The following is a 56,261-nucleotide window of genomic DNA, read 5'->3' on the forward strand; positions in this document are numbered from 1 at the left end:
GTGAGGCGGGACGTCATCGCGCCGTCCGCGTCGATCACGCCGCACATCGGCACGCCGTCCAAGGACTTCGCCAGGTACAGCAGGCCGCCGCACTCGGCGTGCACGGGCGCACCGGCGCGTGCGAGAGCGGTGACGGCGGCGCGCAGCTTCTCGTTCGCGGACAGCTCGGCGGCGTGCTGCTCGGGAAAACCGCCGGGCAGCACGAGACCGGCGGTGCCGTCGGGCAGGGTCTCGTCGCGCAGCGGGTCGACCACGACGACGTCCGCGCCCGCCGCCGTCAGCAACTCCACCTGCTCGGCGTAGCCGAACGTGAACGCGGCGCCGCCCGCGACGGCGATCCTCGGCGAGCCCGGGACAACGTCCACTTCGGCGTGCGGATCCCACGTCGGCACGGCCATCGCGGGAACTTCGGCGGCGAGCCGGCGCACCGCGTCCAGGTCGACGTGCTTGGCGACCGCGTCGGCGATGGCGTCCACGGCGGCGGTCGCGGCCGGACCGTGCTCGGCGGCGGTGACCAGACCCAGGTGCCGGGACGGGAGCGCGAACTTCGCGTCACGCGGGAGCACGCCGAGCACCTCCAGCCCGACCTCCGCGCACGCGCCGCGCAGCACGTGTTCGTGCCGGGCCGAGCCGACCTGGTTCAGCACCACGCCGCCGAGCCGCACGGTCGGGTCGTAGCCGCGGAAGCCGTGCAGCAGGGCGGCGAGGCTGCGACTCTGGCCGCGGGCGTCGACCACGAACAGCACAGGCGCGGACAGCAGCTTGGCGACGTGCGCGGTGGACCCGATGCCCTCGGTGTCGACCCGGCCGTCGAACAGGCCCATCACGCCTTCCACCACGGCCAGGTCGCAGCCGCGCGCGCCGTGCGCGAACAGGCTCGCCACCCGGTGCTCGCCGACCATGACCGGGTCGAGGTTGCGGCCCGGACGGCCGGTGGCGACCGAGTGGTAGCCGGGGTCGATGTAGTCGGGGCCGACCTTGAAGGGGGCGACCTTGTCGCCCGCCCGGCGCAGCGCCGCCATCAGGCCGGTGGCCACGGTGGTCTTGCCGCTGCCCGACGCGGGCGCGGCGACCACCAGCCGGTTCACCACTCGATCCCCTTCTGCCCCTTCTGGCCCGCGTCCATCGGGTGCTTGACCTTGGTCATCTCCACCACCAGGTCGGCGGCTTCGACGAGCTTGTCCGGCGCGTGCCGGCCGGTGATGACGACGTGCTGGTGGCCGGGCCGGTTCCGAAGGGTCTCGACCACCTCGTCCACGTCCACCCAGCCCCAGTGCAGGGGGTAGGTGAACTCGTCCAGCACGTACATGCCGTGCTGTTCGGCGGCGAGGCGGCGGGCGATCTCCTGCCAGCCTTCGCGGGCGGCGGCGGCGTGGTCGTCCTCGGTGCCCTGCTTCCGGGTCCAGGACCAGCCCTCGCCCATCTTGTGCCACTCGACCGGGCCGCCTTCGCCGGTCTGGTCGTGGAGGCGGCCGAGCGCGCGGAAAGCCGACTCCTCGCCGACCTTCCACTTCGCCGACTTCACGAACTGGAAGACGCCGACGGACCAGCCCTGGTTCCATCCGCGGAGCGCGAGTCCGAAGGCGGCGGTCGACTTGCCCTTCATCTCGCCGGTGTGCAGCACGGTCAGCGGGCGGTTGCGGCGCTGGCGGGTGCTGAGGCCGTCGTTCGGGATGGCGGATGGTTGACCTTGGGGCATTTCGACGCTCCTACGCTGCTCGTGCGGCGCGCACGACGCCGGCGACCTGGTCCGCGGACAGCTCTTCCAGGCGCAGGCACGCGGCCTCCATCGCACCGGCCACCCGTGCGGCCAGGCCGAGCCGGATCGGGCCGTGCTCGCAGTCGACCACGACGGACGCCACCCGGTCCGCCGCCAGCAGCCCGGCCGCGCGCAGCGCGTCACGCATCGGGTCACCGCCGGACCCGGTCGCCGTGGCACGGCCGTCGGTGAGCAGGACCAGCAGCGCACGGCGGCGCGGGTCGCGGACGCGTTCGGTCTCGAGCACGCGGCGGGCGCGGAGCAGGCCGTCGGCGAGCGGGGTACGGCCGCCTGTGCGCAGGTCGCGCAGTCTGGCCGCCGCCGCGTCGACCGAGTTCGTCGGCGGCAGGGCGACGTGGGCCTCGCGGCCCCGGAACGTCACTACGCCGACCTTGTCCCGTCGCTGGTAGGCGTCGCGGAGCAGGGAGATCACCGCGCCGGTCACCGCCGACATCCGCTGCCGCGCGGCCATCGAGCCGGATGCGTCGACCACGAACAGCACGAGGTTGCCCTCTTTGCCCTCGCGCACCGACAGCCGCAGGTCGGCGCCGCGCAGTTCCAGGCCCGGACCGCTGCGGCCCCGTGCGGACTGGTGGGGGGCGGCTGCGGCGAGGGTGCCTAGTAGGTGCAGGCCTGCGCCGTCCATAGTGGACGATCGGACCACGCGGCCGGTGCGGGCGCGGGCTCGTGAGCGTTTGCCCGGTGCGCCCTCGCCTACGCCTGGGACCTGCAACAAGCGGGCGCGGAACGCGGGGGCGGGGGTGGAGGAGGGAGTGGAGGCGGGGGCGGGGGCGGGCGGGTGGTCGGTTGAGTTGGGGTTTTGAGCGTCCGAAGTGTCCGAAGCGTCCGAAGTGGACTCGGGCGGTGGTGGGTCGCTGGGCGGCGATGAGCCGCCGCCGTCGTCGTCCGGGTCCTCGGGACCCTCCGGGCCGTCCTCGGGCTCCTGAGCGGCGTCCGCGCCCTGCTGGAGCGCATCGTTCAGCTGATCCTCCTCCAACCCCGGCTCGTCGAACGGATCACGGCGCTTGCGGTGCGGCAACGCCAACCGGACGGCCGCCTCCACGTCCTCCTCCGCCACCTCCTCAGCACCACGCCAAGCAGCGTGCGCGGTGGCGGTGCGGGCTACTACCAGGTCCGCGCGCATCCCGTCCACCTCGAACGCCGCGCAGATCCCGGCGATGCGGCGCAGCTCCGCGTCCGGCAGCGTCACGCCCTTCAGCCGGTCCCGCGCGGCGACGATTCGGCGGGCCAGGTCCGCGTCCGCCTCGGCCCACCGGGCGGCGAACCCCTCGGGGTCGGCCTCGTACGCCAACCGCCGCCGGACGACCTCCGTGCGGGTCGGCACGTCCCGTGAAGCGCGAACCGCGACCGTGAGGCCGAAACGGTCCAGCAGCTGCGGGCGCAGCTCGCCTTCCTCCGGGTTCATGGTGCCCACGAGAAGGAACGACGCGGCGTGCGACACGGACACGCCCTCGCGCTCGACGTGCGCGCGGCCCATCGCAGCGGCGTCCAGCAGCAGGTCCACGAGGTGGTCGTGCAGCAGGTTCACTTCGTCCACGTACAGGACACCCCGGTGCGCGGCGGCCAGCAGACCCGGCTGGTAGGCGCGGACGCCCTCGGTCAGGGCGCGTTCCAGGTCCAGCGAGCCGATCAGCCGGTCCTCGGTCGCGCCGACGGGCAGTTCGACCAGCCTGGCCGGGCGGCGTTCCGACGGGTGGCGTTCCGACGGGTGGCGTTCCGAGCCGTGGCCGTGCGGCCCGTCCGGGCAGTCCGTCCGAACGTCCGGATCACAGCCGAACCGACACCCTGGCACCACGTCCAGCTCGGGGAGCAGCGCGGCGAGCGCCCGGACCACGGTCGACTTCGCGGTCCCCTTCTCACCTCTGACGAGCACCCCGCCGATACCGGGGTGCACGGCGTTGAGCAGCAGAGCCGTGCGGAGGTCGTCATGTCCGACGACAGCGGAAAAGGGGAAACGCGCGCCCATGCGGCGGTGTCCTTCCTCGGGTGTCCACGCCCGTGTCCGGTTCGATGAGTCGGGGGTCGAGTTCCTGACTCCCGGATCCCAAGGCCCGGTCACAGTGGCGGGACCGTGCCGGATTCGCACCGGCTTCCTCGCGCACCCCCTCTACAGCCTGGGCATCGTCGCACTTCGCCCGGCGTGCTCCAAGTCCCGGACCGGGATGCCGGGGGCGAGCGTCGTCACACCGGCGGCGAGGCGTTCCCCCAATCGGACGCGCACGCTCAACGGCGCGCGGAACGACAGCAGGCCCAGCATCGGCGGCGGCACGGCCGAGGCGAGCCGGAGGTCGGGGAACCGGCGGGCGGTCTCCCGCAGCACGACTTCCGCCTCCAGCCGGGCCAAGCCCGCGCCGAGGCAGAAGTGCCTGCCGTAGCCGAACGCCAGGTGTTTGCGGGCGTTCGGCCGGGCGGGGCAGAACCGCTCGGGTTCCGGGAAGACCTCCGGGTCCGAGCCGCTGCCGGCGAGCATCAGCAGCAACGGCGCGCCCGCCGGGATGTCGACGCCGGAGAGGGTGACCGGCTCGGCCGCGATCCGCCGCCACGTGTTCACCGGCGCGTCCCGTCGCAGCACCTCTTCGACGCACGCGGCGGCCATGCCGGGTTCGTCCAGCCGTGACCACAGGTCGCCGTGCCGCAGCACCGCGTGGAACGCCGCGCTCAGCAGCTGGGTCGTCGTCTCCTGGCCGGCGATCAGCAGGAAGTAGCAGAGGCCGGCGGCGTCCCGGATCGGCACGTCGTCCGCCCGCAGTGCGCCGAACAGGTCGTCACCGGCCGGGTCGGCGGCCTTGATCCGCGCGGTCAGCCACTGGTGGAAGGCGGCGGCGGGCTTCGCCAGCTCGTACTGCCGCTCCACGGTGACGTCACCCCAGAACAGTTCCAACGACGCCGTGCTCCACGCCTTGAGCGCGTCGATGTCCACGTCATCGATGCCCATGACCTCCATGAGCACGATCGCGGGCAGGTCGCGGGCCAGCACGGGGTGCAGGTCGACCTCGCCGCCGCGCAGCCGATCAAGCCGTTCCCCGGTGAGCCGCGCGATCCGTGGCTCCATCGCAGCGACCCGTGCGGGGGTGAGGAAGCGGGCGACCAGTCGCCTCAGGTCGCCGTGGGTGTCGGTGCCGTTGTTGGCCAGCGTCGGGGGCAGCGAGAACCCGGCGCGCGCGAGGACCCGCAGCACCGGGCGCGGGATCGGGGTCACCGCGGTCAGCGCGTTGTCCGGGTGGAACCGGCCCGGGTCTGCCAGCACCGCGCGCACGTCGTCGTAGCGGCTGACCAGCCACAACCCGGTGCGCTCGTCGCGGTGGACCGGCGCGCTGTCCCGCAGCGAGCGCAGGTCGGCCGGCCCGGCCTGGAAGAGGTCCACGCCGGCACGGTAGCCGTCGGATGCGACACTGCCGGCGTGAGTGTGCGCACAGGTGAGTCGGTGTTCGACTGGATCGACACGCGGGCCGAAGCCCGCGCGAAAGCCGGTCTGGCCCGCCGGGTCCGGCCTCGTCCGGCCGACTCGACCGACCTGGACCTGGCGTCGAACGACTACCTCGGTCTGGCCCGGGACAAGCGGGTGACCGGGGCCGCCGCCGCGGCCACTTTGCGCTGGGGCGCGGGCTCCACCGGGTCACGGCTGGTCACCGGGTCCACCGAGCTGCACACGGAACTGGAGTACGAGCTCGCGAACTTCTGCGGCGCGCAGTCGGCGCTGGTGTTCTCGTCGGGCTACCTGGCGAACCTGGCGGCGTTGACGGCGCTGTCCGGTCCGGGCACGGCGATCGTGGCGGACCAGCACATCCACGCTTCGCTGATCGACGGGACGAAGCTGTCCAAGGCTGATGTGGTCGTCGCCGGGCACTGCGATGTCCCGCAGGTGACGCATGCCCTGGCAACGCGCGGCAAGCGGCGGGCGCTGGTGGTGACCGACTCGGTGTTCTCCGTGGACGGCGACCTCGCGCCCCTCGCGGAGCTGTCCGCCGTGTGCCGTGAGCACGACGCGGCGTTGATCGTGGACGACGCGCACGGTCTCGGTGTCGTCGGCGACGGCGGGCGGGGCGCGGTGCACGCGGCGGGTCTGGCGAAGGCGCCGGACGTGGTGACCACGGTGACGCTGTCCAAGTCGCTCGGCGCGCAGGGCGGTGCGGTGCTCGGGTCGGGCCGGGTGATCCGGCATCTGGTCGACACCGCGCGCACGTTCATCTTCGACACCGGTCTTGCGCCGGCCAGCGTGGCGGCGTCCTTGGCCGCGTTGAGGATCCTGCGGGAGGAGCCGGAACGTCCGGCGCGGGCGCTGGACGTCGCGCAGGACCTGGCGTTCCGGTTGAAGGAGAAGGGTTTCCTGGTCAGCACGCCGACCGCGGCCGTCGTGTCGATCCAGGCGCCCTCGCCCGAGGCTGCGTTCGCGTGGGCCGAGGCGTGCCGCACTCAGGGCGTGGTCGTCGGCTGCTTCCGGCCGCCGTCGGTGCCGGACCGGATCTCCCGCCTGCGGCTCACGGCGCGCGCCGACCTGTCCGACGGTGAGATCGAACGCGCCGTGCGGGTGATCACGGAGACCGGCGCATCCGCAGGTGCGGTATCCCGTCGTCCATGAACTCCGCGCCTTGCGGCTCGAAGCCGAACGAGGCGTAGAAGTCGGCCACGTAGGTCTGGGCGTCCAGCACGCACTCGGCCCGCCCGACCTCGGCGAGTGCCGCTTCCATCAGCCGACGGCTGTAGCCGCGGCCACGGGCGGCGCGGGCCGTGCAGACCCGGCCGATGCGGTAGCCGCCGTCGGGTTCCTCCAGCAGCCGCAGGTACGCCTCCGGCTGCCCTGATCCTTCGGATTCCAGCCAGAAGTGCCGGGTGCCGGGCTCCAGGTCACGCCCGTCCAGCTCCGGGTAGACGCAGTTCTGCTCGACCACGAACACCTCGCCGCGCAGCTTGAGCACGGCGTAGAGCTGCGTGGGCGTCAGGTCGGCCGACCACTGCCGGCGCAGCGTCGCCGGGTACGGGTGTGAGCGCACCACACTGTGGTACCACAGTCTCAGATTCGGTCGAGGTACCGGCTCAACCGGGTGTAGACGCCGGGTTGGCCCGGCCGGGCGCAGCCGCGACCGTAGGAGACGACGCCGACGAGTTCGCCGCCGACCGTGAGCGGGCCGCCGGAGTCGCCCGCGCAGGCGTCCTTGCCGCCCTCCGGGTAACCCGCGCAGAGCATCCCGCCGGGCCGGTAGTCGGGGACGTCCGCGGCGCACTCGTCGTCGGCGCGGATCGGCACCTCGACCTCGTGCAGCCTGCGGCTCGGCGGGGCCAGTTCGCCGGTCCGGCCCCAGCCGTAAACGGTCGCCGGTCCCGGCGCGGCGTCGGCGATGCGGATCGGCCGGTACGGCAGCGCGTCGGCGAGGGTGAGTGTCGCCACGTCGTGGCCGGCGGACACGTCGGTGAACTCGGGGTGCCGCCAGACGGCGGTGACCTTGGCGGTCCGACCGGTGCCGGTGTCGAGATCGGCGCGGCCCGCCACGGCGGTCACCTCGGTCGGGACGCGGTCGCGGAAGCCCAGAGCGGTCTGCTCCACCACGCAGTGCGCCGCGGTGACGACCTTGTCGGGGCCGATCAGCGCGCCGCCGCAGAAGAAGTTGCCCGCCGCGTCGAACAGGGCCACCGCCCACGGTTCGGGCGGCGCCTCGCGTCCGCCCACGATCGCGTCCGCCGGGAGGGCGGACAGGACCAGCACGAGAACGGCGAAGACCGGCGCGCTGATGCGCATGGAGCACCTTTCTACGGCGAGTGGCTGGACGACGACCGAAGGTAGCGGAGCGGTCCAGCGCGCGGCAGCAGGGTATGGAAACCGGAAAATCTATTGTTAAGATGCGTTGTCACCGAAGATTTCACTGCATGTGGGCTGGATCACGACGATCTGTCCGGATCACGAGGGAGGTTTCCGATGCACCTGGACTTCACGCAGCTGCCGGCGTTCCTGATCGCCTGCGCGGTGGTCGTGCTGACGCCGGGCGTGGACGCCTTCCTCCTGCTGCGCACCTCGATGCGCTCGGGCATCCGGTCCGGCCTGCTGGCGCTGGCCGGCATCCACACCGCGGCCTTCATCCAGGTGGCGCTGGTGATCTCGGGCCTCGGCGTGGTGATCGCCCGCTACCCCGCGGTGCTGACCGGGCTGCGCTGGATCGGCGCGGCGTACCTGCTCTACCTGGCGGTGTCGATCACGCGAGGGCTGTTGCGGCGCACGGCGGGCGAGACGGTCGCGGTCACGCCCCGGCCGTTCCAGCAGGGGTTCCTGACCAACATCACCAACCCGAAGATGCTGCTGTTCTCCCTGGCGTTCCTGCCGCAGTTCATCGGCGGCGGCGACCCGCCGTACCAGCTCGGGATGCTGGCCGCCGTGTTCCTCGGGCTGGCCGCGTTGTGGGAGCTGACGATCGTGGTGGCCGCGGCGCGCGTCGCCGGATCGTTGCGCCGGCCCGGTGTGACGACGGCGCTGGACGCGGTGTGCGCGGCGGTGTTCGTGACCATGTCGGTCGGACTGGTGCTGTAACCCCGCAGACCCGAGACCGTCGGCTTCGAAAACCCCTGGCTCCGAGAGCATCCGAGACCGGGCGTGCGGGCCCCCGAGGCCCGGGGGTCCGCACGCCTGCCCGGCCTGTCACGCGACCAGTTGCGCCTCGATCGCGTCCGCGTAGGCGAGCACCCTGGTGTAGATGCCAGGCCTGTTCCTCCGGGCGCAACCTTCACCCCAAGAGGTGATGCCGATCAGCTTCCCGCCGGCCACGAGCGGGCCGCCCGAGTCGCCCTGGCACGTGTCCACGCCACCCTCCGGGTAGCCCGCGCACGTCATCTCCGCCGGGTCGTACTGCAAGTACACGTCCGCGCAGTCGGCGTCCGCCATCACCGGCACGGTCGCTCCAAGCAGGTACCGCGACACCGCGCCCTGCTCGCTCGTCCGACCCCAGCCCAGCACCCGACCGGGCGTGCCCGGCGCGTAGAGCGACTCGTCCTGCGGACCCGCCAGCGGCAGCGGCCGTTCCGCCATCGCGTCGCGCAACGTCAGCACCGCGACGTCCGCACCCTGGTCCGCCGTCAGGTAGTCCGAGTGCACCCAGATGTCGGTCACCCGGACGACCCGGCCCTGGTCGCTGTTCTTGTCCTCGCGGCCCACCACGACCCGCGTGTTCCGCGGTGTCCGGCCCGCCGCGCAGTGGGCGGCGGTGACCACCTTGGTCGGCGCGACCAGCGTGCCGCCGCAGAACTGGTAGCCACCGGAGTCCGCCAGGTACACCACCCACGGATGCTCCGCGATGGACACCCGTTCACCGCCCACCACACGATCGTCCACCACCCGGCCCACCGCGGTGTCGTCCGCCGTGGCGGTGCCCGCGAGAGCCATCAACATCGTCATCAACAACGCGGCAAGCCGCATCGCCCCTCCTCCTGATCTAAGGCGTCAGGAGGAGGTTAGCCAGAACGGACGATTCCGCTGGGCCAACAGGCCTAGTTCGCCCCGGTGAACTTGCTGCGCACCTTGTCCGCCGCGCCCGACAGCACGTCGCCGAACTCGTTGAACACCTTGATCAGCGGGTCCTCGGACTGGGCCGCCGAGTCCTTGTAGGACCGGGCCGCCGACTTGATGTCCTCGGTGAACGAGCTCGTCGGCCGGTCGTCCTCGCGCTTCGCGTACTCGCCCGTGAGGATGGCGCGGTAGTCCTCGCCTGCCGCCCACCGCTGCAACTCGGCCGCACGCACGACCGCGAGCGGGTGGGTCAGCGGCCACGTCCGGATGAGCTTGAGCACGCTGTCCCGCACGTCCTCGACCTGCTCGTACTCCTTGGCCTGCTTCAGGAACTCGGTGGTGTCGACCTGGCTGAGGTCCATGCCGCCCGCCATGGCCACGTGCACGCGCAGCGCGGCGGCCGGGTCCTGCACGCACAGCAGGCCGGCGCGGTCGCACGTCAGCTCCGTCTTGCGGTACCACTCGCACAGCGCCGCGATGACCGCGCGGATCGCCCAGTAGCCGACCGGCATCCAGCCCAGGCCGTACTGCAACTGCATGAGCCGTTGCAGGATCGTCTGGTACAGCGCGTGGCCGGACAGCACGTGGCCCATCTCGTGGCCGATGGCGAACCGCAGGCCGTCCGCGTCCAGCAGTTCGATCAGGCCCGTGGTGAGCACGATGAACGGCTTGTCGATGCCCAGCGTCATGGCGTTCGGCACCGGGTCGCGCTTGACGAACAGCTCCGGCACCGGGTCGACGTCCAGCGTCGCCGCCGTCTCCAGCCGGAGCCGGTCCAGCTCCGGGTACTGCTTCGGACCCACCCTGACGCTCGACGCCAGGTAACCCAGGCGTTCACCCCGTTCGGTGAACGCGCCCGCCACCGCCTGCAACACCGGGCCGATGCCCGGCACCGCGCGCAAGACCGCCAACGCCCCCCTGTCGACCGGGTGCTCGTACGCCCGCGGGCTGATGCCGGGGAAACGAACCCGAGCGGTCGACCGTTCGATCTCCTCGCTGCTCATCACTCCACAGTGCCACGACCCGCCACCGGCCTCCTCCCGAACGGGCGAATCGGCGTGCACACTGGCCCGGTGAACGCAGACGTGCTCGGCGCCGACTACGAAACCCGCACGCTGCCCCTGGGCGGCGACACGACCGCCACGCTGGTCCGCCGGTGCGCGCAGCCCGCGGTCCGGGGCGCGGTGCTGTACGTGCACGGTTTCGCGGACTACTTCTTCCAGCGCCACGTGGCCGAGCACTTCACCGCGCGCGGTTTCGACTTCTACGCCATCGACCTGCGGGCGTACGGGAGGTCGTTGCGGCCCGGCCAGGTGGCGAACTACGTGACCGACGTGGCCGAGCACTTCGAGGAGATCGACGCGGCGGTGCGGGTGATCCGCGAGGAGGACGGCCACCGTCACCTCGTGGTGATGGGGCACTCGACCGGCGGGCTGATCACGAGCCTGTGGGCGCACGAGCGGCGGTCGGACGACGTGCTGGACGCGTTGGTGCTCAACAGCCCGTGGCTGGACCTGGCCGAGCCTTGGCTGCTGCGGACCGTGGGGACGGCGTTGGTCCGCGGTGTCGGCCGGTTCGCGCCGCGGCTCGTGCTGAAGCCGGGGATGGGCCCGGTGTACGGCGAGAGCATCCACCGCGACCACCACGGCGAGTGGGACTTCGACACGTCGTGGAAGCCGATCGAGGCGTTCCCCATCCACGCCGGGTGGCTGCGCGCGATCCGCCGCGCGCACGCGCAGGTCCATCGCGGGTTGGACGTCCGGGTGCCGGTGCTGCTGCTGCGGTCCGAGCGCAGCCTGCTGCACGCGAAGCGGTGGACGCCGGAGACGATGACGGCGGACACGGTGCTGGACGTGGAGCACATGGTGCGGTGGGGGCCGGGGATCGGGAACCAGGTGACGATGGTGTCGATCGACGGCGGGATGCACGACCTGTTCCTGTCCGCGGAACCGGTGCGGCGGCGGGCGTTGGCCGAGGTGGACGAGTTCCTGGACCAGCTCTGACCCGCCCGTGACTCGTCGGACGGGACGCTTCGCGGGGTGGTGCGTCACGCTTCGCAGAGGTCCCCTCCCGAGGGACCCCTGGTTTGATTTTACCGGCAGGGTCCGACAATTCCGTGTGCTCAGCGGAGGTGCTCGACCGCCAGCCGCGCCGCCGTCCCGATGACCGCGTCCGCCGCCGGCAGGGTGAACGCGGTGCTCGCGCTGCGGGTGAACACGGCCACCGCGTAACGCCCGCCGTCCGGGTACTCGACCACGCCGATCTCGTTGCGCACCGTCGGCAGCGTGCCGGTCTTGCCCGCCACCCGCACGTCGTCGAACGGGAAACCGGACGCCAGCCGGTGCGGCCACACCTGCAACGCCATGATCCGCCGGATCGGCGCGCACTCGTCGTGCAGCCACACGTGCCGCAGCAACGTGGTCAGGTCGCGCGGTGTGCCGCGGTTCGTCTGGGTCGGGTCCAGGGCGCGAAGTCGTGACAGCACAACGGGATCCGCCAACGCGCGAGGCAACTCGCCGGGTGCGGCGTCCTCGGCCATGGTGCGGGCGAAGTCCCTGGCCCGGTGCACCACGACGGTCTTGTCCAGGTGCAACTCGCGGAGCGTGCGGTTGACCTCGTCCAGGCCGATCAGGTCGACCAGGGCGTCCGCGGCGGCGTTGTCGGACACGGTGAGGGCGAGGTAGGCCAGGTCGCGCAACGACATCGTGACCGGGTCGAGCATGCCGCCGACACCGGTCGGGCCGGTGCTGCGGTCGTGGTCGAGGGTGATCCGGCGGGTCAGGTCGAGGCCGCTGTGGTGCAGGGTGACGACCAGCGGGATCTTGAACACGCTCGCCAGCACCACGGGATCGTCCGCGCCGACCGACACCTCGCGTTCGGGGTGGTCGAGGTCGACGGCGTGCAGGCGTCCGGTGACCCCGGCGTCGGCGAACGCGGCGCGCACCTTGGCGGCGGCCCGTGCGGCGGCTCGTGCGGCGGTCATCTGGGCTCCTGTCGGTGGATACCCCGGCGTTCACGCCGGGGCTGAAACCGGTGCTTTCGACCGCATCGGCAAGGTCTATTCGCCGGTGCGTTAATGTCCGAGGGGTGTCGTCGGTGTCGATGGTGAAGCGGGCGTTCCGGTACCGCTTCTTTCCGTCTGCGGCGCAGGAAGTGGAGTTGTCGCGCACGTTCGGGTGTGTGCGGGTGGTCTACAACCGGGCGTTGGAGACCCGCACTGCGGCGTGGTACGGCGAGCACCGTCGGGTGAATTACATGCAGACCTCGGCCCTGCTCACGGAGTGGAAGAAGACCGACGGCCTGGGGTTTCTCAACGAGGTGTCGTCGGTGCCGTTGCAGCAGTCGCTGCGGCACTTGCAGTCGGCGTTCACCGCGTTCTGGGAGAAACGGTCCCGCTATCCGCGGTTCAAGTCCCGCAAGCGGGGCAGGGCTTCCGCGGAGTACACCCGGTCGGCGTTCCGTTGGCGTGACGGCCGGTTGACGTTGGCGAAGATGGCCGAGCCGTTGGACGTCGTGTGGTCGAGGCCGCTGCCCGAGGGCGCCGAGCCGTCCACGGTGACCGTGTCGCGTGACCCGGCCGGCCGGTGGCACGTGTCGATCCTGGTCGAGACCACCGTCGCCCACGCCCCACCCGTCGACCGCGTGGTGGGCGTCGACGCCGGGATCACCTCCCTGCTCACCCTCTCCACCGGGGAGAAGATCACCAACCCGAGGCACGAACGACGGGACCGGGAACGGCTGGCCGGCGCCCAGCGGGCGCTGGCCCGCAAGGAGAAGGGCTCCGCGAACCGGGCGAAGGCCCGGCTGCGTGTCGCGCGTGTCCACGCCCGCATCGCCGACCGCCGCCGGGACCTGTTGCACAAGCTGACCAGTCGACTCGTCCGGGAGAACCAACTGGTCGTGATCGAGGACCTGGCAGTCCGCAACATGGTCAAGAACCGGTCGTTGGCCCGCGCGATCTCCGACGCGGGCTGGTCGGATCTGCGGTCGATGCTGGAGTACAAGTGCGACTGGTACGGCCGTGACCTGGTCGTGGTCGACCGGTGGCTGCCCTCCAGCAAGACCTGCTCGCACTGCGGGCACCTGCTCGACACGCTGCCGCTGCGGGTGCGCGAGTGGACCTGCCCCGGCTGCGGGGCACGGCACGATCGCGACGTGAACGCCGCGCGCAACATCCTGGCCGCCGGGCAGGCGGTCACAGCCTGTGGAGCCGGAGTAAGACCGACCCGACACTAGTCGGCGAGGCATCCGGCGAAACCTCCCTTCCGGGGAAGAAGAAACAGGAACTGCCGGGCGCGAACCCGGCGGGGAATCCCCTCCCTTCAGGGAGGGGAGGTTGTCAAGACAGGTACTCCGCGGCCGGGCGCGGGTAGCGCGGCAACGTTCCCTCGGCGTGCCGCATCCCTTGTGCGGTAAGGACTTCCGTGACGGCGTCGGCGAACGCGGCCACCGCGGGTGTGTGGCCTCCGCGCGGCCATGCCGCCGATGTCCGCCACAGCAGCGGGTTGCCGCGCAACGGCCGCCACGCCGCGTCCACCGGCGGTGCGACACCGTCGTGCAACGCCACCGCGCCGCCCGCCAGCACCAGGCCCAACGCGAACTCCGGGTTGCCGGCCTGGTGCACCTCGGCGGGCGTGTAGCCGTGACGGGCGCAGGTCGTCAGCACTTCGTCGTGCAGCGCGGGAGCGGTGACGCGCGGGAACAGGACCAGTGCCAGGCCGTTCAGGTCGGCCAGCCGGACGTCCGCGGCGGCCGTGAGTGGGTGGTCGCGGGGCAGCAGGACGCCGAGCGGGCTGGTCAGGACCGGTCCCAGGCTCAGCCACGACACGTCGAACGGGAACCGCAGCACGCCGACGTCCAGGCTCCGGTCGGCGAGGGCGCGCAGTTGCTCGGCGGTGCCGATCTCCTTCAACTTCAGCTCCACGGGGCTGCGGCGGCGGAACGCGGGCAGCAGCGCGGCCACCGCCCGTCCACCCAGGTCCGGCGGCACGCCCGCGCGCAGCGAGCCGGCTTCGCCGTCGCGGAAACGGCCGGCCAACGCCCGCAGCCGGTCCTCACCCGCCAGCATGCCGCGGGCTTCGGTGAGGATCCGGCGGCCGGCGTCGGTGAGCGCGACGTGCCGGGCGTCGCGGTCGAACAGCCGGACGCCGAGCTCCCGTTCCAGGCGTTGGATGCTCTGCGACAGCGGCGGCTGGGACATGTGCAACCGGGCCGCGGCACGCCCGAAGTGCAGCTCCTCGGCCACCGCCAAGAAGTACCGCAGGTGCCGCAGCAGGTCCACGAGCAGCGATGATAGTGGTTCGGATATCGCTGCCAGGGTGATATCGGACTTGGACACGTGTGGTGGGCCGCTGGTCTTGTTGGTGGCATGTGCGTGAGCAGACGACAGGTGTTGATCGGTTCGGCGGCCGTCGCGGTGGCGGGTGCGGGGCTGCCGGGGGCGCCGGCGTTCGCGTCGGGTCGCAGTGGGGTGAGCCTGCGCTGGCTGGGGGTCGCGGGGTGGGAGTTGCTGTTCGACGGGCGGCGGGTGCTGATCGACCCGTACCTGAGCCGGCTGCCGGTGTTCGACAAGGAGGGGAAGTTCATCGCCGACTACCCGTTGTCGGTGCGGAAGGAGTTGGTGGACCAGCACCTGGGCGCGCGGCCGGAGCTGGTGCTGGCGACGCACGGGCACTACGACCACCTGCTGGAGATCCCGTACGTGGTCGAGAAGCACGGTTCGCGCGTGATCGGCGCCGAGACCCACCGGCACCTGCTGACGGCGCAGGGCGTGCCGCCGGACAACGTGATCGTGGCGTCCAGTGGTGAGCACCTGGACTTCCACGGCTTCACCGTGCAGGTGTTCCGGAGCCTGCACAGCCAGTTCGGCGCTTACGGGTACTTCGCCCCCGGCACCCTGACCGCGCCACCGCCACCGCCGGCCACGATCAGCGACCTGGTGGAGGGCGGCTCGCTGGCGTACATGGTGACCGTGCGGGACTTCTCGGTGCTGTTCATGTCGGGTACGGCGAACTACGTCGAGCGCGAGATCGCGGGGCTGCGGCCGGACGTCCTGGTGCTCGGCATGAGCGGCCACGCAAACGTTTACGACTACACCGCGCGGGCGTTGCGGGCGACCCGGGCCAAGCTGCTCGTGCCCAGCCACCACGACGACATGGTGACGCAGCTGGACGACCCCGCCTTGCCGTTGCGGGGCAATCCCGGCGCGGCGGCCGAGCTGACCGAGACGGCGCGTCGGATCGGCCTCGCGGCCCGGGTCCTGGATCCGGAGATCCTGCGCTGGTACGAGCTGTAGTGGGGCGAAAATCATCCGAGCCGGCGCTGGGCGCCCGGCTACGGTTTCCCCGTGCGACCGCCCGAGTGCGCTCTTCACGGTGCCGGGACAGATCCCCGGCACCTGGTCGGTCGACGGCTTGAGCGCGTGGTGGCGGCCTGGTACCTGCCGGTCTCGGGGGCTCGGATCGGCCCGCTGGACGTGTGGCTGGTCGACAGCGCGGAAGGCTGCACGCACATCACAACCGGTTCGGACTGGTGCTTGATCGTGGAGGCGTCGCACCCTCATGCGGACTACGACATGCAGGAGTTGGGACACGTCGAGGTGGGACCGGTGACCGACGAGACGCCGTTCGCCCGCCACATCGGGGAGGAGGTCCTGTCCGTTCGGGAGGAGCACCACCCGTGGGCCGGGCGGGTGGCGCTCGACGTCGTGTTCTCCTCGGGCCGTGTCCGGTGCCAGGGCTGGGAGGGGGACCTCCGGCTGTCCTGAGCCCGGCCCCGACAGGTCGGGTTCGTCGGGTTCGTTGGGTTCGTCGGGTTCAGAGGAGGCCGGTGCGGGCGGCGGCCAGGGCGGATTGGACGGCGCGTTCGGCGGTGGTTCGGTCGACGGGTTCACCGGAGACGAAGATCCGGTAGTAGAGCGGGGCGCAGGTGAGGCGGACGAGTTCCAGCGGATCGGTTTGCGGTGGGAGTTCACCGCGTTCCACCGCCCTCGTGACGACCTTGGCGGCTTCGGTGTGGCGGGCGGTGTAGAAGGCCTGTTTCGCTTGCAGTGCGCGGGTCGATTGGAGGGCGGCGGCGACGATCGCTGCCGGGACCTGGCGGCGTTCGGGGTCGGTGAAGGTGTCGGCGATCTCGGTGGCGATGGCGGTCAGGTCGCCTTCGATCGTGCCGGTGTCGGGCACCGGCCAGTCGGTCTCCCTGGTGTGGTCGAGGGCGTCGGCGATGAGCACGTCGACGGTGCCCCAACGGCGGTACACGGTGGTTTTGTGGACGCCCGCGCGGTCGGCGACGTTCTCGACCGTCATGCCCAGGTAGCCGCGGTGGATCAGTTCGGCGTACACGGCGTCGAGCACGGCTTCGCGGACACGGGCCGAACGGCCGCCAGGCCTCGAGGTCAAAAGCAACTCCAGTTGCATTAGCAGGGGCGATCGTGCCATCCTAACGCAACACCAATCGCGTTAGGAGCCCTGTTGATCCCCGACCCGACCGTCCTCCACCCACTGCCGCACGCCGACCGCGTCGTCCAGCTCAAGCCGTTGGTGACGTCGCCGACGATCGAGGTCGGGGAGTACACGTACTACGACGACCCGGAGCACGCGCTGGAGTTCGAGACCCGCAACGTGCTCTACGGGTACGGCGCGGAGAAGCTGGTCATCGGCAAGTTCTGCGCGCTGGCGACCGGCACCAGGTTCATCATGGCCGGCGCGAACCACCTCAACATCGGCGTGTCGACGTTCCCGTTCACGATCTTCGGCGGCACGTGGGCCGAGAAGACGATGGACCTGATGACCGGCATGGAGACGCGCGGTGACACGGTCGTCGGCAACGATGTGTGGTTCGGCTACAACACGCTCGTGATGCCCGGTGTGACGATCGGGGACGGCGCGATCATCGCGACCGGCGCCGTGGTGACGTCCGACGTGGCGCCTTACACGGTGGTCGGCGGCAACCCTGGCAAGCCGGTGAAGCAGCGTTACGCGGACGAGGACGTCGCCCGCCTGATGCGCGCCAAGTGGTGGGACTGGCCAGTTGAACTGCTCACCGAACACGTCCGCACGATCATGTCCGGCACCCCCGCCGACATCGAACGGATCGCCCAGTCACAGCTGTGACTCAGCCCCGCCCGACCAGCCCGACAAACCTGACCCAGGCGGCACGGTCGAAGTCCAGCCTGCCCGCGTCAACGGCCTTCGAGTCCCTCACCGACGTACGGGCCGCGCCCACAGCAAGTTCCACGCAAGCGTTCGCACTGGAACTGCGGGCACTCTTGCGCCAAGTCGCCTGGTCGCTCATCACGCCTCAAGCTTACGCAACCCGGCTTTGATCAACTTCGCCGAAGCGGCCGGTGTCAACGCCGACCGGAGTGCGTCTTCGAACAGCGCGGTGAAAGCCGCGACGCTCTCTTTGTTGTCCACTGACTCGCCTCCGGCGGCGTAGTCCAGGTAGACGACTCCCTGATCATCCGGGTCGTCGTAGCCGAGGATGATCGCGGAGCCCGTCATCGTGCCCCACGCTCCCGCGCTGAACGGAACCACCTGGATCGTCACGTTGTCTTGCGCCCCTGCGGTGAGGAGATGGCGCAACTGCTCCACCATGACCGGCGTTCCACCGACGTGGTTGTGGAGTACCGCCTCACCGATCAACGAGTGGAGCCGCAGCGGGCCGGACAGCAACCGCTGGCGACTCTGCCGTTCCGCTGCTGCTCGCTGCTCCCAACCGATGCCGAGGTTGAACCATCGCGCGGCCTCGGCGATGACGGCGGCATAGCCGGCGGTTTGCAACATGCCGGGAACGGTGACGTGATCGATGGTCCGCTCGGTGACCGCATCGGATTCGTCCTTGCGGAACGCCAGGTACTTCGGAGGAAGATCGCCGGCGTGCTCCAGGACTGCGGGCTCCTGTGCCGCGTACTTCCTCAAGCGCAGGGCCTCGGCCCGCTCTTCTACTGACGCTCCGTACACACTGAGCAGGGAGCCCAAGAGCACGAGTGACGGCAGTTTGGTGCCGTTCTCGAGCCTGGTCACCGTCTCGCGGCGGCACAGCGCCAGTTCGGCTGCACGCTCAGGGATCATCAGCGGATCCCTGCGGAGCCGAAGGGCTTGCATGTACTGACCCAGCTTCGCCTTGCGCCGGGTGCGGCCGGTAGCCATGCGATCACCTTAGCCACGTTCCGTAGTCACCCAGGTTCACCGGATCGGTACTGACCCTGGGACACCATGTCAGCGGTACAGTACCCAAGTGACTCGATTTCGCAGGCGAGTCGTGGGGTACGTCCCCCACCAAGGTGCCTGCCACAGTCAGATCGAACTGAGCGCCGATCGTCGCTGCCTGCTGTTCCACTTGGCGTCGACAGGCCGGTTCAGCGTGGCCATCGCCGCAGCCCAAGCAGCGAAGTTGTTGTGCTCGCTGGACTCCCGCGAGCCGGCACAGGTCGAGGTGACACAGCCCGACGGCAAACGTCAGTGGCTGACCGTCCTGCCGCACGACAGGTCCGCCGAGCTACCCGTCCACGCGCGCTCGAACGACACCGGCATGGAGTTGGCGCTGGAGGCCGCACCAGATCAGCAGTTGCGCCTGGTGTTCCCGGGCCCCGCGTTGCTCGACCTGCGTCGCCACCTCACCACCGCCTACCTGCAACTGGAGATGCCATGAACACCGGGATGAACACCGCGATCCCGGTGCCGCCCCGCACCTGGTGGACCTCCTACACCGACGGCGACGGACATCGCGCCGTGCTGACGATCTCGGCGGACGACGGGCGGGTGGGGCTCATGACGTCCTCGGGCGAGTCGCTGCTGTTCTCGGCGCACGAACTGGCCATGCTGCGAGAAGACCTGGAAGCGGCTGCGACCGCGGGGAAGCTGAGCGCACTCACGACGTCAGGCGGAAGCGGACGGGCCAGGCGGACGTCATGAGGGTGTGATCGTCCAGTTTCCACTCGACGCGACCTGGATCATCGCGGGTCCGGAGAGCGGAACTGTGCCCTCGTAGCCACCGATATGGTTCACCAGGAGTTCGACCCGGCCGGCTTTCAGCGAGACAGCGTGAACGGCGAAGTTACTCTCCCCCACGTTGGTGATCTTCACCTTCTTGGCCGATCCCATCATGAGAAGCACTGAGTCCCCAGTCCCGGACATCGGACCTTCCGCCATGACCGCCAAATCGATTCCACCGACCGTCACCGTCCAGGAGCCCGTCGCGTTGACCGTCAAGGTCGTGGTGCGACTGCCGTCCCGGATGTCCATCCAGCGAGTGCCGCTATAGGCACCGATCTCATTCACCAACAACGACTCGAAACCGTCGCTTTTCAGCACCGTGTTACCTGAACACGCCGGGCACTCGAACTTCACGATCTTGAGTCCGACGGGTCGATCCAACGTGATTACGTCATCTCCGGCCCCGCTGTATACCGACGGCGGCGGGGGCGGCGGGATCGTGGTGGTAGTGGTGACTCTCACAGACGTCGTGGTCACTTTGGCAGCCGTGGAGGCCGATGTGATCGCTGCGTCAGATGAAGCAGGCCCACCCGCATCGAGCTGGCCGCCAGTCGAACCGAGCGCCGCACCGACCACCACCAACACCACTATCGCGCCGACCACGAAAGGCCATTTCTTCCCTTTCCTCGGCGCCGACGGAGCAGGCGACGGAGCACTCCAGGCACCCTGGGGCTGCTGCGGAACCGACTGATCGGCCGGACCGTGCGCGCGTGGATCGAAAGCAGAGAAGTCGGAAGGGGGTCGTTCCATGATATTTCCCCGCATTCGTCGTCTCGACACGCAAAGTCCGCTTGTCCCTCCTTCGGATGGCAAGCACTCAGCGTTATGGGCGTCCTCCAACTTTCACCCGAACGGACGCAACCTAAGTGGACGGAGAAGGCCCACCTGACTGGGCGAGTAGGTGAACAAACCGATTGGTCTAGAGCCATGTGCCGCTCACGGCGAGATCATGGAGACCAGGAGGTTCGCCATGGCCGAGGACTTCAACCGGTACTGCGACCTGACGATGCGGGGCGGGGCGACCAGTGGCGTCGTGTACCCGTGGGCTGTTGTGGAGTTGGCTGAGCACTACCGCTTCCGGTCGTTGGGCGGGGCTTCGGCCGGGGCCATCGGAGCCGCGTTCACGGCCGCCGCCGAGAAGGGGCGGGAACGGGACGGGTTCCGGAAGCTCAAGGAGATCATCGACTGGTTCGCCGCGCCGGGTTGGCGGATGGCGCAACTCTTCCAGCCCAGCGAGCACACCCGGAAGCTGTACCGGATCGTGGCGGCCTCGATGCAGCGCCGCGACTCGACCGGACGGAGTGCGTTGACGTGCATGCTCCTCGCCCTGATCAGCGCGATCGGCCGGCGGGCACGCGTCTTCCTCGGCCTGGCGCTGGCGTTGTGGCTGGTCGGGCCAACCCTCTGGTTCCACGCGATCGAGTGGGGTGCCACACCGACGTGGGTGCTGATCGGCCTCACGGTCGTGGTCCTTGTCAGCGTGCCGTGGATCGTGCTGCGAATCCTCCCGAACGGCCGTGACGCCTGGCTGCGGCGCATCGGCACGGCACTGCTCCTCGTCCTCCCACTGATCCCGGTAGCCCTGGGCGCCCGGTGGACGGCGCAGAGCCTGGCGAGCGCGGCCACCGCAGCGGTGTGGTGGCTGGTGCTCGGGTTCGCGTTCGTCAGCGCCGTCGCGGTCACGTACGGCTTGAGCGCCAAGCGGTTCCTCGACCGGATGGCCACGACCATCCACTTCGGACTGATCCCCGGCACCGGAACGTTCGAGCCGAACTTCTGGGACCGCCGCTGCGGCATCCCCGCGGCGACCGGTGTGCCCCCGTTGAGCGACTGGATCGCGGACCGGCTGGACGACCTGTCCGGCACGGCGGACCTCACGTTCGCCGACCTGACCACGAACCTCGTGCTGATGACCACGGACCTGTCCGAGGGCCGCCCCTACCGACTGCCGTTCACCGAACCGCCCGCCGCGTGGCTGTTCTGCCCGACCTGCCTGAACACCGTTCTGCCCCAACGGATCGTCGCCAAGCTGGGCGACGAGGCCACCGAGCACCGCTGCCCGCTGCACCCCGCCGAAACCGTCAAGGTGCTGCCGGAGAACCTCCCGGTCGCGCTGGCCGTGCGGATGAGCATGCCGCTGCCCGGCCTGATCGCGGCGGTCCCGCTGGTGCGCGCCGAACCGGAGCCGCGCGTGCACTGGTTCTCCGACGGCGGCATCACCAGCAACTTCCCGATCCACTTCTTCGACCACCTGCTCCCCCGCTGGCCGACGTTCGGCTTGAGCCTCCAGTCGTACCCGCCGGGCGACAACGGGGACGTGTGGCTGCCCGAGCAGGACGCGTCCACCAGCGGCACGCCGTGGCGCGGTATAGGGCTGGTCCGGCATTTCGCCACGGCGATCCTCAACACCATGCTGGACTGGCGCGACACCACGCAGTCCGCTCTGCCCGGCTACCGGGGCCGGATCGCGCACGTCCGCGTCGGCGCGCTGGAGGGCGGCACGAACCTGTTCATGCGCCCCGAAACGATCCTCGCGCTGGCCGAACGGGGTGCGAAGGCCGGACGGCTGCTGCGAACCCGGTTCACCGAGGACGACGCCACCAAGACCGACCGCTACCGCTGGATCCGGATGCGGCTGGCCATGCGGGAGTACCGGGAACTCGCCGAGCAGTCCGGAGAACGCGCCGACCTCTACCGCGACCTGACCGACCGCTACCGGATCCCGGAGGACCTGTACGACTGGTTCACCACGACCCCGACCACCGACCCGAACGCACGGGAGATCGGGCTGACGTTGGACGCGCTGGGCGCCGTGCCCCGCGACCCGTTCGACGGCGAGCCGCCCGTGGACCCGGACCTGCGCCTGACCCCACCGGAGTGACACCACTCGGTCGCACCACGGTGAGCACCTCACGGATACGGGTGTGGACGGGTGTTCGAGTAGCCGCCGTAGTCCCGGTAACGCGGGTGCCGTCCGGTCGGTGCGCCGGGCAGGCACAGGGGCAGGGTGTCGGGTGACCACACGCGCAGCACGTGGAAGCCGAGCCGGCGGACGTCGGGCGTGGTGAGGTCGCCGTACAGGAGTCGCTTCCCGGTGGCCCTGAACGCGGTCACGTAACGCCGCACGGTCGTGCGCACGTCGTCACCCCGGTCCGGTGGCAGGTCGGACGCCCGCACCGCGTCGCACCGGGCGAAACGGTCCTCCACCACGTGCGCGTTCTCCGGCCTCGCGTAGTGGCTGACGTTGGCCTCCAAGTCGAGGAACAGCTCGTCACCCGGCGACGGCTCCTCCTCCGGGATGGTCGTGAGCGTCGTGCCCTCCAGCAACGCCTTGTGCATCGCGGAGGTCAGGCTGGTGTCGGCGCCCAGCCCGACGCTGACGGCCGGTCCCACGTCGCCGGCCGGCCGGATCAGGCACGCGACGGTGAACCCCGGCAGGTCGGGGCTCGGCAGCAGGTGGAACTCCGGGTACGGCGCGCGGCGGTCCCAGTACCGGGCGATGAGGCCCGCCAACGCCTCCGTCCGCTGGTCGAACGTGATGCGCGCGCTGCGGGTGGCGGTGTGCCAGTGGCCCATCGTCGCGTCGAGCTGCACCAGCTCCTGGATCGCGCTCAGCAGCGCCCTGGCCGGGTCGGTGTGCGTGGCGCTGCCCGTGGTCACGGCCGCGTGCAGCCACGGTTCGTCCTCGGCCAGGCGTGGCGGGTAGCCGACCAGCGTCGACTGCGCGGGCACGCACAGGTCCGGTCCGCCGGTCAGCGCGGCCATCCGCCACCAGCCCAGCGGCGCGTCGGGGTCGTAGGGGTCGAACAGGAAGTCCGGGTCCGCGAATTGCTCGTCGTCGAACAACTCCACCGGTGCGAGTGACGGCCCGTCGAGGTCCGCCCGCGCGGCGAAGGCGAACCGGTGGTGCGCGGGGAACGCGTAGTGGCCGTACCGCTCGATCGACTCGGCCAGGGTGCGGATCAGCGCGTCGTCCATGGTCACGGCGGCCGCGCCGATGTGGTGGCTGCCGGGTTTGGCCGGGCTTCCGCCGGTCAGGTGGTGCACGCCGGTCAGGTCGCCGGTCGTGATCACCACCCGGGTGCCGTGCCGCGGCCTGGTGTGGAAACCGAGGTTGGGCATCAGGCCGGTGATGGGGCCGACGATCCGCCGGGCCAGCGCGTCGATCGCGGCGCGCCGACCGGCCGTGCGGCGGACCACGAGCATCTCAGCGGCCATCGAGCCACGCCCGGACGTCGAAGTACAGCGCGGAATCGTCGCGCCGGCTCACCGTGCCGCACTCCGGGCAGCCCGGCACCGGCAGCACCTCGTTGACGGTGGTCTCCCACGTCGGCAGGTACAGGGCGAGCACCTTGCCCGCCGTGAACGCCGCACCGGTGTGCGCGTAGTTGACCACTTCCAGCGCCAGGTACGACGTGAGCAGACCGGTCAGCGCCGGCAGCAACGGCATCCGACCGCCGGAGACCGCGGCCGTCGCCAGCGCGCGCTTGTAACGCAGGTACGCGTCCGCGCCGGTCAGGTTCATCAGCACGCGCTTCTCGAAGCAGGCGTAGCACGCCGTCCGCCCCGGCAGGAACGTCGGGCCGACGTGCAGGAAAGGCCCGTCGACCGCGCCGTGGATCCACGGCGTGCCCAGGTGCAGGCTCATCCGGTTGAGCACCGCGCAGCGCACCGGGTCGATCCGCGACCCGGCCCACACCAGCAGCGAGTCCCGCCAGTGCGCCAGCGGGGCCAGCCTCTCGGCCAGCTGCAACGGGTTCTCGGTCCACGCCGTGTCCGGGTCGTCCAGCACGCGCTGCGCGGTCTCGTCGGTGGCGTCGAGGACGGCGAGCTTCGGGTCGCCCGCCGTGAGCTGCTGCGCCAGCGGGCCGACCAGGTCCGGGTCGCCGAGCAGCCGCACGACCGGTGGCGCCACCGGGTCGGGACCGCGCAGCAGCCGGGCGTGCTCGTCCAGGTAGTGGTCCAGCGCGGACTGCGGGCTGTCCTCGACGGCCCCCAGCTCGCGCAGGTGGCCGAGCAGGTCGGCGAGTTCCCCGTCGGTGACGAGGCCGTCCGCCACGAGGTCCGCCGTGGTGTTCGTGCCGTCCAGTCGGGTGATCAGGTCGAGCAGCCGGCCGGTGCCGCCGCTGTCGCTGACCGTGTGGGACGTGGTGTGCCAGACCCCCGCGCGGAGTTCGACCTCGTCGGGGCTGTGCGCCACGACCGTGAACGACCGCTTGATCCGGGGTGCGACCCGGTTGTCCATCGTCACTCCGCTCGCGTGTGTGGTCGGCCGACCAACACCGTGTGCAGCAGGACGTGACGCAGGCCGTCGAGTCCCAGGCACCGGTTGGCCGGACCGTCGTAGAAGCTGGACCAGTCGGTGCTCGCCAGACCGAGGGCGGTGCCGGCCAGGTGCAGGTGCTCGGACATCGCCCCCACCTCGTGCAGCACCAGCCGCAGCCCTCTCGGCCCGTACTTGCGCATCGAGCGCCACGGGCGGGCCACCAGCGCGACGATCGCCGCCGCGCCGCGCGACGGGTCCTCGTCGCCGACGTCGATCAGGCCCTCGGTCAGGAAGTCCTCGACCACCCGTTCGTCATGGCACCGCTCGAACACGTCGAGTCGGGGCGCGTAGCGGTAGACCCCGCGCGCCAGATCGGTCACGTCCAGCGCCAGCACCCAGAGCTCCACCGGGTAGAGGCCGCCGCCGCTGGGCGCCGCCCGGCCGGGCATCCGCTCGCCGTCCGGCTCCCTCGTCACCCCGGCCGCGGCACGCACCAGCGTGGCCAGTTCCCCGAACGGGACCGCGCCTCCGCCGAACGCCCGCGCGCTGCGCCGGTCCCCGATCACCCGGCCGAGCGGCGCGCGCAACTCGACCGACGGGGGCAGCTCGACCCGGTCCGGGACCGGCACGTCCTCGGTGTCGACCAGCGCGACCACCGGGACGAACCGCTCGTCCAGATATTCGCCGACCGCGTGCGGCACCTCGCGGTCGTGCCGGTCAAGGCGGGTCGAGATCAGGAATTCCTCGGCGACCTGCGGCGGCCCGCAGAAATCGAGGTGGCCGTACCGGTCGATCGGCGAGCGGAACGCCGTGGAGGTGAACGCGGGCGTCACCGCGCGATAAGAGTTCGTGCGCGTGGCAAGGGTGAGCAGGACGTCGTCGGGACGGGTCGGTTCGGCCACGGACGGCTCCGTTCGGTGGTACGAGGTGATCACTCCGCAGGAGGCGCGCTGCCTGGGCGCAGCGGGCGGTCCCAGGCAGCGCAACCGGCGGTTACCTGCTCCTGCGCACGTCACAAGAGGTGGACGAGGACGAGCTGTACCCCATCTTCGTCAACGGTTTCGGCACGGTCGTCGTGTGCTTCGTGCTCAGGTTCTCGGTCGTTGACCTCACCTTGATCGACATCGCTCCGGCCTTTCTCCGGGAATGACTTCACTGCTCCTTTGAACAGCGACACCAACGTACGATGCCATTTACCGGGTAGCAAGATATCCTCACCCAACCCACACTGTTGAATGAAAAAGCAGAATTCTCGCCATACGTGTCCTGCAATTTCCCATTACGGTGAACCGGTGCCCGAAGGGGATCGGGAAAGGCGGCGGCCATGTCCCAGGAGCACACGTCGACGGACCGCATCGAGCGGTTTGACCTGCCGGATGGCGGAACCGGCTGGTGGGTGGGCGGCTACCGGGAAGTGCGCGTGGTACTCGCGGACCCGAGGTTCAGCTCCGCGGCGGCGGCCCACCCCGACCACGCCGCGACGCGCCAGGTGCCGCTGGACCCGGACCTCATCCTCACCATGGACCCGCCCCGGCACACGAGGGTGCGCAAACCCGCCGTCCGGCAGTTCACCGCCGCGCACGCCGAACGGTTGCGCGGCTTCGTGGAACGCACGGCCGAGGACCTGCTCGACGGGTTCACCGAGCCGCCGGTCGACCTGGTCGAGCGGTTCGCCGCGCCGCTGACGTCGGCCGGGATCTGCGCCGCGCTGGACCTGCCGCCGGTCGACCACACCCGGCTGCGCGCGTGGGCGCGACCGCTGCTCGCGCTGGACGCGGAGCAGGCGGTCGGCGCCGCCGAGGCAGCCGTTGGGCTGACCACCTACCTGGCCCGGCTGCTCGACGACCCGGGCGTGTGGCGGGACGGAGCGGTGGCGGCCTCACTGGTGGCGGACCTCGAACCGGAGGAAGCGGGGCGGCTGCTCACGTTCCTCCTCATCTCCGGGCACGTGTCGACCTCCGTCCAGCTGGTGAACTGCGTGCTGGAGCTGCTGGTCCGGCCGACCGAGTGGCGGCGGCTGACGGACGACCCCGCGCTCGTCGACCGGGCGGTGGAGGAGCTGCTCCGGTTCAGCCCTCCGGAGTCCGGCGGGCTGGGTCCACGGCGGGCCGTCGAGGACGTCGAGCTGGCCGGGGTGCTGATCCGCACGGGCGACGTGGTCGTGCCTTGCACCAGGGAAGCCAACCTCGACCCGTCGGTGTTCCCCTCGGCCGACCGGCTCGACGTGACGCGTGAGGACTGCCGGCACCTGTCGTTCGGCCCCGGACGCCACCACTGCGTCGGCGCGCACCTGGCCCGCATGGAGCTCCAAGTCGCGCTGGGCGCGCTGGTGCGCAGGTTCCCCGGCCTCCGCCTCGCCGTGCCGCCGGACGGGCTGCACCGCCGCAGCGGCCTCCAGTTCCGCGAGCTGGTCGAGCTACCGGTGAGCTGGTGACCGGTTCACGCCTTGCGGCCCACCCCGGCGTACGCGTTGATGAAGGCGTCGTCCGAGTCCTTCCGCCAGTCAGACAGCGGCACGACACCCGGTTCCACGACGTCCAGCCCGGCGAAGAACGCGGCGACCTCGTCACCCGAGCGCAGCACCAGCGGGCTGTCGGTGCGCTGGTAGATGGCGTTCACCTTCTCACCGCTGCGCTGCTCGTCCTGCGACACGCCGTCCCAGCTGCCGTGCGAGATGGCGACGAAACTGCCCGGCGCCAACGCGTCGCGGTACCGGGCGATCGCCTGGTGCGGCTCGTCCGAGTCCGGCACGAAGTGCAGCACGGCGACCATCAGCAGGCCGATGGGCCGGTCGAAGTCGAGCGTCGCGCGGACCTCTTCGTTGCCCAGCACCGAGTCCGGGTCGCGCAGGTCGCCCTGGATGGCCACGGCGAGGGGGTTGTCGGCGAGCAGCGCGGTGCTGTGCGCGACCGCGACGGGCTCGACGTCGGCGTACACCACCCGTGCCGCCGGGTTGGACTGCTGGGCGATCTCGTGCACGTTGCCCACGGTCGGGATGCCCGATCCCAGGTCCAGGAACTGGTCGATGCCCTGCGACAGCAGGTACCGCACGGCCCGGCGGAGGAACGAGCGGTTCGCGCGGGCCGCGCCGGACATGCCGGGGAAGATCTGCTCGACCGCTTTCGCCGCCTCGCGGTCCACCGCGAAGTTGTGCGACCCGCCCAGGAAGTAGTCGTACATCCGGGCCGCGCTCGGCCGGTCCAGGTCCACCGATGACGGAACCCAGCTCGCCTGCTCCATGCGCACACATCTCCTCGTCAGTCGACTGCGTGATCGTTCCGGTGGGGCGGATCCGGCACAACCCCCGAATGGACGCTCGTGCCCCCACCCCACTGCCGCGCGGAGGTCAGCGTGCCGGCCGCTCGCCGTCCGGTGGGCACTCCTCCACGTCCGGCTCGGCCGCGGGCCGGACGAACGCCTCGACCTTCCTGGCGACCGGGAACTCGGACCGCGAGTCGTCCTCCAACGCGCCCAGGTCCACGCCCGCCCGCGGCAGTCCATGGCCGAAATGCTGTCACCCGGCATCGCGCCACAGCCGAACCGGGGTGCTCGCTCAGGGCGAACATCATCCGGAAACAATCCCGCGCTCACCTTGGTTGAGCCAGACAGACTCAACTTTGGAGGGATCATGGGCGAGACGTTGGCGCTGCCGGTGCTGCCGCTGGACGACGTGGTCGTGCTGCCGGGCATGGTCGTGCCGATCCGCCTCAGCGGCTCGGACGCCACCGCCGAGGCCCGCGCCGCGATCGAGGCCGCGACGGCCGCCGGCGAGGCAGCCGGTGGGCAGTCGCAAGTGCTGCTGGTGCCCCGGCTGGACGGCAAGTACGCGAAGGTCGGCACGCTGGCGGTGATCGAGCAGGTCGGCCGGCTGTCCGGCGGCGAGCGCGCGGCCGTGGTGCGCGGCACGGAGCGGGTCCGCATCGGCACCGGCACGACCGGGCCGGGCGCGGCGCTGTGGGTGGAGGCGACGGTGGCCGACGAGGCGCCGGTGGACGACCACACCCGTGAGCTGGCCCGCGAGTACCGGGCGCTGGTCACCACGATCCTCCAGCAGCGCGGCGCGTGGCAGGTGGTCGACTCGGTGCAGCAGGTGGACGACCCGTCCGCGCTGGCCGACCTCGCCGGGTACGCCTCGTACCTGGACGACGACCGGAAGATCTGGCTGCTGGAGACCAGCGACGTCACGGAGCGGCTGGAGAAGCTGCTGGAGTGGGGCCGCGAGTACCTGACCGAGCTGGACGTGACCGAGACGATCCGCAAGGACGTCAAGGAGGGCGTGGAGAAGCAGCAGCGGGAGTTCCTGCTGCGCCGGCAGCTCGCCGCGATCCGCAAGGAGCTGGCCGAGTTGGACGGCAAGCCCGCCACCGAGGAGCAGGACTACCGGGCCCGGGTCGAGGGCGCTGACCTGCCGGAGAACGTGCGCAAGGCGGCGTTGGCCGAGGTCGACAAGCTGGAGCGGACGTCCGAGCAGTCGCCCGAGGTCGGCTGGATCCGGACGTGGCTGGACACGGTGCTGGAGCTGCCGTGGAACGAGCGCACCGAGGAGTCGTACGACATCGCGGGCGCACGGGCCGTTCTGGACGCCGACCACGCGGGTCTGGACGACGTGAAGGAGCGCATCACCGAGTACCTGGCGGTGCGGCGTCGGCGGGCCGACCGGGGTCTGGGTGTCGTGGGCGGACGGCGTTCCGGCGCGGTGCTCGCGCTGGTCGGGCCGCCCGGCGTGGGCAAGACGTCGCTCGGCGAGTCGGTCGCGCGGGCCATGGGCCGCAAGTTCGTCCGGGTCGCGCTGGGCGGTGTGCGGGACGAGGCGGAGATCCGCGGCCACCGGCGCACGTACGTCGGCGCGTTGCCGGGCCGGATCGTGCGGGCCATCGCGGAGGCGGGGTCGATGAACCCGGTCGTGCTGCTGGACGAGATCGACAAGGTCGGCGCGGACTACCGGGGCGATCCGACGGCGGCGCTGCTGGAGGTGCTCGACCCGGCGCAGAACCACACGTTCCGCGACCACTACCTGGAGGTCGAGCTGGACCTGTCGGACGTGGTGTTCCTCGCCACGGCCAACGTGCTGGAGTCCATCCCCGGCCCGCTGCTTGACCGGATGGAACTGGTGCGGCTGGACGGGTACACCGAGGACGAGAAGGTCGTCATCGGCCGCGACCACCTGCTGCCGCGCCAGGTCGAGCGGGCGGGCCTCACGTCCGACGACGTCACGGTGACCGAGGAGTCGTTGCGGAAGCTGGCGGGCGAGTACACCCGTGAGGCGGGCGTGCGGCAGTTGGAGCGTTCGCTGGCACGCATCCTGCGGAAGGTGACGGCGCGGGTCGCGCTGGACGAGGCCGAGCTGCCGGTGACGGTGGACGTGCCGGACCTGCGCGGGTACCTGGGCTCGCCCAAGCACACGCCGGAATCGGCCGAGCGGACGTCGGTGCCGGGCGTGGCGACGGGGCTGGCGGTCACCGGCGCGGGCGGTGACGTGCTGTTCGTGGAGGCGTCGCTGGCGTCGTCGGGCACTGGCGCGGCCGGCGTCACGCTGACCGGTCAGCTCGGTGACGTGATGAAGGAGTCGGCGCAGATCGCGTTGTCGTACCTGCGGTCCAACGACGACCGCGCCGAGGCGTTGGCGGAGCGTGGTGTGCACATCCACGTGCCGGCGGGCGCGGTGCCGAAGGACGGGCCGTCGGCGGGCGTGACGATGACGACGGCGTTGGCGTCGCTGCTGTCCGGGCGTCCGGTGCGGGCGGACGTGGCGATGACCGGCGAGGTGTCGCTGACCGGGCGCGTGCTGCCGATCGGCGGGGTCAAGCAGAAGCTGCTGGCCGCGCACCGGGCGGGCATCACGACCGTGCTGCTGCCGCAGCGCAACGAGCCCGACCTGGACGATGTGCCGGAGTCGGTGCTGGCGGAGCTGACCGTGCACCTGGTCGGCGACGTGCGCGAGGTGTTGGACCTGGCGCTGGAACCCGCCAAAGCAACTGCCGCGGTGGCCGCCTGACGTTCCCCGGTGCAGCCCCGGTCGACCACGTGTCGGCCGGGGCTTCGTCGTCGGGCCGATCGGGCGACGTCGGAAACGGATCGGCCCTGTCGCCGCGCCTCAACGCAGGTTGCACAGGTCCAGTGGCGCGCCGTCCGCCGTGAGGCACGGCAGGTACCCGGCGTCCTTCATCCGCACCCGCGCGCCGTCGTGCTCCCGCGCGTACTTGAGGAACCGGCCGGCCAACGAGTCCGCCGCCGGCTCCGACCGCGCGTACAGGTACTCGACCGTCCAGAACGGGTAGCCGGACTCCACGCCCACCGCCGCGTCGAACACCTTGCCGTCCAACGACAACGCGGTCAGCGCGTTCGTCTTGCGGGCCTCCGCCACGGACGGCGCGTCGGCGTACCCGATCGCGCCCTCCACCGCCCCGATCTCCCGCACCACGTCGGCGTTCTCGTCCCGCTCGCACCGGATCACCGGCGCGTCCGGCGAACGGTCCTTGGCCCGGCAGTCGTTGGAGGACAACGCGCTCTCGCTCGTGCCCAGCACCCGCCGCTCGAACAGCTCCCGCGTCCCCGACTCGCCACCCCGGCCGACGATCCGGATGGGCAACGGAGCGCCGCCGCGCAGCTGGCTCCAGTCCGTGTAGGCGCCCGCGTAGATGCCGCGCAGCTGCGCCACCGTGATCGTGTCCAGCCCGACCGAGCTGTGCACCACCACGTGGTAGACCACGATCGCGAGCTGCTGCGTGAATACGCCCTCCACGTCCTGCTTGCCGTCCGACAGCGCCACCATGCCCTCTTCGCCGCCGACGACCTCGCGCACACCCTGGATGCTGCCGGTCGCGGACGTGGTGACGGTCGCGTCGGGGCACGCCTGCTCGTACTGGTCGGCGATCGCGGCCATGGTCGGCATGAACACGCTCGACCCCTCCACCCGCAACGTGCCCGACGCGCACGCCACCGTCGCGTCGGTCGAATCCGGCGGCCACGCCAGGACCAGCACCAGGACGGCCGCGAGCAAAGCGGCCAGGCCACCCGTCAGCCTCGGCAGGGTGAGCCGCCGTTCCGGGCGCTCGTCGTGCACGATGCCCGCGCCGGCCAGGTCGCCGACGACCTTCACGTCCTTGCCCAGCTCGCCCGTCGAGTTGCCGTCCGGCTCGCGCAGCACCACCAGCAGCTTGAACTTCTGCTTGCGCCGCAACGTCAGGTTCTCCAGCCGCACCCCGTGCCACACCGGCTCGCCCGGCGGGTCCGCGGCCACCGCCAGCCCGCCCCACCTGGCCACCCGCTGCGCCATCCGCGCCCGCACCGTGGGCAGCGACGCCCGTGACGACTCCCTGAGGTCGGTCTCCCTGGGACCGGGCTCGGCGCCGAAGAACTGGAGGCTGCGCCGGATCTCGTCCTTCAGCTCGTCCGACCCGGCCTCGGACACCCTCGCGTTCCACACGATCCGGTCGCCGAAGGTGAACGTCAGCGGCTTGGCGAAGTCCTCGGCGTCGATGTCGTAGGTGCCCGTGTTGCGGACCCTGACCACCACGATGCTCATCCGGTCCAGCACCCGCACCAGCTCGCGCAGCTGCGGCGCGTTCGCGTCGGTGCCGTCGTGCAGCTGCTCCGGCCCGAGACCGATCTTGGAGTTGTAGAGCACGCGGAACCCGAGGCGCTTGCGGCGCACGAAGAGCCGGTCGATGACCGGGGCCGCGAACAACAAGCCGATCGCGAGCAGCACCGGCCCGGGTCCACCCAGGAATTCCAACGCGGAACGCAGCACCTGCACACCGAATTCTCGGTCGGCGGACCGGCCGCGGGTCCGGTGATCACCGGACGTTCACCACGACTTCACGCCGTGGCAAGGAGTCGTCACACGACCGCGTCGCGGTCCGCGAGGAAGTCCTCCAGCACGACCGGGGTCAGGCCGTCGAGCTTGCAGCGTTCGAGGAAGGCCAGGAAGTCCTCCACGAACGTGTGCCGGAAGTGCATGAGCACGATGTCGCCCGCGTTCAACCGGCCGCCCGCCTGGAACTGCACGACGCCGTCGTTGACCGCCGCGGTCCACATGACCAACGCCGTGAAACCGCAGTCGGCGGCGGCCCGGCGGGTGGTGTGGTCGAAGTTCCCGAACGGCGGCCGGAACAACTTCGGTTGCGCGCCCAGCTGCGCGCGGAGGAGGTCGGCGTTGCCGCAGATCTCGTCGCGCTGGAAGTCGTACGAAGTGCCGGTGAGGTCGGGGTGGGTCGCGGTGTGCGCGTGGACCCTCGCGGCGCCCTGGAAGGTCTTCCAGTAGTCCGCGTAACCGTCGACGTGCTTGGAGTTGAGGAACAGCGTGGGCTCGACGCCGCTCTTGCGCATCAGCTCCAGCGCGGCGGGGTGGCGCACCGCGCCGTCGTCGATGGTGATGAACACGTACGGGCGGTCGGTCGCGATCCGGCGGACCACCGGCACCATGCCGTCGGCGATCGGCGGCACGTGCTGCTGCGGTGTCCCGTAGGCGTACGGGTGCTGGAAGACGGGGACCGTGGTGCCGCCCGGACCCGGCAAGACCGTCGGCGGCGTGGTGGTGGTCGTCGTTGTCGTAGTGGTCGTAGTAGTCGTCGCCGGCGGCTGCGCTTCCGGCTCTGGTGCGCACGCCACCGCGATGACGGCCGCCACCGCGACCGCCAGTGCCCTCGGTCTCATCCCAGTCCCCCTTGAAACCCATTATCACCCGATCGGGTGACGCTCACGGGGCTTGAGACGCCACGAGGATCACTCGGGTTGCTCTGCGACCCGTAGGCCCCGGCGATAGGGTCCTGCGGGTCCCACGAGATCACGAGTGGAGGACCTGATGAGCCTTGAGCGCCCCACCGCTCCCGACCCCTACTCGCTGCTGCCGAAGGTGGCGTCGTTCGCGGTCGACTCGACCGACGTGACCGACGGCCAGGCGCTGGCGGAGGCACACGTGTTCGAGGGCGGCAACACGTCGCCCCAACTGGGCTGGGCCGGGTTCCCGGACGGGACCAAGAGCTTCGTGGTGACGTGCTTCGACCCCGACGCGCCGATCCCGTCCGGCTTCTGGCACTGGGTCGCGGTGAACATCCCGGCGTCGGTGACGTCGCTGGACACCGGAGCGGGCGCCTCCGACGACACGCTGCCCGACGGCGCGTTCCACGTGCGGAACGACTTCGGCACGCGGGCGTTCGGAGGCGCCGCGCCGCCGCCCGGCGACCAGGTGCACCGGTACTGCTTCGTGGTGCACGCGGTGGACGTGGAGAAGCTGGACGTGGACCGCGACTCGTCACCCGCAGTAGTCGGGTTCAACCTGGCGTTCCACACCCTGGCGCGCGCGATCCTGGTGCCGACGTACGCCCACTGACCGCGTCACGCGTGGTTCGGGAATGATCGCCTCACGTCGTGGGTTGCAGCACGACGTGAGGCACTTCGACCTGGTCATCATCGGCACCGGTTCCGGCAACTCCATCGCGGACGAGCGGTTCGCCGGCTGGAACATCGCGATCGTCGAGAAAGGCGTGTTCGGCGGCACGTGCCTGAACGTCGGGTGCATCCCCACCAAGATGTTCGTGCACGCCGCGGACGTCGCCGCCGCACCCGGCTCGGGCGCGCGGCTCGGCGTGGACGCGCACCTCGACGGCGTTCGCTGGACGGACGTGCGCGACCGGATCTTCGGGCGCATCGACCCCATCTCCGAGGGCGGGCGCCGCTGGCGGGCCGAGGAGAACGCGAACGTCACCGTGTTCGCGGGCACGGCCCGGTTCACCGGGCCCAAGACCCTGGACACCGGCACCGGCGAGGTGATCACCGGCGACCGGTTCGTGCTGGCCGCGGGCAGCCGCCCGGTCGTGCCGGACGTGGCGGACCTGGACTCGGTCGGCTACCACACCAGCGACACGATCATGCGCCTCGACGCCCTGCCCGCCCGGATCACCATCCTGGGCAGCGGGTTCGTGGCGGCCGAGTTCGCGCACGTGTTCTCGTCGTTCGGGGTGGCGGTGACCGTGATCGCGCGGTCGGACCTGCTGCTCCGGCACGAGGACCGGGAGGTCGCGACCCGGTTCACGCGGGTCGCGTCGGAGAAGTGGGACGTGCGGCTCAAGCGCAAGGCGGTGCGGGCCGAGCGGGTGGACGGTGTGGTGCGGCTGCACCTGGAGGGCCCGAACGGCGCGGAGGTCGTCGAGTCCGAGGAACTGCTCGTCGCGGTCGGCCGGACGCCGAACGCGGACCTGCTGGACCTGGCCGCGACGGGCGTGGCCGTGCACCCGGACGGCCGGATCGCCGTGGACGAGTACCAGCGCACGTCCGTCGAGGGCGTCTACGCGATGGGTGACGTCAGCTCGGAGTACCAGCTCAAGCACGTGGCCAACCACGAGGCGCGGGTCGTGCAGCACAACCTGCTGCACCCGGACGCGCCGATCGCCTCGGACCACCGCTTCGTGCCGGCCGCGGTCTTCTCGTCACCGCAGATCGCGTCGGTCGGGTTGACCGAGGAGGAGGCCGTCGAGCGCGGGGTGCGGCACGTGGCGGCGTCGCAGGCCTACGCGTCCATCGCGTACGGGTGGGCGATGGAGGACACCACCGGTTTCGCGAAGATCCTGGCCGACCCGGACACCGGGCTGATCCTCGGCGCGCACATCATCGGGCCGCAGGCGTCGAGCGTGATCCAGCCGGTGATCCAGGCGATGAGCTTCGGCCTGGACGCCAGGACGATGGCGCGCGGCCAGTACTGGATCCACCCGGGCATGCCCGAGGTGATCGAGAACGCCCTGCTCAACCTGCCGCTGAACGACTGAGCCACGGCAGTCGACGGGAGCCCGGCCGCACCCCTCGTGCGGCCGGGGCTCCCGTACATGTCCGTAACCGACACATCGTGGTCGGCAGGTGAGGCGTTATCAGTCACACCGTGCGGGGCCGGCCGGCGATCCAGCCGAGAGCGGTCAGGGCGGCCAGCAGGCCTGCCAGGAGGAGCATCGACAACGTCCAGGTGCCCGTCTCACCGCGCAGGACGCCGAACGCGAACGGGCCGGTGGCCGAGATCAGGTAGCCGATGCTCTGCGCCATCGCGGACAGCCGGGCGGTGTCGGCGCCGGAGGTCGTGCGCAGCGAGATGATCACCAGCGCCAGCGGGAACATGCCCATGCCGATGCCGATCAGGACCACCCACAGGCCGGGCGCGAAGGCCGGCGCGAGGGCCAGGCCGAGCACGCCGAGCATGGCCAGCACACCCAGTACCAGCACCAACCCGGACTGGCTGGCACGTCGGGCGGCCAGCGGCGGCACGATCAGGCTCACCGGCACACCGAGCACCATCGTGATCGCGAGCAGCAGGCCCGCAGTCGTCCGGTCCACCCCCGCGTCACCGAGGATCTGCGGCAGCCAGCCCATCACCGTGTAGGCGAGCAGCGACTGCAAGCCGAAGAACACCGTGATCACCCACGCCAACGGGCTGCGGAACAGCGACCGGACCGCGACGGGACGGTGTGTGGTCGGACGGGCGGAGAAGCCGTGTCGTGCGGCGGCCAGCCACACCACCAACGCCGCCAGGGACAGGAAAGCCCAGGCGCCGACGGCCAGTCGCCACGAGCCGAAGGTGGATTCCAGACCAGGCGTGAACGCGGCGCCAAGAGCCGCACCGGCAGCGAGGGCGGCCGTGTAGACGCCGGTCACCAGGCCGACCCGGTCCGGGAACGATTCCTTCACCACCACCGGGATCAGCACGTTGCAGACCGCGATGCCCGCGCACGCGATGAACGTGCCGCCGAGCACCGCCGCCGGACCGTCCACGACCCGCAGCACCAGGCCGACCGTCAACACCAGCAACGACAACGCCACCGCGCGCGCCATGCCCAACCGCCGCCCCATCCACGGCGCGAGGAACGCCGCGAACCCGAAGCACACCGTGGGCACGGCGGTCAGCACACTCGTCCACGCCGTCGAGACGCCCAGGGACACGCGCACGTCGCCGAGCACTGCGGCAAGACTCGTCACGGCCGGGCGGAGGTTGGCCGCGGCCAGTGCTACGCCGATCGCCAACAGGGTGCTGCCGACCAGGGCAACTTGGCGATTCCGGCGCACCGCACCGGTCGCGGAACCGCCACGATGACCCTCGATCGTCGCGGGGACACCACTATCAGTGGCAATGTGGTCAGTCGAGGGTGACCGGTCTGACTGGGTCTGCTGGATTGCCACCCGGCTACTGTCTCAGACGTAGGATGTCCGGATGAGAGGATGATGCTGTGCCGTTGGCCACTACTCGGCGGGCCGGGCTCGTCGACCAGGTGATCGACCAGATGCGGAACGCGATCGCCGCCGGTGAATGGCCCGTCGGCCGCCGGATCCCGCCCGAGCCGGAACTGGTCACCGCCCTGGGTGTGGGCCGCAACACCGTGCGGGAGGCGGTGCGCGCGTTGTCCCACGCCGGCCTGCTCGAAGTCCGCCAGGGCGACGGCACGTTCGTCCGCGCCACCAGTGAGCTGTCCGGCGCGGTCCGCCGGATGTGCGGCACCGAACTGCGCGAGGTCCTCCAGGTGCGCCGGACGCTGGAGGTCGAGGGCGCCCGGCTCGCCGCGTCCCACCGCACCGACGAAGAACTGGTCAGACTCGAAGCGCTCCTCGCCGAACGGGACGAGGCGCTGGCCGCCAAGGACTGGGGCCGGCTGGTCGAACGGGACGCCGCTTTCCACGTGATGCTCGTCCAGTGCTCGCACAACACGCTGCTCGCCGAGCTGTACCAGGGGCTCACCGAGGCGGTCCGGGCCAGCATCACGGCCACCGTGGACACCGACCACGAGGACGACCACGTGTCGCACACGGGCCTGCTCGACGCCGTGCGCGACCGTGACCCGGCCCGTGCCGCCGCCGAAGCGGGCGCGTTCCTGGAGGACCTGCTGGAGCGTCACACGGACTGAAGCCACCCCAGGACTGAAGCCACCCCGGACTGAAGTCACCCGTGCTGGGACATCACGCCGTCTCCCGCATGTCCCAGCACGCCCGCAAAGCCGTGAGCGTGGCCGTGACGGCCGGACGCCGTGTGGCCTGCGTCCGCCACACGGCGAACACCCGACGGGTCGGCGTCGGCCGGAACGGCACCGCGCGCACCGAGTCCGGCAACGAGCCGCGCCCCAGCCTGGGCAACAGCGCCACGCCGATCCCCTTGGCCAGCAACGCCAACTGCGTCTCGTACTCGGCGATCCGGTACGCCAGGTCGGGCTCCATGCCCGCGCCGCGGAACGTGTTCACCAGCCAGTCGTGGCAGATGGTGCCCTCGGGCTGGCAGATCCACCGTTCACCGGCGAGGTCCTCCGGCATGACGGAATCCCGCTCCGCCAAGGGGTGGTCGACCGGCAGCAGCACGTCCGCGACGTCCTCACCCAGCCGCTCCCGGGACACCGGTTCCGGCACGGCCAGCGGCGCGTTGATCCAGTCGTGCGTGACGGCCAGGTCCAGCTCGCCGCGCGCCACCAGTTCCAGGCAGTCCGGCGGGTCCAGCTCCACCAGCCGCACGTCGAGCTGCGGGTGGTGGTCGGCGAGGCGGACGAGCGCGGCGGGCAGCAGACCGCGGGCGGCGGTGGCGAACGCGCCGACGCGCAGCTCGCCGACGGCCGCGCCGCGCTGCTCCTCCAACGCCACCTCGGCGTGCTCGACCAGCGCCAGCACCTGGTCGGCGGTGGCGGCCAGCAGGTGGGCGGCGTCGGTCAGCGCGACACCGCGTCCCCGGCGTTCCAGCAGCGTGGTGCGGGTCTCACGTTCCAGCTTGGCGATCTGCTGGGACACCGCCGACGGCGTGTAGCCCAACGCCGTGGCCGCCGCGCCGACCGAGCCGTGCCGTGCGACCGCGTGCAGGGCGCGGAGCCGTCCGAGATCCAACATGTAGCGATTCTAAACTGAAGTCTTCAGAACTCGTCGCTAGTGCTAAACGATCTCGCCCCTGAGACTCGGAGACGTGAAACCACGCCACGTCGCGATCGCGGTGCTCGTCGCCACCATCTGGGGGGTCAACTTCGTCGTCATCAAGGTGGGCCTGCGCGATTTCCCGCCGCTGTTCTTCACCGGGCTGCGCTTCCTGGCCGCCGCCGTGCCCGCGCTGTGGTTCGTCGGACGGCCCAAGGTGGCGTGGAAGTGGGTCGTCGCGGTCGCCTTGGCGCTCGGTGTGGCCAAGTTCGGGCTGCTGTTCGTGGGCATGGCCGCCGGGATGCCCGCCGGGTTGTCGTCCCTGGTGCTGCAAAGCCAGGTGTTCTTCACGGTGCTGTTCGCGGCCGTGCTGCTGCACGAACGGCCGCGGCCGGTGCAGCTGATCGGGATGGGCGTCGCGGCGGCGGGCATCGTGGTGATCGCGTTCGACTACGGCGTGAGCAGCCCGATCTCGGCGTTCTTGCTGGTGGTGCTCGGTGCGGGGGCGTGGGGCCTGGCGAACGTGGCCACCCGCTACGCCCGGCCGCCGGACCCGCTCAACTTCATCGTGTGGGTCAGCGCGGTGGCCGTGCTGCCGCTGTTCGCGCTGTCGCTGGTGTTCGAGGGACCGGCCGCCGACCTGGCCGCGTTGCGCGGGCTGACCTGGACGGGCGTGGGCTCGATCCTGTTCATCGCCTGGGTGTCGACGCTGCTCGGCTTCGGCCTGTGGAACCTGCTGCTGCGGACCTACGAGGCGAGCGCCGTCGTGCCGTTCGCGCTGCTGGTGCCGGTGGCCGGGATGTTGTCCGGCTGGCTGCTGCTGGACGAGACGGTCACCCCGGTCCGCCTCGCCGCCGCCGGCCTGGTGATCGTCGGCATGGCCGCGGCCACGGTGAAACGGCGCGCGCCGCGCGTCGAAGTGCCGCCGGTGATCGACGTCCCGGTGGCGGCCCGATGAGTCAGTCGACCGGTGGGGCGCCGGCGGGCGGGATGACCGGCAGCCCCGGCGGGGCGCCCTTCTCCAGCAACGCCCACACCGCGTCGGTGTCGAGGTGGTCGGCGACCAGGTCACCGAGGAGGTCGAGCTGCGCGGTCCGGCGTCCGGCGAAGTCCGTGTCCGGCGCGGGGGTGAAGCCGTCCCGGCCCGCGTGACCGGCGGCCCACCGCAGGAACGCGCGGCGGAACGCGTCGTTCTCCAGCAGCCCGTGCCAGTGCGTGCCGGCGACCCGGCCGCGCAGAGCGCCTTCCGGCGTGCCGTCGGGCAGGGTGATCAATCCCTGCTCGGCGTTGCGCGTGACCACGCCGTGGTGGATCTCGTAGCCCGTGACGGATTCGCCCAACGCGTCGCCGTGCGGCTGCTGCAACGTCTTGTCGGGCTCGAACCGCACGTCCACGTCAAGCAGACCCAAGCCGTCCACCACACCCGCACGCGACTCGACCGCGTCCTCGATGGTCCGGCCGAGCAGCTGGAACCCGCCGCAGATGCCGAGCACCGGGCCGTCGTGCGCGGCGATCGCGTCGGCCAAGCCCGTGGCACGCAGCCAGCGCAGGTCATCGACGGTGGCCTTCGAACCCGGCACCACCACGAGGTCCGCGTCGGCCAACCTGGACGGCTCGGTGACGAACCGCACCGACACACCCGGCTCGCAGGCCAACGCCTCGACGTCCGTGGCGTTGGAGATGCGCGGCAGCCGCACCACCGCCACCCGCAGCCACTGGTCACCGCGCGGCGGCTCGGGTCGGCCGATCACGCCGTCGGCCGCGTAGGACAGCGAGTCCTCCGCGTCCAGCCACAGGTCTTCCCGCCACGGCAGCACGCCGAGCACCTGACGTCCGGTGAGCGCGTGGAGCTGGCGCAGACCGGGTTCCAGCAACGTCGGGTCACCGCGGAACTTGTTCACCACGAACCCGCCGACCAGCGCCTGGTCCGCCGGGTCGAGCAGCGCGAGCGTGCCGAAGAGGTGCGCGAACACCCCGCCGCGGTCGATGTCGCCGACCACGATCACCGGCAGGTCCGCCGCCCGCGCCAAGCCCATGTTCGCGATGTCGTTCGCCCTGAGGTTGATCTCGGCGGGCGACCCCGCGCCCTCGCAGACCACCACCTCGAAATCGTCCCGCAGACTGTCCAAAGTAGAGAGAACGGTGGTGAACAGCTCGGCCTTGCGCGCGCGGTAGGACACCGCGGACACCTCGCCCACCGCCCGGCCCAGCACCACGACCTGGGAGCTGCGGTCACCGCCAGGCTTGAGCAGCACCGGGTTGAACCGGACGCTCGGCTCCAGCCCGCACGCGGCGGCCTGGAGCGCCTGCGCGCGGCCGATCTCGCCGCCGTCCCGCGTCACGACCGAGTTGTTGGACATGTTCTGCGCCTTGAACGGAGCCGTCCGCACCCCGCGCCGGGTCAACCACCGGCACAGGCCGGCGGTCAGGACGCTCTTCCCCGCGTCCGACGTCGTGCCGGCCACGAGCAACGCACTCCGCACCCTGTCCCCTCACGCTCGATGACCCGACTATCGGACTTTGTCGGTCCCGGCTGACATCATCCACACCATGGTCGACGCCCCCGCCACCGCAGTCCTGGTGCACAGCCCCTACCTCGGGCCGGCGAGCCTGCGCCCGCTCGCCGGGGCGCTCGCCGAGCTCGGTCACCCGGTGGTGTTGCTGGACCTGCGGGTCAACGTCAACGCCGCGCCCGTCCACCAGCGGCTGATCGGCGTGTTCGCCGACGCCGTGGAGGACTCGCTCGTGGAGGGCGCGCTGGCGGAGGGCGACGTGGTGCTCGTCGGGCACAGCGGCGCCGGTCCGCTGCTGCCCGCGTTCGCCGACGCCCTGGAGACGCCCGTGCGCGGGCTGGTGTTCCTCGACGCCGACCTGCCCACACCGGGGCGCAGCTGGCGGGACGACGCGCCGGCCGAGCGGATGGCGCACCTCAAGGCCATCTCGCGGGACGGGCTGATGCCGCGCTGGGACCTGTGGTTCGCGCCCGAGGCGCTGTCCGCGATGGTGCCGGACGTGCGGGTGCTGGAGGAGATCGAGTCCGAGGCGCCCGAGGTGCCGCTGGCGTTCCTGAAGGAGCCCCGGCCCACCGTGGCGTGGACCGGGCCGTGCTCGTACGTGCAGCTCAGCCCCGCCTACGCCAAGGCCGCGGCGGCGGCGCGTGAGCTGGGCTGGCCGGTGGTGGAGTTGGACAGCCACCACCTGGGCGCGGTGACGGCGCCCGACGAGGTGGCCGCCGCCCTCGTGCCGCTGATCAGCAGACGGTGAGGATCTCGGCGCCGTCGTCGGTGACCACGATCGTGTGCTCGAACTGGGCGGTCCAGCTCTTGTCGCGGGTGGTGACCGTCCAACCGTCTTCCCAGACGTCGTGCTCGATGCCGCCGAGGGTGATCATCGGCTCGATGGTGAACGTCATGCCCGTCTCGATGACCGTGGGCACGTGCGGCGCGTCGTAGTGCAGCACGACCAGGCCGCTGTGGAAGGTGCGGCCGATGCCGTGGCCGGTGAAGTCGCGCACCACGCCGTAGCCGAAGCGGTTGGCGTAGGCCTCGATGACGCGGCCCACCACGTTCAGCTGCCGGCCCGGCTTGACGGCCTTGATGGCGCGCATGGTGGCCTCGTGCGTGCGTTCGACCAGGAGGCGGACTTCCTCGTCCACGTCACCGGCGAGGAAGGTGGCGTTCGTGTCGCCGTGCACGCCGCCGATGTAGGCGGTCACGTCGACGTTGACGATGTCCCCGTCCTCGACCACGGTCGAGTCGGGGATGCCGTGGCAGATGACCTCGTTCAGCGAGGTGCAGCAGGACTTGGGGAACCCGCGGTAGCCGAGCGTGGACGGGTAGGCGCCGTTGTCGCACAGGAACTCGTGCGCGACCGCGTCGATCTCGTCCGTGGTCACCCCGGGCACGATGACCTTGCCCGCTTCCTGCAACGCCTGCGCCGCCAGCCGCCCCGCGACCCGCATGGCTTCGACCACCTCGGGCGGCTGCACCCACGGATCGGTGTTGCGCTGGGGTTCCGGCCGATCGACGTACTCGGGCCGCGCGATCTGGGCGGGCACCGGACGGCGCGGGGTCTGAACACCTGGCTGGAGGATGGCACGCACGGACATGCCCCCAGATTACGGCTCAGCGTGACACCGCATGCGCCGCCTGTCCCCTTTGCCGTCGATCAGACCGCACCGGGCGAGGCCGTGGGCAGTCCCATGTCGTCGGCTGCGGTCAGGAGCCGCTTGTCATAAGCCACAAACGCGTCGAGGTGGGTTCGGATGCGCAGGGCGGACGCGAGGTGGATCGCATCCAACGACCTCAACGGGAGGGCCAGCGCCCCGGCCGCGTCCAACAGATCGGTGGTCATCGGCATCTCGTCGAGTTCGACCAGGATCAAGGTGGCCTGCCTGATCGCCGCGTCACCCTCGGCCCGGACGGCTCGGACCAACTCGACCCTGGCCAACGAGCTGCTGACCCGCAGCGCCTCGCTTCGAGCGTCCAACCACGCGGTCAACGCCGCGGTCTCGGGCTCGGACAGGACCAACTTCGCCAGGGCCGAGGTGTCGAAGTAGATCACCAGCGCTCGTCTTCACGCATCTGGCGCAGCACCTCGGAGATCGGCGTGCCCGTAGTGGCGGGCAGGGGCGTGGGGAACGGTCGCCCCCGCCCTCGGAGCAGCACGCCCTTGGCGGCCAACTGATCCCGCACTGACAGCGCATCCTCGCCGGGAGGACCGATCTCGGCGACCACCCGACCGTGGTCGGTCACCGCGATCCTCTCCCCGGCCTCGGCCCGCCGCACGTACTCGCCCGCGTGGTGGCGAAGTTCGCGAAGTCCGATCTGATCCATGTGTAACATGGTATCACATTGATGTTGGACCATTCAGCCCAGTGCGGCGAGGAAGCGGGCTGACGCGTCGACCGCCGGGGCGGAGCTGTTGGTGCCCAGCAGCAGGGTCGCGAACGCCACATCGCCCCGGTAGCCCACGAACCAGCCGTGCGAGTTGGTCCCGTCCCCGAACTGCGCCGTCCCCGTCTTCCCCCGCACGTCCCCGTACGGCCGCAGTTGCGGCGCGGTGCCGGACTCGACGACCTCGCGCATCATCGCCCGCAGCGGCTCCAGCACGGCCGGAGCGGGCGGCGCCGGGGTGTGGTCGGCCTTGGTCTCCCGGCCCTTCAACAGCGTCGGGACGGGCATCTTGCCGGACGCCACCGTCGCGGCCACCACGGCCATCCCGAACGGGCTCGCCACCAGTTTTCCCTGGCCGAAGCCGTCCTCGGCCCGCTCCACCACGTCGGTCGCGGGCGGCACGGAACCGGTGATCGTGGTGATCGCCGGGATCTCGAAGTCCACCCCCAACCCGAACGAGTCCGCCGCCTTGGTCAACGCGTCCGCCGGCATCCCCGCCGCCAACTGCGCGAACGTCGTGTTGCACGAGAACGCGAACGCCGAGTGCAGCGGGATGGTGCCCTTGTCGAAGTCGTGGTCGTTCGGCACGATCCGGCGCCCGTCGATGGTCGTCCTCCCGGGGCACGGCAACGCGCTGTCCGCGGTCGCCTGCCCGGACGACAGGGCCGCCGCCGCCGTCACGATCTTGAACGTCGACCCCGGCGGGTAACGGCCGGTCAGCGCCACCGGGCCCTCGGCGTCGGCCAGGTCGTTCTGCGCCACCGCCAGCAACTCGCCGGTCGACGCCTGCAACGCCACCAGCATCGCCGCCTGCGGCACGGACTCCAGCGCGTCCTCCGCCGCCGTCTGCACGGTCCGGCTCAACGCCGTGGACACCGCCTGAGCCGGCTCCGGCGCCTGCTCGTGCAGGGTCTCCACCTCGTCACCGGCCGCGTTGACCGTGTAGACGCGCAGCCCGGCCCGCCCGGCGATCTCCTCCTCCACCGCCTTGCGCACCGCGGGCAGCACCTGCGACCCGAACGTGCGCGACGGCGCGAGCAGGCTCGTCCGGGTGGTGAACCGCACCCCCGGCAACTCGTAGATCACGGGCTTCACGGTCTGGTAGTCCGCGTCACGCAGCGCGGCCACCTGGTACACCTGCCCGGCGGGCGCCTTCGCCACCCCGTCCACGATCGACTGCTGGGTGATCGCGGCGTCGATGGGCGTCAGGGCCGCGGCCAGCGCACCGGCCACCGCGCCCACGTCACCGGCCTCCTTGGCGTCGAGCAGGACCGACACGACCTGCTCGGGCGACAGCAGCGGCGTCCCGTCGCGGTCCAGCACGGGCGCCAACGCGGGCCGCACCTCGGCGACACCCAGCGTCTGCTGCGCGGCGAGCTTGGGGTGCACGACCGAAGGCGCCCAGTGCACCTTCCAGTCGTCCTCCTCGCGGCGCAGGTCGAACTCGGTCTCGTAGCTCCACGCGTTGTCGTGCCCGAGGTCCCAGTCGAGCGATGCGGTCGCGCCGGCGGAGGACGACTCGCCGGCCGAACGCACCTGCCGGACCTGGGCCTTCAGCCCGGCGGGCTTCAGCTCCTCGCGGAACTTGCCCAGCACCTTTTTGGCGTTGCCGGGGTCGTCGGTCACGCCCGCGGCGCCGTCGACGTCACCGGCGGCGAGCTTGGTCAGGAAGTCGTCGGCCACCTGCTCGGGACCGGGACGGGAGGAGAACAGGCCGCAGCCGCTGACGAGCAGCAGGGCCACCCCGAACAGGGACAGCGTGCGCGCGATCACGGCGCCGAGTATGCCTGCCGCGCACCCCTGGGCCGAGGGCCGCCCGGCGTGATCTCCGCCGGAACCACGTCCACGACGCGTCAGAACAACACGGTCGCGTACTGGCCGACCTGGGAGAACCCGATCCGGCGGTACGCGGCCCTGGCCACGTCGTTGTAGGAGTTCACGTACAGCGAAGCCGTCCGCCCCAGGCCTCTGACCAGGCGTTCGGCCACGGCGGCGGTGCCGGCCGTGCCGATGCCGAGGCCACGCCGGTCCGGCCGCACCCACACGCCCTGGATCTGACCGACCTTCGTCGACATGGCGCCGATCTCGGCCTTGAACACCACGTCGCCGCCCTCGAACCGGGCGAACGCCCGCCCGCCCGCGATGAGCTCGGCCACCCGCGCCCGGTACGACGCGCCGCCGTCCTCCACGCACGGGTCGACGCCGACCTCCTCGATGAACATGGCGATCGCCGCCGGCAGGTACCGGTCCAACTCCTCCGGCCGCACCGGGCGGACCAGCGGGTCCATCGCGATCGACGGGCTGCCGCCCAGCGCCATCAACGGCTGGTCGGCGCGCACCTCGCGGGCCGGACCCCAGTCCGGGGCCAGCTCCTCCCAGAGCCCGAGCACCTGCTCGGCGGGCCCGACCAGCGAGGAGCACATCCGGCCCCGGCGACGGGCCCGGTCGGCGAAGCTGCGCAGCGCGGCCGTGTCACCGCGGAGCGGGATGAGGTTCGGACCGGCGAAGCAGAGCGCGTCGACCCGGCCGCCGCGCATCGAGCGGTGGTCGTACGCCCACACCTCGCCGCCCAGCCGCCACGGGTCCAGGCCCGCGACCTCGACCCGGGCGGCGACCATGCAGGACGCCACCGGGTCGGCCGCGAGCACCGCCAGGACCTCGGTCAGGTCCCGTTCGTCGAGCAGGCGTGCGCCAGCCAGCCTCAGCACGTCTCAAGCCTGCCAGATGGACCGCGTTGCCCGCGCGTCCGCCACCCGCTCAGCCGACCGCCCGGCCGACCCTCCGACCGAGCCGTCGGCCGACCTCTCAGCTGACCGTCACGACCGGTTCGCCGCCTTCGACGGTCTCGCCCATCTCCTCGGCGATGCGCATGGCTTCCTCGATCAAGGTCTCCACGATCTGGTGCTCGGGCACGGTCTTGACGACCTTGCCCTTCACGAAGATCTGGCCCTTGCCGTTGCCCGACGCCACGCCCAGGTCCGCCTCGCGCGCCTCACCCGGCCCGTTCACCACGCAGCCCATCACCGCCACGCGCAGCGGCACCTCCAGGCCCTCCAGACCGGCCGTGACCTGCTCCGCGAGCGTGTACACGTCGACCTGCGCCCGACCACACGACGGGCACGACACGATCTCCAGCTTCCGGGGCCGCAGGTTCAGCGACTGGAGGATCTGGTTGCCGACCTTGACCTCCTCCACCGGAGGTGCCGACAACGACACCCGGATCGTGTCCCCGATGCCCTGCCGCAACAACGCGCCGAACGCGACCGCGGACTTGATCGTCCCCTGGAACGCCGGACCGGCCTCGGTGACGCCCAGGTGCAGCGGGTAGTCGCACTGCTCGGCCAGCAGTTCGTAGGCCCGAACCATGACGACCGGGTCGTTGTGCTTCACCGAGATCTTCAGGTCGTGGAAGTCGTGCTCGGCGAACAGCGACGCCTCCCACAACGCCGACTCCGCCAGCGCCTCGGGCGTCGCCTTCCCGTGCTTCGCCATCAACCGCGGGTCCAACGACCCCGCGTTCACCCCGATCCGGATCGGCGTCCCGTGCTCCCGGGCCGCCGCCGCGATCTCCTTCACCTTGTCGTCGAACTTCTTGATGTTCCCCGGGTTCACCCGCACCGCCGCGCACCCGGCCTCGATCGCCGCGAACACGTACTTCGGCTGGAAGTGGATGTCCGCGATCACCGGGATCTGCGACTTCCGCGCGATCTGCGCCAACGCGTCGGCGTCGTCCTGCGTCGGACACGCCACCCGCACGATGTCGCAGCCGGCCGCGGTCAACTCCGCGATCTGCTGCAACGTCGCGTTCACGTCGGCCGTCACCGTCGTCGTCATCGACTGCACCGACACCGGGAACTCACTGCCGACACCCACCGAGCCCACCATGAGCTGGCGGGTCTTGCGCCGTTCCGACAACACCGGCGGCGGCATCGCCGGGATACCGAGCATGACGCCGTTGCTCATGGACTAGCACCTCTCACTGGAAGAGCTTGATGGGATTGACGATGTCCGCGGTGATCGTCAGCAAGGTGACCGAGCCGCCGACGAAGATCACGAAATAGGTGAGCGGCAACAGCCGCAGGTAGTTGACCGGGGCGCCGTCCGGCAGGCCACGCAGCTTCCGGATCCAGTTTCGCACCCGTTCGTACAGGTTGACGGCGATGTGACCACCGTCAAGCGGCAGCAGGGGCAGGAGGTTGAACACACCGACGAAGAAGTTCAGGCCCGCCAGCATCAGCCAGAACAGCTGCCACAGGCCCCGGTCGACCGCCTCGCCGCCGAGCCGGCTCGCGCCGACCACGCTGACCGGGCTGTCGATGTCGCGCTCGCCGCCGCCGATGGCCTCGATCACGGCGGGGATCTTCTGCGGGAACCGGAGCAGGCCCTGCCACGTGTTCTCGAACATCGTGCCGGTGAACGAGGTGGCGCCGCCGATCGCCGTCAACGCGTTGTACTCGAAGTTGCGCTCGTGGATGATCCCGATCGCGCCGACCTCGGACTTGTAGGTGCTGCCGTCCTTGCGCCGCATCTCGCGGTCGACCCGGGCCACGTCGGCGGTGAGGGTGATCTCCTGACCGTCGCGGAGCACCTTGAAGTCCGTGGAGCCGTACCGCAGGCGGGTCTTCTCCAGCACGTCGCTCCACGTGGGAGTGGACGTGCCGGCCACGGCCAGGATCTCGTCGCCGACCTGGAAGCCCGCGTTCTTGGCCGGTGCGGGCGCGCCGGGCGCGCAGTCGGCCTCCGTGCTGCTTTGGACGCACGGCGTGACCTCGGCGACGAGGGGCGTGTCCTTGACGTTCGGGATGCCCATGGTGAAGGCCATGAAGTACAGGATGATGAAACCGACGATGAAGTGCGTGATGGAGCCCGCGGACAGCACGACGACGCGCTTCCAGGTCTTCTGCCGGTTGAACGCGCGGTGCCGGTCCGCCGGCGCGACCTCGTCCAGCGCGGTCATGCCCACGATCTCGCAGAAACCGCCCGCCGGGATGGCCTTGAGGCCGTACTCGGTCTCACCGCGGCGGAACGACCAGATGCGCGGGCCGAACCCGATGAAGTACCGGGTCACCTTCATCCCGAACATCTTCGCGGTGGCCAGGTGGCCGAGCTCGTGCAGCGCGATCGAGATTCCGATCAGTAGCGCGAACAGCAGAATGCCCAGAAAAACGAGCACGTCAGTCCTTTCCAGACCCCACCGAAGTGGACACGAGTTCCCGTGCCCGCGCCCGGGCCCAATCCTCCGCCGCGAGCACCTCGGCGACGTCGACCGGCTCACGCGCCCAGCCGTCCGCCTCCTGAAGCACCCGTTCGACAGTGTCCACGATGGAGGTGAACGCCGCGCCGCCGCCGAGGAAGACCGCGACCGCCTCCTCGTTCGCCGCGTTGTACACCGCCGGGAGGCAGCCCCCGCCGGAACCGGCCTGCCTGGCGAGCCGCACCGCCGGGAACGTCTCGTCGTCCAGCGGCTCGAACGTCCACGCCGTGGCCACGTCGAAAGTACACGCGGAAGCGGCGGCGGGAACGCGGTCGGGCCAGCCGAGGGCCAGCGCGATCGGCAGCTTCATGTCCGGCGGGCTGGCCTGGGCGAGCGTGGAGCCGTCGGTGAAGGTGACCATCGAGTGCACGATCGACTGCGGGTGCACCACCACGTCGATGCGGTCGTAGGGCACGTCGAACAGCAGCTTCGCCTCGATCAGCTCCAGCCCCTTGTTGACCAGGGTGGACGAGTTGATCGTGATGACCGGGCCCATGGACCAGGTCGGGTGCGCCATGGCCTCGCGCGCGGTGACGCCGGCGAGTTCGGCGCGGGTGCGACCGCGGAACGGGCCGCCGGACGCCGTCAGGACGAGCTTGGCGACCTCCTCGGCCCGACCGCCGCGCAGGCACTGGGCGAGCGCCGAGTGCTCGGAGTCCACCGGCACGATCTGGCCGGGCGCGGCGGCCTTGAGCACCAGCGGACCGCCCGCGATCAGCGATTCCTTGTTCGCCAGTGCGAGCGTCGCGCCGCTCTTGAGGGCGTGCAGCGTCGGCGCCAGGCCGATGGACCCGGTGATGCCGTTGAGCACCACGTCCGCGGGGGTGGAGTCGACCAGGTCGGTCATCGCGGTGGGGCCGGCCAGGATGCGCGGCAACTTGAACGCGCCCTGCGCGTAGCCGCGCCGCTGCGCCTCGGCGTAGAGGGCGAGCGTGACGTCCTCGACCGCGGTGGCCCGGGCCACGGCGACGGCCTCGGCCCCGAACTCGACGGCCTGGGCGGCGAGGGTCGCGGGATCGGCGCCGCCCGCGGCCAGTCCGACCACGGTGAAGCGGTCGCGGTTGGCGGCGATGACGTCGAGGGCCTGGGTGCCGACGGATCCCGTGGAACCGAGGACCAGAACCGTGCGTGGTGTGCTCATCACAGCCCATTGTTCCGGACGGAACCTGACAGCACTCACAGCGGTACTCGGGTAACGGAACGATAACGAGCGAGTGATGTCACCCGAACGTGGGCACTCCCTGATCAAGAGCCACGACGGATCAGCCCGTCGCGGCCATCAGGAAGGAGAGCCCCCGTGGGCATCTTGGGTTGGATCGTCCTCGGCCTCATCGCGGGTGCCATCGCCAAGGCCATCATGCCAGGTCGGGACCCCGGCGGCATCATCATCACGATGCTGCTCGGCATTGTCGGCGCGGTCATCGGCGGGTTCGTCGGGCGGGCGATCTTCAATTCCGACATCAGCTCGTTCTTCGACCTGAGCACCTGGCTGCTCGCCATCCTCGGCTCGCTCATCGTGCTGGGGATCTACCGCATGGTGACGGGCAGCCGAGCCAGGGCGTAACGCCTCTCGACATTCCGGAACCATTCCCGGAGTGCCCCCGCTGATCCGCCGGCGGGGGCACTCCCCTGTCCGCCCCCTGTGTTCGAACCCCTACGGCCTGGGATTCAGCCCGGCGTCACGTGCCAGCAGGGCCGCCTGGACCCTGTTGGTGAGCCCCAGCTTCGCCAGCAGCCTGCTCACGTAGGTCTTCACGGTCGCCTCGCTCATGTGCAGCCGCAGGCCGACGTCCGCGTTCGACATGCCGAGCCCGAGCAGCGCCAGCACCTCGACCTCACGTTCCGTGAGCCCTTCGACCTGGCGCATCGCCTCCTGGCGGCGAGGTTGCCCCACTTGGGCGACCATCCCCACCACCCGGCTGGTCACCATCGGTGACAGGTACGCCTCCCCCGCGTGCACCGCACGCACCGCGCGCAGCAGCTCCTCGGGGGCCGAGTCCTTGAGCAGGAACCCGGCCGCGCCGTCGGAGAGCGCCCGGACGATGTTGTCGTCCTCGCCGAAGGTGGTCAGCATCACGACCCGCACCGACGGCGCGACGGACTTCAGCTCACGGGCCGCCGCCAGCCCGTCCAGGCGCGGCATCCGGATGTCGAGCACGGCCACGTCCACCCGCCGTTCGAGGGCGATGCGCACGGCTTCCCGCCCGTCACCGGCCTCGGCGACCAGGTCGATGTCGTCGGCGGTGCCGAGGATGGCCTTGATTCCCGCGCGCATCAGCGGCTCGTCGTCGGCGATGAGGACCCGGATCACGTTCACATCCCCTGCAAGTGGGTGGACTTCTCGACGAGCTTGCCGTCCTTGAAGCAGAACCGCACGATCTTGGTCGCCCGCGAGGAGTAGGTCTGCTTGTCGGCCACGCGGTACTCGCACCTCGACCCGGCTGGTTCCGGTTTGGAATCGGACTTGATGTCGCCCAGCGGCGGCTCGGCGCCGCCCGGGAGCCGCCCCATCACCTCGGCCTCCGACTGCCCGACCGACACCGAGTCGTACAACTCGTCGGACACCACTTTGGTGACGGGCTGTGTGCCGAGCCACGTGTAGCCGCCGACGACCACGACCACCACGATCCCGGCCAGCAGGATCGAGCCGACGCCCGCCCACTTGCGGATGCCGGTGGGCTTGGCCGGTTCGGGCGGCTCTTCGTCGAACGGCTCGTCGCCCGCCGCGGCGGTCTCCTCGTACGGCAGCACGGCGGCGATCCGGTAGCCGCCGGTGGGCAGTTCGCCGACGTGCAGCATGCCGCCCGCGAGCCGGACCCGTTCACCCAGGCCGATCAGGCCGAACCCGGCTCCCTTGGGCAGCTTGACCCGCGGCGGGTTGTTGCGGACCTCCACCACCAGGGCGTCCGGCTCGTACTTGACGGTGACCTGGACGCTCGCGCCAGGGGCGTGCTTGTTGGCGTTGGTGAGGCCTTCCTGGGCGATGCGGTAGGCGGCGTGGCTGACCTTCACGGGCAGCGGCACGGGTTGGCCGCCGCGGACCAGGCTCACCCGCACACCCGCCCGGCGCGCGCCGTCGACCAGCTCGTCGACCGCGTCCACGGTGCGCCGCACCTGGTCTTCCTCGGGCTCCTCGTCACGTCGCAGCACGCCGATGACGCCGCGCAGTTCCTCCATCGCGGTGAGGGCGGCGCTGCGCAACACCTGCACCGCTTCGCGCTGGCGGTCCTCCAGGCCGGGGTCCAGCGACAACGCGCCCGCGTGCACGGAGATGAGGCTGAGCCGGTGACCGAGGCTGTCGTGCATGTCCTGGGCGATCCGGTTGCGCTCGCGCAGCCGCACCTGGCGCGACACCATCCGCCGCTCGCGCTCCACCCGTTCCTCGCGTTCCTGGAGCGCCGCGACCAGCGCGTTGCGTTGCGCGGCGTACCTGCCGATCAGGAACGGGAGGGCGATGACCATGCCGTAGACGGTGAGCATCACCCAGGAGCCGAACGGGCCGGACAGGCCGGGGCTGGACACGTCCCAGGCGATCATGTGGAGGGCGAGGGCGAGGACGGCGGTGCGCAGCGCCCGCTGCCACGGTTCGATCCGGTAGCCGGCGGCGTAGGAGAGCATGACGACCATCGCGATGCCGCCGTGCTCGGAGCTGAAGACGACCCACGTGCCGAGCAGCAGGGCGAGTGCCGGGAACAGCAGTCGGGCCAGGTAGAGGGCCACGTAGCCGGCTCCGACGACCACCAGCAGCCAGCCCGACAGGCGCCAGTCGCCGACGATCAAGCCGGGGAAGACGTCGAGGCAGAGGAGGACGAGGACCGCCAGCACCTCGCGCCCCACCCGCCAGAGCGTGATCCGGCCGAGGCGTTCGGCGTGGGTGCGCAGGAATGCGGCGGGCGCCTCCCGGAGGTCCGGCAGGACGGGCCGGAGCCGCTGAACGACAGACGTCACGGGCGACAACGTTAAAGAATCCCCTGGTCGCCGGCCGCGTTCATTGGTCTCGAACGTTCCCGACGAAAGTTGACGCAGGTCGGGCGGGCGAAGTGCCGCGCACCTCACGTCCGAGGTCGCGCGGGCGTGTGCGACGATGACCGGCGTAGGTGAACATGATCGGGCAGGAAGGTCGTGCGGCTGTGTCTTCGTCCTCGGAACTGGCCAAGCGTCGGGCGGTAGACCCCCACGAGGAGCCGTCGGCCGAGTGGGGTTGGCACGGCGGGTTCCCCAAGGGCATCAAGATCGCCGGCTGGCTGTCGACCCTGGGTGTCTTCTCCCTGCTGATCGGCAACCACCAGGGCCGCACCGAAGACCTCTGGGTCGTCCTCACCGGCATCACCATGGCCGCCCTCCTGGTCTGGGACCAGGTCCGCAGCCGCACCTCCTGGCGCCGCTGAGCACCGGGGTGCCCGGCTAAGCCGGCACCCACCCGATCCGGAACTCCACCGGCTTGCCTTCGCAACTCGCCCTGAGCGACTCGAAGTGGTGCCCGCCCATGTTGCAGCGGTAGAGCGGCGGTGTCGGCGGGCCGCTCAGCCCTCGGCGGCTAGCTGGCCGCAGGCGGCGGCGATTTCCTGGCCTCGGGTGTCGCGGACGGTGCAGGCCACGCCCTGGTCGTTGACCCGGCGGACGAACTCGCGCTCCACGGGCTTCGGCGACGCGTCCCACTTCGAGCCCGGCGTCGGGTTCAGCGGGATGACGTTGACGTGGACCAACTGGCCCAGGTACCGGCGCAGCAGCTTGCCGAGCATGTCCGCGCGCCACGGCTGGTCGTTGATGTCGCGGATCAGGGCGTACTCGATCGACACCCGACGGCCGGTCTTGTCCGCGTAACCCCGCGCCGCCTCCATGACCTCGGAGACCTTCCACCGGGTGTTGACCGGCACGAGCGTGTCGCGCAGCTCGTCGTCCGGCGTGTGCAGCGACACGGCCAGCCGCACCTGGAGGTTCTCCTCGGTCAGCTTCCGGATCGCCGGCACCAGACCCACCGTCGACACCGTCACCGAACGCTGCGAGATCCCCAACCCGTCCGGCGCCGGGTCGCAGATCCGGTGCACCGCGTCGACCACGCGACGGTAGTTCGCCAGCGGCTCGCCCATGCCCATGAACACGATGTTGGACAACCGCCCCGGCCCACCGGGCAGCTCGCCGTCACGCATGGCCGCCGCACCGCGCCGCACCTGGTCCACGATCTCCGCCGTGGACAGGTTCCGGGTCAGCCCACCCTGGCCGGTCGCGCAGAACGGACACGCCATCCCGCAACCCGCCTGCGACGAGATGCACAGCGTCGCCCGGTCGGGATAGCGCATCAGGACGCTCTCGACCAACGTCCCGTCGTGCGCGCGCAGCAACGTCTTGCGCGTCGTGCCGGCATCGGCCTCGACGCTGCGCAGCTCCGTCCACAACGGCGGCATGAGGTCGGCGACCAGGCGGTCCCGGGTGGCGGCAGGGATGTCGGTCATCGCGTCCGGATCGACGGTCAGCCGGCCGAAGTAGTGGTTCGACAGCTGCGCCGCGCGGAACGGCTTCTCACCGAGCGCGGCGACCGCCTCTCGACGCTGGTCGGCGGAGAGGTCGGCGAGGTGGCGCGGCGGCAGACCGCGCTTGGGCGCGTCGAAAACAAGGGGGAGGGCAGTCATAGCACCGTCCAGTGTCCCACGGCCACGGACCACGTCCGACCACGGCATGAGTGTGCGACGCCACCCCCGCGACCCACATCACCGTTGCATCGCGATACGTTCCGATATATCGTCGACATGTCACAACCGATCGACAAGAGGAGTACAGCGATGTTCTTCCCAGGACATGGCCCGCACGGGCACAGGCACCACCGCGAGCACGGCTTCGGTGAACCGGGACGCGGCTTCGGCGGCGGTTTCGGTCGGGGCGGCCCGTTCCACGGTCCCCCGATGGTGCCGCCGATGCCCCCCGAGCCGCCCGGATTCCCAGGTCGCGGCAGGGGTCGGGGCGGGGGCCGGGGCGGGGGCGGCAGGCAGCGCAAGGGCAACGTCCGCGCGGCGATCCTCACGCTGCTGGCCGAACGCCCCATGCACGGCTACGAGATGATCCAGGAGATCTCCGGCCGCACGGACGGGCTCTGGCGGCCCAGCCCCGGGTCGGTCTACCCGACCCTCCAGATGCTCGCCGACGAAGGCCTGGTCGCCTCGACCGACGAGGCGGGCGGCAAGAAGTTGTTCACGCTGACCGAGACCGGTCAGGCGGAAGCGGCGAAGCTCCAGGGCGTGCCGCCGTGGCAGCAGGTCACCGACGACCTCGACACGCACGCCGCGAAACTGCGCACGGCAGCACGCCACCTCGGTGCGGCGATGCAGCAGATGGCCCACGCGGGCACGCGTGAGCAGCAGGCGCGGGCCGTCGAAGTCCTCAGTGAGGCCCGACGCAAGCTCTACGCCATCCTCGGTGAGCTCGACGTCGAGGAAGACGACCCGGAAGAGTGAACCTCCGGCGGTCCAACCACCAGCAGTCGAACCACCGGCGGTGAACTACCAGCAGTCGAACCACCGGCAGTCGAACCACCGGCGGGTGGATCACCAGCGGTGATCTACCAGCGGTCGTGGACCAGCGGGCGGATCAGCGAGTCGTACACCGCGCGCACCTCGTCCTGAGCCGACGCCGACAACGGCGCGAGGTCGGCGGCGGCCGAGTTGGCACGAGCCTGCTCGGCGTTGCGCGCGCCGGGGATGACGACGGTGACGCCCGGCTGGTCCACGATCCACCGCAGCGCGAACTGCGCCATGGTCGCCCCGGCGGGCACGAGGGCACGCAGCCGCTCCACCGCCTCCAGGCCGACCTCGAACGGCACGCCGGAGAACGTCTCGCCGACGTCGAACGCGTCACCGTTGCGGTTGTAGTTGCGGTGGTCGTCGGCCCCGAACGTGGTCGACGCGGTGTACTTGCCGGACAGCAGTCCCGAGGCGAGCGGAACGCGGGCGATGATCGCCACGTCCGCCTCCGCCGCCGCGGGCAGCACCCGCTCCAACGGCTTGAGCCGCAACGCGTTCAGGATGATCTGGACGCTCGCCACACCCGGTCGGGCGATGGCGGTCAGCGCCTCCTCGACCGTCTCCACGCTCACGCCGTACGCGGCGATCCGCTTGGCCTGCACCATCTCGTCCAGCGTGTCGAACACCTCGTCGGTCGAGTAGACCGACGTCGGCGGGCAGTGCAGCTGCACCAGGTCGAGCGTGTCCACGCCGAGGTTGGCGCGCGACCGGTCGTTCCAGGCCAGGAAGTTGTCGCGGTTGTAGTTCTCCGGCGTCTGCTCGACCCGGCGGCCCATCTTGGTGGCCACCGTGATGCCGGCGTCGCCGCGCTCGCGCAGGAACTTGCCGACCAGCGTCTCGCTGCGGCCGTCGCCGTACACGTCGGCGGTGTCGAAGAAGTTCACGCCGGTGTCCGCGGCGGCGTGCAGCACCGCCAGCGCGTCGGACTCCTCGACCTGGCCCCAGTCCGCGCCGAGTTGCCAGCAGCCGAGACCCACGACGCCGACCTGCCGACCCAACCTGCCCGCGTTCCTGTTCTCCACGTGCCGAATCCTAGGCGAGCGCTTTCACGGCAGCACAATCCCGGCCGGCTTGCGTCTCACGTGCACGCGGTAGCCGACCTCGAACGACAGGCCGGGCGTGCACGCGATGGCCTTCTCCGCGACCGCTTTCGAGAACTCGATGCGCAACACGGCTTCCAGGTCCTCGCGGCGGTCGAACCGCCAGA

58 protein-coding genes and 1 riboswitch (2 of these 59 cut by a window edge) are annotated in these 56,261 nt (G+C 70.9%); of the genes, 21 read left to right on the forward strand and 37 right to left on the reverse strand.

The features are described from left to right. From F4560_RS24750 to F4560_RS46275, 4 genes are all read right to left on the reverse strand, one after another. On the reverse strand, positions 1–1,088 hold the 5' portion of the coding sequence (locus F4560_RS24750; protein ID WP_184923662.1) for a cobyrinic acid a,c-diamide synthase CobB. Its footprint begins 286 nt before the window's first position; 1,088 of the gene's 1,374 nt are visible here — the first part of the coding sequence; its start codon is at positions 1,086–1,088; the stop codon falls past the left edge of the window. Continuing rightward, on the reverse strand, positions 1,085–1,699 hold the full coding sequence (gene cobO / locus F4560_RS24755; protein ID WP_184923664.1) for a cob(I)yrinic acid a,c-diamide adenosyltransferase: 615 nt from the start codon (positions 1,697–1,699) through the stop codon (positions 1,085–1,087). The genes F4560_RS24750 and cobO overlap by 4 nt, the downstream gene beginning before the upstream one ends. A gap of 10 nt (positions 1,700–1,709) precedes the next feature. After that, positions 1,710–3,746, reverse strand: coding sequence for a putative cobaltochelatase (locus F4560_RS24760; protein WP_184923666.1), 2,037 nt, complete (start codon positions 3,744–3,746; stop codon positions 1,710–1,712). 37 nt (positions 3,747–3,783) lie between these two features. Then, positions 3,784–3,901: riboswitch (cobalamin riboswitch) on the reverse strand. After that, positions 3,888–5,144, reverse strand: coding sequence for a cytochrome P450 (locus F4560_RS46275; RefSeq protein WP_221483630.1), 1,257 nt, complete (start codon positions 5,142–5,144; stop codon positions 3,888–3,890). Its footprint overlaps the riboswitch before it by 14 nt. A 36-nt stretch (positions 5,145–5,180) precedes the next feature. On the opposite strand from F4560_RS46275, the gene F4560_RS24770 reads away from it, so the two are divergent. Next, positions 5,181–6,359, forward strand: coding sequence for an 8-amino-7-oxononanoate synthase (locus tag F4560_RS24770; RefSeq protein WP_312869464.1), 1,179 nt, complete (start codon positions 5,181–5,183; stop codon positions 6,357–6,359). Here the strand turns inward: F4560_RS24770 and F4560_RS24775 are convergent. Further along, positions 6,313–6,771 (reverse strand): GNAT family N-acetyltransferase, encoded by a 459-nt coding sequence (locus F4560_RS24775; RefSeq protein ID WP_184923668.1) that lies wholly within the window; start codon positions 6,769–6,771, stop codon positions 6,313–6,315. The two genes, F4560_RS24770 and F4560_RS24775, sit on opposite strands and share 47 nt — an antisense overlap. A gap of 20 nt (positions 6,772–6,791) precedes the next feature. Then, positions 6,792–7,514 (reverse strand): S1 family peptidase, encoded by a 723-nt coding sequence (locus F4560_RS24780; RefSeq protein ID WP_184923670.1) that lies wholly within the window; start codon positions 7,512–7,514, stop codon positions 6,792–6,794. Positions 7,515–7,691: 177 nt separating this feature from the next. Between F4560_RS24780 and F4560_RS24785 the strand changes: the two genes are divergently transcribed. After that, positions 7,692–8,297 (forward strand): LysE family translocator, encoded by a 606-nt coding sequence (locus F4560_RS24785; protein WP_184923672.1) that lies wholly within the window; start codon positions 7,692–7,694, stop codon positions 8,295–8,297. Positions 8,298–8,405: 108 nt separating this feature from the next. On the opposite strand, the gene F4560_RS24790 is transcribed toward F4560_RS24785, so the two are convergent. Together F4560_RS24790 and F4560_RS24795 are read right to left on the reverse strand one after the other, a co-directional pair. Further along, a complete protein-coding gene (locus F4560_RS24790) occupies positions 8,406–9,179 on the reverse strand; it encodes a S1 family peptidase (RefSeq protein ID WP_184923674.1) in 774 nt (257 codons plus the stop codon). 71 nt (positions 9,180–9,250) lie between these two features. Then, positions 9,251–10,273, reverse strand: a complete 1,023-nt coding sequence (locus F4560_RS24795) for a M48 family metallopeptidase (RefSeq protein WP_184923676.1) — start codon at positions 10,271–10,273, stop codon at positions 9,251–9,253. 69 nt (positions 10,274–10,342) lie between these two features. Here F4560_RS24795 and F4560_RS24800 point away from each other — a divergent pair, with 69 nt between their 5' ends. Then, the gene (locus tag F4560_RS24800; protein WP_184923678.1) at positions 10,343–11,272 is read left to right on the forward strand and encodes an alpha/beta hydrolase; all 930 of its coding nucleotides are present in this window, start codon (positions 10,343–10,345) and stop codon (positions 11,270–11,272) included. Between the two features lie 119 nt (positions 11,273–11,391). Here F4560_RS24800 and F4560_RS24805 read toward each other — a convergent pair whose 3' ends face one another. After that, positions 11,392–12,252 carry a serine hydrolase gene (locus F4560_RS24805; protein WP_184923680.1) on the reverse strand — a complete coding sequence of 287 codons (861 nt, stop codon included), beginning with the start codon at positions 12,250–12,252 and terminating at the stop codon, positions 11,392–11,394. Positions 12,253–12,371: 119 nt separating this feature from the next. On the opposite strand from F4560_RS24805, the gene F4560_RS24810 reads away from it, so the two are divergent. After that, entirely contained in the window at positions 12,372–13,505 is a 1,134-nt protein-coding gene (locus F4560_RS24810; protein WP_221484607.1) for an RNA-guided endonuclease InsQ/TnpB family protein, read from the forward strand. Positions 13,506–13,608: 103 nt separating this feature from the next. On the opposite strand, the gene F4560_RS24815 is transcribed toward F4560_RS24810, so the two are convergent. Then, on the reverse strand, positions 13,609–14,550 hold the full coding sequence (locus tag F4560_RS24815) for a LysR family transcriptional regulator (RefSeq protein ID WP_184923682.1): 942 nt from the start codon (positions 14,548–14,550) through the stop codon (positions 13,609–13,611). 93 nt (positions 14,551–14,643) lie between these two features. Between F4560_RS24815 and F4560_RS24820 the strand changes: the two genes are divergently transcribed. Both F4560_RS24820 and F4560_RS24825 read left to right on the forward strand, forming a co-directional pair. Continuing rightward, positions 14,644–15,564 (forward strand): MBL fold metallo-hydrolase, encoded by a 921-nt coding sequence (locus F4560_RS24820; RefSeq protein ID WP_184923684.1) that lies wholly within the window; start codon positions 14,644–14,646, stop codon positions 15,562–15,564. A gap of 51 nt (positions 15,565–15,615) precedes the next feature. Continuing rightward, positions 15,616–16,035, forward strand: coding sequence for a hypothetical protein (locus F4560_RS24825; RefSeq protein WP_184923686.1), 420 nt, complete (start codon positions 15,616–15,618; stop codon positions 16,033–16,035). Positions 16,036–16,084: 49 nt separating this feature from the next. Here F4560_RS24825 and F4560_RS24830 read toward each other — a convergent pair whose 3' ends face one another. Then, positions 16,085–16,666 (reverse strand): TetR/AcrR family transcriptional regulator, encoded by a 582-nt coding sequence (locus tag F4560_RS24830; RefSeq protein ID WP_221483631.1) that lies wholly within the window; start codon positions 16,664–16,666, stop codon positions 16,085–16,087. A 69-nt stretch (positions 16,667–16,735) separates the two neighbouring features. Between F4560_RS24830 and F4560_RS24835 the strand changes: the two genes are divergently transcribed. After that, complete coding sequence (locus F4560_RS24835; protein ID WP_376775429.1) at positions 16,736–17,380, forward strand: CatB-related O-acetyltransferase; 645 nt, start codon at positions 16,736–16,738, stop codon at positions 17,378–17,380. Position 17,381: 1 nt separating this feature from the next. Here the strand turns inward: F4560_RS24835 and F4560_RS24840 are convergent, their stop codons facing one another. Continuing rightward, a complete protein-coding gene (locus tag F4560_RS24840; RefSeq protein ID WP_184929371.1) occupies positions 17,382–17,561 on the reverse strand; it encodes a DUF397 domain-containing protein in 180 nt (59 codons plus the stop codon). Further along, complete coding sequence (locus tag F4560_RS24845) at positions 17,561–18,418, reverse strand: DUF5753 domain-containing protein (protein WP_184923692.1); 858 nt, start codon at positions 18,416–18,418, stop codon at positions 17,561–17,563. Before F4560_RS24845 ends, F4560_RS24840 begins: the two co-directional genes overlap by 1 nt. 190 nt (positions 18,419–18,608) lie before the next feature. Here F4560_RS24845 and F4560_RS24850 point away from each other — a divergent pair, with 190 nt between their 5' ends. Both F4560_RS24850 and F4560_RS24855 read left to right on the forward strand, forming a co-directional pair. Continuing rightward, a complete protein-coding gene (locus F4560_RS24850) occupies positions 18,609–18,920 on the forward strand; it encodes a hypothetical protein (RefSeq protein ID WP_184923694.1) in 312 nt (103 codons plus the stop codon). Continuing rightward, a complete protein-coding gene (locus F4560_RS24855) occupies positions 18,917–19,183 on the forward strand; it encodes a hypothetical protein (RefSeq protein ID WP_184923696.1) in 267 nt (88 codons plus the stop codon). The genes F4560_RS24850 and F4560_RS24855 overlap by 4 nt, the downstream gene beginning before the upstream one ends. On the opposite strand, the gene F4560_RS24860 is transcribed toward F4560_RS24855, so the two are convergent. Further along, entirely contained in the window at positions 19,178–20,014 is an 837-nt protein-coding gene (locus F4560_RS24860) for a hypothetical protein (protein ID WP_184923698.1), read from the reverse strand. The genes F4560_RS24855 and F4560_RS24860 overlap by 6 nt on opposite strands. Before the next feature lie 199 nt (positions 20,015–20,213). On the opposite strand from F4560_RS24860, the gene F4560_RS45735 reads away from it, so the two are divergent. After that, positions 20,214–22,145: a patatin-like phospholipase domain-containing protein gene (locus F4560_RS45735; RefSeq protein WP_281391954.1), complete on the forward strand. Its 1,932-nt coding sequence runs from the start codon at positions 20,214–20,216 to the stop codon at positions 22,143–22,145. A 29-nt stretch (positions 22,146–22,174) separates the two neighbouring features. Here F4560_RS45735 and F4560_RS24870 read toward each other — a convergent pair whose 3' ends face one another. From F4560_RS24870 to F4560_RS24880, 3 genes are read right to left on the reverse strand one after another with little or no spacing between them, the layout of a single operon-like run. Then, positions 22,175–23,482: a YcaO-like family protein gene (locus F4560_RS24870; protein WP_184923700.1), complete on the reverse strand. Its 1,308-nt coding sequence runs from the start codon at positions 23,480–23,482 to the stop codon at positions 22,175–22,177. Next, complete coding sequence (locus F4560_RS24875; protein WP_184923702.1) at positions 23,472–24,509, reverse strand: TOMM precursor leader peptide-binding protein; 1,038 nt, start codon at positions 24,507–24,509, stop codon at positions 23,472–23,474. The genes F4560_RS24870 and F4560_RS24875 overlap by 11 nt, the downstream gene beginning before the upstream one ends. A gap of 2 nt (positions 24,510–24,511) precedes the next feature. Continuing rightward, on the reverse strand, positions 24,512–25,432 hold the full coding sequence (locus tag F4560_RS24880) for a SagB family peptide dehydrogenase (protein ID WP_184923704.1): 921 nt from the start codon (positions 25,430–25,432) through the stop codon (positions 24,512–24,514). A 119-nt stretch (positions 25,433–25,551) separates the two neighbouring features. Between F4560_RS24880 and F4560_RS45740 the strand changes: the two genes are divergently transcribed. Both F4560_RS45740 and F4560_RS24885 read left to right on the forward strand, forming a co-directional pair. Next, entirely contained in the window at positions 25,552–25,680 is a 129-nt protein-coding gene (locus F4560_RS45740) for a hypothetical protein (RefSeq protein ID WP_281391955.1), read from the forward strand. 174 nt (positions 25,681–25,854) lie between these two features. Continuing rightward, a complete protein-coding gene (locus F4560_RS24885) occupies positions 25,855–26,964 on the forward strand; it encodes a cytochrome P450 (RefSeq protein WP_184923706.1) in 1,110 nt (369 codons plus the stop codon). Positions 26,965–26,969: 5 nt separating this feature from the next. On the opposite strand, the gene F4560_RS24890 is transcribed toward F4560_RS24885, so the two are convergent. Together F4560_RS24890 and F4560_RS45745 are read right to left on the reverse strand one after the other, a co-directional pair. Further along, positions 26,970–27,770, reverse strand: coding sequence for an SAM-dependent methyltransferase (locus F4560_RS24890; RefSeq protein ID WP_184923709.1), 801 nt, complete (start codon positions 27,768–27,770; stop codon positions 26,970–26,972). A gap of 106 nt (positions 27,771–27,876) precedes the next feature. Continuing rightward, positions 27,877–28,011 carry a hypothetical protein gene (locus F4560_RS45745; RefSeq protein WP_281391956.1) on the reverse strand — a complete coding sequence of 45 codons (135 nt, stop codon included), beginning with the start codon at positions 28,009–28,011 and terminating at the stop codon, positions 27,877–27,879. 147 nt (positions 28,012–28,158) lie between these two features. On the opposite strand from F4560_RS45745, the gene lon reads away from it, so the two are divergent. Further along, positions 28,159–30,525 (forward strand): endopeptidase La, encoded by a 2,367-nt coding sequence (lon, locus tag F4560_RS24895; protein WP_184923711.1) that lies wholly within the window; start codon positions 28,159–28,161, stop codon positions 30,523–30,525. Positions 30,526–30,624: 99 nt separating this feature from the next. On the opposite strand, the gene F4560_RS24900 is transcribed toward lon, so the two are convergent. Continuing rightward, the gene (locus F4560_RS24900; protein ID WP_312869465.1) at positions 30,625–32,286 is read right to left on the reverse strand and encodes a PstS family phosphate ABC transporter substrate-binding protein; all 1,662 of its coding nucleotides are present in this window, start codon (positions 32,284–32,286) and stop codon (positions 30,625–30,627) included. A gap of 83 nt (positions 32,287–32,369) precedes the next feature. After that, entirely contained in the window at positions 32,370–33,185 is an 816-nt protein-coding gene (locus F4560_RS24905; RefSeq protein ID WP_184923714.1) for a polysaccharide deacetylase family protein, read from the reverse strand. A gap of 148 nt (positions 33,186–33,333) precedes the next feature. On the opposite strand from F4560_RS24905, the gene F4560_RS24910 reads away from it, so the two are divergent. Next, the gene (locus F4560_RS24910; protein WP_184923717.1) at positions 33,334–33,861 is read left to right on the forward strand and encodes a YbhB/YbcL family Raf kinase inhibitor-like protein; all 528 of its coding nucleotides are present in this window, start codon (positions 33,334–33,336) and stop codon (positions 33,859–33,861) included. Positions 33,862–33,916: 55 nt separating this feature from the next. After that, positions 33,917–35,293, forward strand: a complete 1,377-nt coding sequence (locus F4560_RS24915; RefSeq protein ID WP_184929374.1) for a mycothione reductase — start codon at positions 33,917–33,919, stop codon at positions 35,291–35,293. Positions 35,294–35,396: 103 nt separating this feature from the next. On the opposite strand, the gene F4560_RS24920 is transcribed toward F4560_RS24915, so the two are convergent. Next, positions 35,397–36,575 (reverse strand): MFS transporter, encoded by a 1,179-nt coding sequence (locus tag F4560_RS24920; protein ID WP_312869466.1) that lies wholly within the window; start codon positions 36,573–36,575, stop codon positions 35,397–35,399. Positions 36,576–36,736: 161 nt separating this feature from the next. Here F4560_RS24920 and F4560_RS24925 point away from each other — a divergent pair, with 161 nt between their 5' ends. Continuing rightward, positions 36,737–37,408: a FadR/GntR family transcriptional regulator gene (locus tag F4560_RS24925; protein ID WP_184923719.1), complete on the forward strand. Its 672-nt coding sequence runs from the start codon at positions 36,737–36,739 to the stop codon at positions 37,406–37,408. Between the two features lie 52 nt (positions 37,409–37,460). On the opposite strand, the gene F4560_RS24930 is transcribed toward F4560_RS24925, so the two are convergent. Then, positions 37,461–38,369, reverse strand: coding sequence for a LysR family transcriptional regulator (locus F4560_RS24930; protein ID WP_184923721.1), 909 nt, complete (start codon positions 38,367–38,369; stop codon positions 37,461–37,463). A 73-nt stretch (positions 38,370–38,442) separates the two neighbouring features. Here F4560_RS24930 and F4560_RS24935 point away from each other — a divergent pair, with 73 nt between their 5' ends. Further along, positions 38,443–39,348 carry an EamA family transporter gene (locus F4560_RS24935; RefSeq protein ID WP_184923723.1) on the forward strand — a complete coding sequence of 302 codons (906 nt, stop codon included), beginning with the start codon at positions 38,443–38,445 and terminating at the stop codon, positions 39,346–39,348. Between the two features lies 1 nt (position 39,349). On the opposite strand, the gene F4560_RS24940 is transcribed toward F4560_RS24935, so the two are convergent. Next, the gene (locus F4560_RS24940; RefSeq protein ID WP_184923725.1) at positions 39,350–40,873 is read right to left on the reverse strand and encodes a cobyric acid synthase; all 1,524 of its coding nucleotides are present in this window, start codon (positions 40,871–40,873) and stop codon (positions 39,350–39,352) included. A gap of 67 nt (positions 40,874–40,940) precedes the next feature. Between F4560_RS24940 and F4560_RS24945 the strand changes: the two genes are divergently transcribed. Beyond that, on the forward strand, positions 40,941–41,654 hold the full coding sequence (locus tag F4560_RS24945; RefSeq protein ID WP_184923727.1) for an alpha/beta fold hydrolase: 714 nt from the start codon (positions 40,941–40,943) through the stop codon (positions 41,652–41,654). On the opposite strand, the gene map is transcribed toward F4560_RS24945, so the two are convergent. From map to dxr, 8 genes are all read right to left on the reverse strand, one after another. After that, entirely contained in the window at positions 41,641–42,498 is an 858-nt protein-coding gene (map, locus tag F4560_RS24950) for a type I methionyl aminopeptidase (protein ID WP_184923729.1), read from the reverse strand. The genes F4560_RS24945 and map overlap by 14 nt on opposite strands. A gap of 59 nt (positions 42,499–42,557) precedes the next feature. Then, positions 42,558–42,953: a type II toxin-antitoxin system VapC family toxin gene (locus F4560_RS24955; RefSeq protein WP_184923731.1), complete on the reverse strand. Its 396-nt coding sequence runs from the start codon at positions 42,951–42,953 to the stop codon at positions 42,558–42,560. Further along, positions 42,950–43,225, reverse strand: a complete 276-nt coding sequence (locus F4560_RS24960; RefSeq protein ID WP_184923733.1) for a type II toxin-antitoxin system Phd/YefM family antitoxin — start codon at positions 43,223–43,225, stop codon at positions 42,950–42,952. Before F4560_RS24960 ends, F4560_RS24955 begins: the two co-directional genes overlap by 4 nt. Positions 43,226–43,258: 33 nt before the next feature. Beyond that, positions 43,259–45,058 (reverse strand): penicillin-binding transpeptidase domain-containing protein, encoded by a 1,800-nt coding sequence (locus tag F4560_RS24965; RefSeq protein WP_184923736.1) that lies wholly within the window; start codon positions 45,056–45,058, stop codon positions 43,259–43,261. Between the two features lie 80 nt (positions 45,059–45,138). Then, entirely contained in the window at positions 45,139–45,993 is an 855-nt protein-coding gene (locus tag F4560_RS24970) for a GNAT family N-acetyltransferase (RefSeq protein WP_184923738.1), read from the reverse strand. Between the two features lie 97 nt (positions 45,994–46,090). Continuing rightward, positions 46,091–47,248, reverse strand: coding sequence for a flavodoxin-dependent (E)-4-hydroxy-3-methylbut-2-enyl-diphosphate synthase (ispG, locus tag F4560_RS24975; protein WP_184923741.1), 1,158 nt, complete (start codon positions 47,246–47,248; stop codon positions 46,091–46,093). 13 nt (positions 47,249–47,261) lie between these two features. Next, complete coding sequence (locus F4560_RS24980) at positions 47,262–48,458, reverse strand: M50 family metallopeptidase (RefSeq protein WP_184923743.1); 1,197 nt, start codon at positions 48,456–48,458, stop codon at positions 47,262–47,264. Position 48,459: 1 nt separating this feature from the next. Then, a complete protein-coding gene (gene dxr / locus F4560_RS24985) occupies positions 48,460–49,680 on the reverse strand; it encodes a 1-deoxy-D-xylulose-5-phosphate reductoisomerase (protein ID WP_184923745.1) in 1,221 nt (406 codons plus the stop codon). 156 nt (positions 49,681–49,836) lie between these two features. Between dxr and F4560_RS24990 the strand changes: the two genes are divergently transcribed. Beyond that, the gene (locus F4560_RS24990) at positions 49,837–50,103 is read left to right on the forward strand and encodes a GlsB/YeaQ/YmgE family stress response membrane protein (RefSeq protein WP_184923747.1); all 267 of its coding nucleotides are present in this window, start codon (positions 49,837–49,839) and stop codon (positions 50,101–50,103) included. Positions 50,104–50,193: 90 nt separating this feature from the next. Here F4560_RS24990 and F4560_RS24995 read toward each other — a convergent pair whose 3' ends face one another. Continuing rightward, positions 50,194–50,850: a response regulator gene (locus tag F4560_RS24995; protein ID WP_184923749.1), complete on the reverse strand. Its 657-nt coding sequence runs from the start codon at positions 50,848–50,850 to the stop codon at positions 50,194–50,196. Between the two features lie 2 nt (positions 50,851–50,852). Beyond that, entirely contained in the window at positions 50,853–52,487 is a 1,635-nt protein-coding gene (locus F4560_RS25000; protein ID WP_312869467.1) for a sensor histidine kinase, read from the reverse strand. A 182-nt stretch (positions 52,488–52,669) separates the two neighbouring features. Here F4560_RS25000 and F4560_RS25005 point away from each other — a divergent pair, with 182 nt between their 5' ends. Continuing rightward, positions 52,670–52,927, forward strand: coding sequence for a DUF2631 domain-containing protein (locus F4560_RS25005; RefSeq protein ID WP_312869468.1), 258 nt, complete (start codon positions 52,670–52,672; stop codon positions 52,925–52,927). A 135-nt stretch (positions 52,928–53,062) separates the two neighbouring features. Here the strand turns inward: F4560_RS25005 and rlmN are convergent, their stop codons facing one another. After that, positions 53,063–54,169: a dual-specificity RNA methyltransferase RlmN gene (gene rlmN / locus F4560_RS25010; RefSeq protein WP_184923756.1), complete on the reverse strand. Its 1,107-nt coding sequence runs from the start codon at positions 54,167–54,169 to the stop codon at positions 53,063–53,065. 117 nt (positions 54,170–54,286) lie between these two features. Here rlmN and F4560_RS25015 point away from each other — a divergent pair, with 117 nt between their 5' ends. Beyond that, positions 54,287–54,988 carry a PadR family transcriptional regulator gene (locus F4560_RS25015; RefSeq protein WP_184923758.1) on the forward strand — a complete coding sequence of 234 codons (702 nt, stop codon included), beginning with the start codon at positions 54,287–54,289 and terminating at the stop codon, positions 54,986–54,988. 104 nt (positions 54,989–55,092) lie between these two features. On the opposite strand, the gene F4560_RS25020 is transcribed toward F4560_RS25015, so the two are convergent. Together F4560_RS25020 and F4560_RS25025 are read right to left on the reverse strand one after the other, a co-directional pair. Continuing rightward, complete coding sequence (locus tag F4560_RS25020; protein ID WP_184923760.1) at positions 55,093–56,076, reverse strand: aldo/keto reductase; 984 nt, start codon at positions 56,074–56,076, stop codon at positions 55,093–55,095. A gap of 24 nt (positions 56,077–56,100) precedes the next feature. Then, positions 56,101–56,261: the final stretch of a class I SAM-dependent methyltransferase gene (locus F4560_RS25025; protein ID WP_184923762.1), read on the reverse strand. The gene runs 586 nt beyond the window's last position; the window shows 161 of its 747 coding nt (coding positions 587–747); its start codon lies beyond the right edge, outside the window; it ends in the stop codon at positions 56,101–56,103.

Source organism: Saccharothrix ecbatanensis (assembly GCF_014205015.1).
GTDB classification, from domain to species: Bacteria; Actinomycetota; Actinomycetes; order Mycobacteriales; family Pseudonocardiaceae; genus Actinosynnema; species Actinosynnema ecbatanense.

Coding starts and splice junctions, on each gene's coding strand:
- F4560_RS24905 (WP_184923714.1), bottom strand. CDS start 33,185: ATGAGACCGAGGGCACTGGCGGTCGCGGTGGCGGCCGTCATCGCGGTG.
- F4560_RS24780 (WP_184923670.1), bottom strand. CDS start 7,514: ATGCGCATCAGCGCGCCGGTCTTCGCCGTTCTCGTGCTGGTCCTGTCC.
- map (WP_184923729.1), bottom strand. CDS start 42,498: ATGTCCGTGCGTGCCATCCTCCAGCCAGGTGTTCAGACCCCGCGCCGT.
- F4560_RS24870 (WP_184923700.1), bottom strand. CDS start 23,482: ATGGCCGCTGAGATGCTCGTGGTCCGCCGCACGGCCGGTCGGCGCGCC.
- cobO (WP_184923664.1), bottom strand. CDS start 1,699: ATGCCCCAAGGTCAACCATCCGCCATCCCGAACGACGGCCTCAGCACC.
- F4560_RS24805 (WP_184923680.1), bottom strand. CDS start 12,252: ATGACCGCCGCACGAGCCGCCGCACGGGCCGCCGCCAAGGTGCGCGCC.
- F4560_RS24885 (WP_184923706.1), top strand. CDS start 25,855: ATGTCCCAGGAGCACACGTCGACGGACCGCATCGAGCGGTTTGACCTG.
- F4560_RS25015 (WP_184923758.1), top strand. CDS start 54,287: ATGTCACAACCGATCGACAAGAGGAGTACAGCGATGTTCTTCCCAGGA.
- F4560_RS24890 (WP_184923709.1), bottom strand. CDS start 27,770: ATGGAGCAGGCGAGCTGGGTTCCGTCATCGGTGGACCTGGACCGGCCG.
- ispG (WP_184923741.1), bottom strand. CDS start 47,248: ATGAGCAACGGCGTCATGCTCGGTATCCCGGCGATGCCGCCGCCGGTG.
- F4560_RS24795 (WP_184923676.1), bottom strand. CDS start 10,273: ATGAGCAGCGAGGAGATCGAACGGTCGACCGCTCGGGTTCGTTTCCCC.
- F4560_RS24960 (WP_184923733.1), bottom strand. CDS start 43,225: ATGGATCAGATCGGACTTCGCGAACTTCGCCACCACGCGGGCGAGTAC.
- F4560_RS24840 (WP_184929371.1), bottom strand. CDS start 17,561: ATGAGCGACCAGGCGACTTGGCGCAAGAGTGCCCGCAGTTCCAGTGCG.
- F4560_RS24875 (WP_184923702.1), bottom strand. CDS start 24,509: ATGGACAACCGGGTCGCACCCCGGATCAAGCGGTCGTTCACGGTCGTG.
- lon (WP_184923711.1), top strand. CDS start 28,159: ATGGGCGAGACGTTGGCGCTGCCGGTGCTGCCGCTGGACGACGTGGTC.
- rlmN (WP_184923756.1), bottom strand. CDS start 54,169: ATGACTGCCCTCCCCCTTGTTTTCGACGCGCCCAAGCGCGGTCTGCCG.
- F4560_RS24760 (WP_184923666.1), bottom strand. CDS start 3,746: ATGGGCGCGCGTTTCCCCTTTTCCGCTGTCGTCGGACATGACGACCTC.
- F4560_RS24945 (WP_184923727.1), top strand. CDS start 40,941: ATGGTCGACGCCCCCGCCACCGCAGTCCTGGTGCACAGCCCCTACCTC.
- F4560_RS24785 (WP_184923672.1), top strand. CDS start 7,692: ATGCACCTGGACTTCACGCAGCTGCCGGCGTTCCTGATCGCCTGCGCG.
- F4560_RS24810 (WP_221484607.1), top strand. CDS start 12,372: ATGGTGAAGCGGGCGTTCCGGTACCGCTTCTTTCCGTCTGCGGCGCAG.
- F4560_RS24930 (WP_184923721.1), bottom strand. CDS start 38,369: ATGTTGGATCTCGGACGGCTCCGCGCCCTGCACGCGGTCGCACGGCAC.
- F4560_RS24855 (WP_184923696.1), top strand. CDS start 18,917: ATGAACACCGGGATGAACACCGCGATCCCGGTGCCGCCCCGCACCTGG.
- dxr (WP_184923745.1), bottom strand. CDS start 49,680: ATGAGCACACCACGCACGGTTCTGGTCCTCGGTTCCACGGGATCCGTC.
- F4560_RS24860 (WP_184923698.1), bottom strand. CDS start 20,014: ATGGAACGACCCCCTTCCGACTTCTCTGCTTTCGATCCACGCGCGCAC.
- F4560_RS24790 (WP_184923674.1), bottom strand. CDS start 9,179: ATGCGGCTTGCCGCGTTGTTGATGACGATGTTGATGGCTCTCGCGGGC.
- F4560_RS24845 (WP_184923692.1), bottom strand. CDS start 18,418: ATGGCTACCGGCCGCACCCGGCGCAAGGCGAAGCTGGGTCAGTACATG.
- F4560_RS24910 (WP_184923717.1), top strand. CDS start 33,334: ATGAGCCTTGAGCGCCCCACCGCTCCCGACCCCTACTCGCTGCTGCCG.
- F4560_RS45735 (WP_281391954.1), top strand. CDS start 20,214: ATGGAGACCAGGAGGTTCGCCATGGCCGAGGACTTCAACCGGTACTGC.